Here is a 55882-nt window from a genome sequence, read left to right on the forward strand (position 1 = left end):
CATCGGCGGCGATCGCCTCATAGGCATGTCCGATGTGCGGACGGCCATTGGGATAGCTGATTGCGGTCGTGATATAATAGGGTTCGGCCATGTCCTGCCCTCTAGTGCAGGTGCCGCGCCGATGGAACCTCCCGCGGAGCCGTGATACCGTGGGCGAAACGATCGGAGGTTCGCCATGACCATGCGTGTCGCAGCCCTGGCCTTGTTGATGACCGCCGCGCCGGTCAGCGCCCAGCATGTTCCCGTCGCGAGCCCCGCCGAACTTCAGAACGCGATTGCCCAGGATGCTACGGTCGAAGTGCGCGTCGATGGCGATCTCAATGGGGATGGCGAAGCCGACACGGCGTTCATCGAGAATGGCAATGACAGCCGTCGGCTTCACGTCCTGCTCGCTTATCGTACCGAAACTGACCTGGGCCACGATCCCGCGGGCATTCACGACCTCGAATCCTCCGCGCTCGGCCCGGCGCAATTATCGGTCGTCAGGGGCGTGTTGGTGGTGAAGGACCTGACTGGCGGGACAAGCGCGATCGAGGCGACCTATCGCTATCGCTGGGACGCCGCAGCGAAGAAGATGCGGCTGATCGGGCTCGACGCTTCATCCTATAGCCGGACCTTCCAGCATGATACGCACGAGATCAGCTGGAATTTGCTCACCGGAGATTTCGTCACGCGCTACGCGAAGTTGAAGCCAAAAAGTGCGAAAGGCGATGAAGCCTATCTCGATCCGGTCGAGAAGAAACGCAAACGGCCGTCGCGACCGCTCTATCTCGACACGACGCCCGACCCGGATGCGCTGATCAGCGCTGAGACCTGGCCCGCGGGCTGACCGGCGCCAGCCTCGCCACGATACCAGCCATTTCGAACACTGTCCCCTGCGCATCCAACGACAGCCCCAATGCGCCGGCGGCAAGGTTGCGCGCCGCGTCATGCGCATCGAGTGCGATCCGCAACGCCTCGCCGGAACGAGTCCGGGCGGCCGTCGCAATGAAGCTCGGCGCACGCTCGAGAAAGGCCTCGTAACGCTGCTGCGCCGCCTTCAACGACAAGGATCGGGCGAGTTCCGCGCGCACTGCGTTGCTCGAATCGCCCTGCGCCAATTCAGCCAGAGCCTTGTCCAGGCCAGCGATGTCGAGCCCCGCCATTGCCAATGCGCGGGCTGGCGACCCCTCCCCCACCCGAACCAGTTCGTCGAGTTCGCCAGCAGCCACGCCCGAGTCGATCAGGGCTGCGCGCATTTCCGTGTCATTGAGCGGCTCGAACCGTAGCATCCGGCAGCGCGAACGGATCGTCGGGAGCAAGCGGCCGGGCGCGTGGCTGACCAGCAGAAACACCGTGCCCGCCGGCGGTTCCTCGAGATTCTTGAGCAGCGCGTTCGACGCGCCGGGGCGTTCGAGATCGTCGGCGGTGTCGATCACCACCACGCGGCGATCCGAATAGGTCGCCTTGACGCCAAGGAAATGGTCGAGCTCCCGGACTTGGTCGACGCGAATGGACCGTGCCAGGCCCTGTTCCGGCTTCTTCTCGTCGCGCGGCAGGCGTTGCAGCACCTTAAGATCGGGATGCGATCCCGCCTCAATCAATTGCTGCGTACGATCGCCTGGCGGGATCGCGAAATCTTCGGGCTGCCCCGGCCCGGCCAGCAGGCGCCGCGCCGCGAGCATGGCAAATTGCGCCTTGCCCACTCCTTCGGGGCCGGCGAAAATCCAGGCATGATGGAGCGATCCGCTATCGATCGCGGCGGAAAAAGCCTGCCGCGCCACAAGGTTACCGTAGAGTGACGTCATGGCAGCAGGTCGGCGACCGCCTCGATCATGCCTGCAGCCACCGTTTCGACGTCGCCCGCGGCATCGATCAAGCGAACGCGGTCGGGTTCGGCCGCCGCGAATCGACGGAACGCCGCGACTACGTCATCGTGGAAAGCCCGCTCGCGCGCGGCGAAGCGATCCGCCGCCGCGCCGTCGCGCGCAGCGGCGCGTTCAGCGCCGATCTCCGGTGGAACCTCCAGCACCAAGGTGCGATCGGGCAATAATCCGCGCGACCCAAAGGCATGGAGCGCAAGCACCGCCGCATCGTCGATGCCGCCCGCCACGCCCTGGTAGGCGCGCGACGAATCGATGAAGCGGTCGCTGATCACCCAGGTGCCGATGCCGAGCGCGGGCTGGATAACTTTTTCGACATGGTCGGCGCGTGCGGCGGCAAACAGCAATGCCTCGGTATGCGAGCTCCAGCGCTTGACGTCGCCCTGCATCAACAGGTTGCGGATCGCCTCCCCGCCTTCGCTGCCGCCGGGCTCGCGCGTGACGATGACGTCCAGGCCGCGCGCGCGCAGTTCGTCGGCGAGACGGCGGACCTGGGTCGACTTGCCCGCGCCCTCGCCGCCCTCGATCGAGAGGAACTTGCCGCGCGCCACCTGTCGTCAGCCGCCGAACAATTGCATCAGCCCGGTCCAGGCGCGACCGAAGAACCCTGCCTGGCCGACGTCCTTGTCGGCGACCAGCGGGAAGCGCTGGTCGGGCATGCCGGGTGATGTCACGATCAGATCGGCGACATGGTCGCCCGCCTTGATCGGCGCCTTGAGCGGACCGTCATAGACGACCTTGGCGTTGGTGTTGGGCGTGGTCCCCGACGGCACGGTCATCGCCAGATTGTCCGCTGCGACCAGCCCCACGCTGCTCGACGATCCCAGCTGGACCTCGGCGGTGGCGACCTGCTTACCCTTGGCGACGATCGGATGCGTCTGCCAGGCGCGGAAGCCCCAGTTCATGAACTTGATCGATTCGTCCTTGCGTTGGTTGTAGCTGGTGAACCCCGCCACCACCATCACCAGCCGCCGGCCGTTCTGGATCGCCGAGCCGACGAAGCTGTAGCCTGCCTCTTCGGTATGGCCCGTCTTGAGGCCGTCCGCGCCGGCAACGACACCGAGCAGAGGATCGCGATTGGCCTGGTCGATCGCGCTACCGTTCATCTGGGTACCCCAGGTGAAATTGGGCAACGAATAATAGCGTTTGTAGAGATCCGGGAAGTCACGGATCGTCGCCTCTGCCAGCTTGGCGAGGTCGCGCGCGGTGACATAGGTCACGCCGTTATCGGGCCAGCCATTCGACGTGCCGAAATGGCTGTTGGTCAGGCCCAGTTTCTTGGCCGCTTCGTTCATCCGGTCGGTGAACGCCTGCTCGGTGCCCGAAATGCCTTCCGCCAGCACGACGCAGGCGTCGTTGCCCGACAGGGTGACAATACCCTTGAGCAAATTGTCGACGCTGACGCTTTCGTTGGCCTTGAGGAACATGGTCGACCCCTGGCTGTGCCATTTGCGCCAGGTTTCGGGGCTCATCGTGAATTGCTGGTCGGGCTTGAGCTGGCCCTTCTTGATCATATCGAACACGACATAGACCGTCATCATCTTCGCCGTGGAGGCCGGCGGCATGCGATGATCCGGGTCCTTCGAATAGAGGACCGCGTTCGACGACATGTCGACCATATAGGCGACCGGCGCCGGCGTATCGAAGGTCGGCGCGGCGGCAGTGGCCGGCATGGCGGCCAGGACCAGAGCGGACGCCGCGCTCAGGTGGATCATCTTGGGCATATAGTTCATGGTGACAACAGTCCGTACGCTAAGGCGGGTGGATCAGTCCTCGCGGACCACACGAGCATCGCCATAGCCGCGTGCCGCTGCCGCGTCACGTGCCTGGCTGGCTTGATTTTTCGTCGAATAGGGGCCCATCCGCACACGCCATACCGAGCCTGCCGGCACGGTATGGCCGCCCAGACTCCTGGAGAGGGCTGTGGCCCGCGCTTGGCTCGAAAATGCGGCGACCTGGACGTAGAAACCTCCCGTCCCTGGCGCACCGGACAGTGTTGGCTTTTTCCCGGGCATTTTGGCGGTCTGCGGCTCGGGCGGAATGCGGACGAGTGGCGGGCGCAATTGCGTCCTCGGCGGTTCTTCGCCCCAGGCGCGCCCGACAGTCAACCGCTGGCGAAGGCCGGCGAGTAAGGATGGCGGCGTGTCCAGCCGCGGCACACCGGGCTGGCCGGCGCGCAGTGCCGCAAGATCGGACGGGCTGGCAGTGACCGCGCGGATGCGAACGGCCTCGCGTCCGGCTATACCAAGCGTCCGCGCCGCACCCTGCGAGAGGTCGATCAGCAGATTGCTCTGGTGCGGCCCGCGGTCGTTGATCTGGACCAGGATCGTACGTCCGGTGTCGAGCGCGGTCACTTCGGCATAGGAGCCGAGCGGGAGCGTGCGATGGGCCGCGGTGAAGCCCTTGGGGTCGAACGGAACGCCCGATGCCGTCCGCGCGCCCGCCAGCTCATCGCCATACCAACTGGCAAAGCCGACCTCATCGTAGCGCGACTCCCCGCGCCCCGACGTGGCGCTCGGGCCATCCGATGACGGCGGTCCGGCATCCGCTTCATCGGCGGAGAGCGGCGCTGGCCGGCCCTTGGGTTGCGGCGCGTCTTGTGGAACAATTCGTGGATAGGTCTGTGGATAACCGCCTTGCAGCGCGCCTCCAGCGACCAGCGAGGGCGAACGCGGCCCACCGTCTGATTCCCAGCTTCCAGCGCACCCCAACAGGACCATGCACGGTCCCAGCGCGAATGCGAGTCCCCCCTTATTCCACCGCATCCGCCAGCAGCCCCACGCTTAACGCATAAAAATTCGAACAATTGTAGTCGAGGATGACCCGGTAATTGCCGGTCAGCAAATAAGCCGTCTTGCCCGGCCCGTCGGGCTCGATGAGCGTAGCCTGCACATTGCCCGCAGGCCATGGTTTGGATTGCGGCACGATCCCCAGTGCACGCCACTCGGCCATCGTTCGCCAACCGCTTTGCCGGGCGAACACCTTGGGGCAGCGCGGCGAGATCAGCTTGTTGGTGACGCCGGAGCGATCGAACGTCGCCGGCACCGACACGGCGAGGCCCCAGGGTTGCCCGCGCCGCCATCCGGCATTGTAGAAATAATTGGCGATCGAGGCGAGCGTATCGGCATCGCTGTTCCAGATGTCGGCACGACCATCGCCATCGCCGTCGCGGGCCATGCGCAGATAGACCGATGGCAGGAATTGCGGCCCGCCCATCGCACCCGCCCAACTGCCGACGAGTTGGCTGCGCATGACGCCGCGATCGACCATCTTCATCGAGGCGATCAGCTCGCCTTCGAACAGCGCGCGGCGACGGCCATCATAGGCCAAGGTCGCCAGGGCGCGCGGCAGGTCGAAATTGCCCATGATCCGGCCGTAATTGGTCTCATGCCCCCATATCGCGACCATGATCGATTCGGGCACGCCCGTTTCGGCCTCGATCCGGCTGAGATGCGCGCGTTCTGCCAGATACTTCGCCCTACCCTGTCCGATTCGGGCTGCATCGACATGGCTGCGCAGATAGGGCGCGAAGGGCGGTGACGCGCTGTTGGTCGGGTTGGCCGGGTTGCCGCCCGGCTGGGCATGGTCGAGATCGATCACGCGCTGATTGAAGGTAAGCCCGGCCAGGACCGAATCGGCGCTGGACGGCTTCACGCCCTGAGCGATCGCACGGCTGCGCACGCCTTGGAGATAGGCCTGAAACGCCGAATCGTCCTGTGCGTTGGCCGACCCAGACGTCAGCCACACCCCGGCGGCCAGCGTGACCGCCGCCGCCATTCGTCCCATCATACCCCGTCCGCGCATCGGCAGACCGTGCCACAGCGGGCGGCAAAGGTGAAATCCCATCGTCGCGCGACTTGCACAAATCGCCGTCCTTGACCAAAGCGCTGCTCGCGCGCGGAGAGGTGGCCGAGTGGTTTAAGGCAGCGGTCTTGAAAACCGCCGTGGGTGGAAGCCCACCGTGGGTTCGAATCCCACCCTCTCCGCCAAGGCGCATCTTCGATCGCAAAGGGGCCGCTCCCGGAGAGTAGCCCCTTTCGATCATCGTCATCGGCGCTTCAGGCCACTGTCTTTTCCGACGCGGCGAGTGCCGCGGCGAAGGCGCGATAGGAATGAAGCGGGCGGCCCAGCAAGCGGGTGAGGCGCTCGACGTCTCCTGCCTCGGGGATCATGCCGTCGCTGACATAGCGCTCCGCCATCAAGCGCATTTCGTAAGCGGTCCATCTCGGCATGAAACCCGCCACTGTCTGCTCGAACGCGCTCGGATCATCGCCGCCATAGACGACCGGGCGGCCGAGGACGTCCGACCAGATCGCGGCGACATCCGAACCGCTCAGCGTGTCGGGGCCGACCAGATTGATGATCTCGACCGGCAGCGCGCTCGGCGCCTGCGCGCGGCGGACGAGTTCGATCGCCGCGACCTCCGCGATATCGCGCGTATCGACCATCGCGATACCCTTACCGCCGATCGGCATAGGATAGACGCCGTAGTCGAAGACGGCATCCTTGATCATATGCTCATTGTCGATGAAGTAGGAAGCACGCAGGATGGTGGCGCTGAATCCCATCTGCTCGATCATCCGCTCGGCACCGGACTTCACCGCAAAGTGCGGCACGTTCACGAACCGATCGGCATGGATCACCGACAGATAGACAAGGCGATCGACCGACATTTCGCGCGCGATGTTGAGGGTGATCAGCGCCTGGGTGAATTCGTCGCCGGTTACCGCGTTAAGCAGGAAAAAGGCGTCGACGCCGGTGAACGCGGCGCGCAGCGCATCGATATCGAGCAGATCGCCTTGCGCGATCTCCACCGCGGCAGGAAAATCGACTTTCGACGGGTCGCGGGTGAGCACGCGCACGGCGACCCCGCGGTTGACGAGCTGATCGACGACATGGCGCCCGACGCGTCCGGTCGCGCCGATAACGAGAATGGTCATGATGTGTCTCCTGAGGGGTCATGATTGACGCCTCCGAAACTAGTGATCCACAATTGAGCCAATAGACCTTATATCTGGACAGTCCGTCTACTGAGTGGAACACATGGATCTTCTCGCGCTGGCCGATTTCAACCTCGTCGCCAAACATGGCGGATTCGGACGCGCCGCGCGGGCGGCCACGCGCCCCAAGGCAACCCTTTCCCGGCGGGTGTCGGAATTGGAGGCCGGGCTGGGAGTGCGGCTGTTCGAACGCGGCGGCCGCGATCTAAAGCTCACCGAAGAAGGACGATCGCTCCATGAACGGACCGCGCGACTGATGGCCGAGCTCAACGAAACCGCGGCGGCGATAGCAGCGGGGGGTGACGCGCCGCGCGGCCGCTTGCGGATCAGTGCCCCTTCGCTCTTTTCGCAGGTCGCGATGGGCAGCCTCGCTGCGGGTTTCGCGCTGGACTATCCCGAGGTGCGGCTTGAAGTCACGACCGACGATCGCGCTGTCGACATGATCGAGGAGGGCTATGATCTGGTCATACGGGTCAATCCACGACCCGATGAAAGCCTGATCGGGCGAGTTTTCCTGCGGGACAGGCAGGTGGTTGTGGCAGCACCCACCTTTGTTCGGCCCATCGCCGGTGCGGCGGTACAGGCTGTCGTGCGTGGGCCGGCCGATCTGGCGCGAAACTGGAACGTGACTACGACAAACGAACGGTCGACGATCGCGATCGACCCGATCCTGTCGCTGTCCTCGATGGCAATGGTCCGCAACGCGGTTCGGCAGGGAGTCGGTGCCGCTTGCTTGCCGCTTTCGCTGGTGAGCCATGACCTGGCGGCTGGTCGGCTTGTGGCATGGGCCGATGTCGACGAGCCCGACACCAGTTTGTGGGCACTCTATCCGTCTGCCCGGCTTCTGAGCGGGCGCGTGTCGGCGTTCCTGACCTATCTGAAAAAGGCATTTCCTACCGGCTCGCCCGACGAATTGGCGGCGTTTATCGATTAGCGACGCGTCGAACGCGGCTCGCCAGCACCGCGATCGCAATGCGGCGTCGGCGCACAACGATCGGGTGGCTGCCGCCTATCACAGCGCTTTGCGGCATCGGCGCGGCGCGGCTGGACACAGCCTTTCTCTGTGGTCGATGTGACGGCGGCGACCTGGCCGACCGGCATCTGAGTGAGGCCCAGCCCCACCACAGAACCAACCAGCAGTCCGATCCCGGCGAATGCACCATAGCGCCGCATCACCGTCGGTTTCCGGGCGGGAGGATGATAAAGCGAGATGCCTGGCGTGCGACGCATGGGATTATCCGAGCGACTTGTTACCAGATTCCGGCCGTTTTCGATACGTAATAGAGCGTATTGCGCCTCCCGGACGCAACGCCAGCCGGTTCAGACCGTGCCAACCTCGACCAGTGCTTCGTACAAATGGTCGGGCAGTGGCCGGTGGAACAGGCAACCAGCCTGGAAATCATCGGCCCAACGCACCGTTGCCGCCACCTGACCGGCGCCGGGCAACGTCAGCCAGATCACGCTGTCCTTCTTGAGCGAGGAATAGGTCGAGATGCGTGCGCCTTGGGGCGACAGATCGGTCACCCGACACAAAGTGCGGTCGAGCCCGCCCCTGCCCAGCTTGGCGTCGAGCGAAACCGGAGCGCGGGGCGCGCGCCGGCGGTTCATCACTGCGGGTTCGAATTCCGCCGATATGTTGATCTGCCTGGCTTCCATGACGGAAATGCTATGCGCGCGATGCCTAAGACGGCGTTAAGCACCGCGCTCGCCCGATACGCAAACGCCGCGCTCCCAGCAGGAACGCGGCGTCGAACGCTACGCAGCCGCCGAAGCGGCGCGGCTTACTTCTTGGTGAGCGACAGCCCGCCGAAACGCTTGTTGAAGCGCGCCACCTGACCGCCCGCATCGAGCATCTGGCCGCGGCCACCGGTCCAGGCCGGATGCGACAAGGGGTCGATTTCGAGCGTCATCGTGTCGCCTTCCTTGCCCCAGGTGGAGCGGGTCTCGTACACGGTGCCGTCGGTCATCTGGACCTTGATCATGTGGTAATCGGGGTGAGTGTCTTTCTTCACGTCGCGAAATCCTTTTGAAAGCTCCCGGTTTCCGACCGGCAGCGAAGCCGCGGCGCCTAGCAGAGGGTGTCCGCCGGCGCAACTCTCTCGAAAAATGTCCCCAACGATGCGCGGCGCGTGGGCGCCGCCGCGTCAAGCCGCCGGCGGATCGGCGATCATCGCCGTAAAGTTCGCCTGGGCGGCCAATTGCCCGTCGATCAGCGCCCGGCCGGCGAATTTGCACACAGACGAGCGCTTCTGGACGAACTCGACTTCCAGGCGGAGCAGCACGCCGGGTTCGACCGGCTTCCTGAACTTCGCCTCGTCGATCGCCATGAAATAAACGAGCTTGCCCGAACCGGCCAGGCCCAGGCTCTCCACCGCCAGGACACCGGCGGCCTGTGCCAGCGCCTCGACGATCAGCACGCCGGGCATGATCGGCCGTCCGGGGAAATGTCCCTGGAAGAAGCTCTCGTTGATCGTCACCGCCTTGATCGCCGCGATCGACCGGTCGAGGATCAATTCCTCGACACGATCGACCAGCAGCATCGGGTAGCGGTGCGGCAGCGCCGCCATCACCCGCCCGATATCGAGCGGACCGATGGATGCGGCTGCCGTCGCGTCTTCGCTCACCGTCCGGACGGCTTCTTGCCGGTCGAAGGCGCCGGGGTCGCGGGCAGCGCGGCGCCCGGGACGCCCGCCGGCGGGTTGCCGCGCGGCGCCGCCGGAGCACCGGCAGCGTTGCCACCCGGCTGCCAATTGGCCGGCGGCGTGATGCTGACGGTCGTCACCAGCTTGTTGAGTTCGGCGGTGATGTCGTCGGTGATGTCGGCATTGGCGTCGAAGTCGAGCGCCGCTTCCGGACGGATCACCAGGCTGACGCGCTTGGTCGTCTTGACCGTGGCATAGGCCTGCTGGAACTTGGCCGAGATCTGCTCGATCGCATAAGCGCGGGCGCGCAAGGCCGGCATTTCCGCCTGCGACGCCTGCTGCTCCTTCTGCTGGATCGAGGCGAAATTGGGTGACGCGCGCAGCTTGGCGAGCTCGGAATCGTCGAGCTGGCCATCCTTGTTGGCGTCGAACGCCTGCTCCAGCGGAGCGAGTTCCTTGCGGATCGCTTCGGCCTGGTCGAGCCCGGTCTTGTAGGTGGTCTTGATCTGGTTGATCGCGTTGGTGAACGCGGTCGTCTTCAGGATCGCGGTCTGCGGGTCGGCCACGGCGACGGACTGCGCCGAGGCGGTGGGCGCCAGCGCCAGGCCGGTCGTCAGCGCGACGGCGCTGATCCCGAGATATTTGATCATGCTCTTCATCAGAATTGGGTCCCTACGTTGAATGTTACGAGTTTGGTATCGTCGCCGGGCGAGTGCAGCAGTGCCTTGGCGATGTCGATGCGGAGCGGCCCGAAGGGCGAATTCCAGTTGACCCCGAAGCCGATCGACACGCGCGGCCGCGGCGTGTCACCGAGGAACTGCTCGAGGAACGGTCCGGCCGAGGTGGTCAGCGCATTGTTGGCAGTGCTGCCGACGCAATTGCCGCTTGCGTCCGGAATACCGGTTGCACAGGTCGTCGACACAACCGAGCCGCTGGAATCGGTGTAGCTATAGAGTAATTGGCCCGAGCCGTTGCGGACCGGAGTGACGATCGGGTCGTAGATCGTTTTTCCATTGGCATCGACGTGAGACGGGAACGTCGTCAGCTGTGGTCTGGTTACACCCCAGACGGCACCGACATCGAGGAAGATCGACGGACGAAGCCCCAGCTCGCGCGCACCGCCCGAAAGCGGCGGCTGCAGCTCGAACCGCACGAGATAATAGGCCCGGCCGCCCAAGGCGTCATCGATATAGTTCTTCTTGTCGGGATCGAGCGTCTGCGCAGTCACGACACCATTCGAGTCGGTCGTGTTGAGGTAATTGATACGCCGGACGCGCGGGCCGACGCCGCGAATGTCGAAGCCACGAATCTGCGGCTCGCCGAGATAGAAGCGATCGGTAATGCGCACCTTGTCGATGCCGGCGCCACGGCTCTTCTCCAGGCTGGCGATGTAACCGGCCTCGCCATTGACCGAGAAAATCCAGTTGTGGCCGAGGTTGATGTATTTCGACGCTTCGATCCGCGACCGGACGTAGCGTACGTCGCCGCCGAGCCCGGCAAAGTCCTGGCTCAGCACCAAGCGCTTGCCCGCGGTCGGCCTCAGACGGCTGTTGAGGCTGTCATAGACCAACGAATAGCCGAGTACGGACGACAAACGATTGCCGATCGCGTCGCACAGATAACGCCCCGCCTTGAGGGGATCGCACGTATCGGGAATACCGTCTGCGTTCGTGTCCGAATAATAGGTCGCCTTGTCCAGTCCGACTTCGTCATAGGTCAACCCGTATCGGGCGGACAGCGACCAATATTCGGTGATCGGCACGCCGGTGCGGACCTGGAAGCCGGTCGAGACCTGCGAATAAGTCGTCTGACGCTGGTCGCCGAGATAATTGAACGAGTTGTAGTCGCGGCGGAAGATGTCGACGCCGACCGCGACGTTCTTATTGAACAGATACGGTTCGGTGAAGCCGAGCGAGACCGACTTCGAATAGACCGAATAGTCGACATTGGCGCGGAGCTCCTGCCCCTTGCCCCTGAAATTGCGCTGCGTGATGCCGGCCTGGATGATGAACCGCTCGAGGCTCGAATAGCCGGCCGATAGCGACAATTCGCCTGTGGCCTTTTCCTCGACATTCGCATTGAGCACGACGCGATCGGGCGCCGAGCCCTGCTCCTGCTTGATCTCGAACTTGTCCTGGAAGAAGCCCAGCGAGTTGATGCGGTCCTGCGAGCGCTTGACCTGGAAACTGTTGAACGCATCGCCTTCCGCCAGGCGGATTTCGCGGCGAACGACCTTATCCTGGGTGTTGCGATTGCCGGTGATGTCGATCTTCTCGATGTACGAGCGCTTGGCTTCCGCGATGTGGAAATTGATCGACATGGTCAGCTTGTCGGGGTCGCGATTGAACTCAGGGTTCACATCGGTGAACGCGTAACCGAACAAACCGGCGGTCTCGTTCAGACGGTCGACCGAATCCTCGACGCGCTTGGCATTATACCAGTCGCCCTTGTTGATCCCGAGGCCCGCCGCAAGCTTGTTGTTGTCGAAATCACGGATGTCGCTGTCGACAGTGACATTGCCGAATTTGTAGCGCGGGCCTTCTTCCACCACATAGGTGATGATGAAGTTCTTCTTGTCCGGAGTCAGCTCCGCGACCGCCGAGGTCACGCGGAAATCCGCATACCCTTGCGTCAGGTAGAATTGGCGCAGCTTCTGCTGGTCGTACGCCAGCCGATCCTGGTCGTAGGACGTGTTGGACGACATGAAGCGCGTCAGCCGCGCCTGCTTGGTGACCATCTGCTCGCGGAGCTTGCCATCGGAAAAGACGTTGTTGCCGATTATGTTGATCGCGCGGACCTTGCTCTTTGGCCCCTCATCGATCTCGAACACGACGTCGACGCGATTCTGGTCCAGGCTGACCATCTTCGGCTCGATCCGCGCAGCAAAGCGGCCCTGGCGACGATAAAGCTCGACGATCCGCGCGACGTCCTGGCGCACCGCGGTACGCGTGAAGATCTGGCGCGGTGCAAGCTTGATTTCCTTGGTGATCTTGTCGGACTTGAGGGTCTTGTTCCCCTCCAGGATCACGCGGTTGATGATCGGATTCTCGCGGATGCGGATCGCGATCTCTCCGGTCTCGACGCCGGCGATCGACACGTCGGCGAAAAGGTCGCTGGCGAGCAGGTCGCGCAGCGCCTGGTCGAGCGTTTCATTGGTATAGGCCTGGCCCACGCGCAGCTTGGTGTAGGACAGCACTGTTTCCGGCTCGATACGCTGCGACCCTTCGACGCGGAGCGAACGGATCACCCGCTGCGGCGCCACCGCCGGCGATGTCGGCGCGGCTGGCGCGGTCTGGGGCGCGCCAGGAGGGGTCTGCGGTGCCGCGGCGGCGGGCGCCGGAGCGGGCTGGGCCGCGGTCTGGGCGGCAGCAGCGACCGGGACCCCCGAGAGCATTGTCCCCGCGAGCAGCACCGTTACGGCGCGCGTTCCGAACTTCGACGTATTGATAACTTTCACTATTCCACCCCAGCCGGAGACATTGCCGTCGCGTGATTTACGGGCGCGCCCGCCCTGCCCTAACCGCTTCAGCCGATCAACCCGGCGAGATGCTGCCACAAGCCCACCTTGCCCAGGTCGTTGAACGTCACGATCAGGAACAAGCACAGGATCGCCGCCAGCCCACCGCGAAAAGCCCATTCCTGGATCGCCGGCGTCACCGGACGCCGCCGCACAGCCTCTATCGCGTAGAACAGCAAATGCCCTCCGTCGAGCATGGGGACTGGCAAGAGATTGATGAACCCCAAATTAATGGAGATGATAGCGACCAGCCAGATGAAGTCCGGCCATCCCATGCTGAGCTGCTCGCCGGAGAATTTCACCATGCCTACGACACCGGACATGTCCTTTATCGGCCGCCGCCCGCTGATCAGCTGGCCAAGCCCCTGCCCGGTCTGCCGGACCAGCGCCCAAAGCTCTCTGGACGCGACACCCGGTGCCTGCAGCACGCCGACTCGCACGAAAACCGGCTGGGCAGCGTGCACCCCCAGCATCCCGATATCGCCTTCGTTGCCGAACTTGTCCTTGACGTGCCGCTTGCCGATGACCGTGTCGCTCGCCATCGCGACACCGCCGCGGTCGAAATCGATCCTGACCCGCTCGCCCGCGCGCAGCTGGACGTAATAGGCCAAATCCTCGAACGTCTCGACCGGGCGTCCACCCAGCGCGGTGATCCTGTCCCCGGCTTTAAGGCCGGCCGCCGCAGCGGCGCTCCCCGCCTCGACCCCGGCTACCGTCGAGGGTGTGCGATTGTCGCCATAGGCCAGCGCAAACCCCGTCAGGATTAGCAAAGCCAGGAAGAAATTGGTTACCGGCCCGGCCAGTACGACGATCGCGCGCTGCCACAATGGCTTGGCCTGGAAGGTGCGAGCGCGCTCAGCCGGGGGTAGCGCCAGCCAGGCGGGATCCGGCTGGCTGGCAGGATTCATGTCGCCGGCGAAGCGGACATAGCCGCCAAGCGGGATCCAGCTCAGCTTCCAGCGGGTGCCGCGTTTGTCGGTCCAGCCAGTGATTTCCCGGCCGAACCCGATCGAAAATACTTCCGACTTGATGCCGAACAGCCGCGCGGCGAGATAATGGCCAAGCTCGTGGAAGAACACGAGCGGCCCCAGCAACAGCGCGAAGCCGACAATGTACAGGATCAGGCTGGGACTCTGCATCAGGTAACGCAATCCTCTACACGCTCGCCCGCGATGGTACGCGCTTCATCGTCTATAGCCAGTACGTCGTCCAGTGTCTCGGGCGCGGGCGGGTCGTAGCGGTCGAGCGTATCGCCGACGATTGCGGCAATTTCGAGGAACCCGATACGGCCCGCCAGAAACGCCGCCACCGCAACCTCGTTCGCAGCGTTGAGGATCGCGGGACGAGCCCCGCCTGTCTCCAGCGAGTGCCGGGCCAGCGTCAGGGCCGGGAAGCGCGCCTCGTCCGGCGCTTCGAAATCCAACCTGCCGATCGCGACCAGATCGAGTGGCGCCATTGGCGTCGCCATCCGTTCGGGCCAGGCAAGGCAATAGGCGATCGGCGTGCGCATATCGGCGGGTCCCAGCTGCGCAAGGACCGATCCGTCAGCATATTCGACCAGAGAATGAATCAGCGACTGCCGATGCACGATGATCTCGATACGGTCGGCATCGACCGGGAACAGCCGCGCGGCCTCGATCAGTTCGAGCCCCTTGTTCATCAGCGTCGCCGAATCGACCGAGATCTTGGCGCCCATCGTCCAATTGGGATGCGCGACCGCCTGTTGTGGCGTGACGTTGCGCATGCGATCCAGGCTCCAGTCGCGGAATGGACCTCCGCTCGCGGTCAGGATGATGCGGCGAACATGCTTCGCCTGGGCGGGATCGAAACATTGAAAGATCGCATTATGCTCGGAATCGGCGGGCAGCAGCGTCGCACCGAAACGCCGCGCGGCGTCGAGCACCAATTCTCCCGCCGACACCAAGGGTTCCTTGTTGGCGATCACGACAGTGCCGCCCTGTTCCACCGCTGCCATCACCGGACGCAGCCCGGCGCATCCGACGATCGCCCCGACGGTAAGATCGGCCCCCAACCGCGCCGTATCGCATATTGCTTGCGCACCGCCCGCTACCTCGGTGTCGGTATGGCGTAACGCGTCGCGTAGCGCCGGCAGGCAAGTTTCGTCGGCGACCACCGCCAATTCGGCCCCAGTCCGCCGCGCCGCCGCGGCGAGCTTCTCGACGTCGCAATTGGCGGTCAGCGCGCGAACCTTGAAGCGATCCGGTTCACGCTCGATCAGGTCGAGCGTCGATGTACCGACCGAACCGGTCGCGCCCAGAATAGTGACTGTCTTCATCAATGCCAGACGTAAAGGAGGGGAACGATGACGACCAGAAAGGCTGCTACCGGCGCCACCGGCACTAGCCCGTCGAGCCGGTCTAGCACGCCGCCATGGCCAGGGAACAAGGTTCCGCTGTCCTTCGCGCCGGCGCGGCGTTTAAGCCAGCTTTCGAACAGATCGCCACCCTGAGCCAGCAATGCCAGGAACGGAGTCGCGAGCGTCAGGCGAACCGCCAGGCCGAATTGCCAATGGAGAAACCAGCCGAATACCGTCGCCAGGGCAATGCCACCGATCAGTCCGGCCCAGGTCTTGTTGGGACTGACCGTCGGGGCGAGTTTCGGGCCACCGATATATTTGCCGGCGAAATAGGCGCCGATGTCGCACATCCAGACCAGTGCCAACGTCCAAAGTGTATAGATCAGCCCGAATTCGCGATTTTCCCGGATCACCAACAGCGCCAGGACCGGCACGCCGACATAGATCATGCCTAGCCCCAGCGCCCGGGGCTTGAACACCGCGGCGACGAACACCGCCGCCGCGCCGACAATCCCCAAGGCGAACCAGCCGGGCCCCCACGCTGCGGGCGACATCACCGTCAGCGGGACGACCAGGGTCAGCATCGCGCCGCGTTTGTCTTTGGCCGTAGCGCCGACCAAGTCGGCCCATTCGGCGATCATGACCATCGTCATCGCAGACACTACCAGCCAGAATATCCAATGGCCGAGCACGATCGCGGCGAGCGCGAGCGCCATCAGGCCCAAGCCCACCGCCGTACGGGTCAGCAATTCGGGCGGGCGCTTCGACGAGCGCGCGGGACGGTCGCTCACAGGCCTCCGAAACGACGTTGGCGCCGCCCGAAGGCGGCGATCGCCTGGCTCAACGTTTCGGCATCAAAATCGGGCCATAACGTGTCGACGAAGAGCAACTCGGCATAGGCAGCCTGCCACAACAGGAAGTTCGACAGCCGCTGCTCGCCCGAGGTGCGGATCAACAAATCGAGCGGCGGCAGATCGTGCGTATCGAGCAGGTTTTCGATCGCCTGAGTATCGATATCCTCGATCGCCATGGCGCCGTCGCGGACGCGACGCGCCAGTTCCTGGGCTACACCCGCGAGCTCGGCTTGCGATCCGTAGTTCAGCGCGATTGCCAGCAATGGACCGGTATTGGCCGAGGTGCGCCCGGTCGCATCGTCGATCATCGCAACCAGATCGGGGGAGAAGCGGCGGTAATCGCCGATCACCCGCAGCCGCACATTCTCGCGGACCAGTTCGTCGAGATCGCTGCGGATGAAATGCCGCAGCAAACCCATCAGGTCGCCGACTTCCTCTTCGGGACGCCGCCAATTCTCCGACGAGAACGCATAGAGCGTCATCGCCTCGATCCCCATCGCGCGGCCGGCGCGGGTGACCTTGCGGACTGCCTCCACGCCCATCTTGTGCCCGGCGAGGCGCGGCAAATGGCGCTTCTTCGCCCAGCGGCCATTGCCGTCCATGATGATCGCGACGTGACGCGGCAACGCCACGGTCGCCGCGGCCGGCGCCAGATCGGTGGCGGCAGCAGGCTTCACTGGCCCAGGATTTCCTTTTCCTTGGCCGTCGCCGCAGCATCGATATCGGCGATCGTGCTGTCGGTCAGCTTCTGCACCTCGGTCTCGTGGCGCTTGCGCTCATCCTCCGAGAACACGCCCTTCTTCTCGTCCGTCTTGAGCGAATCCATCCCGTCACGCCGGACGTTGCGGGCGGCGATGCGCGCCTTTTCGGCATATTGTCCGGCCAGCTTGGCGAGCTCCTTGCGGCGCTCTTCGGTCAGATCCGGGATCGGCAGGCGCAACGTATTGCCGTCATTGATGGGATTGAGGCCAAGACCAGCCGAGCGGATGGCCTTTTCGACCGGACCGATATTCGACTTGTCCCACACCTGCACCGACAGCATGCGCGGCTCGGGCGCCGACACGGTCGCGACCTGGTTGAGCGGCATGTGCGATCCGTACACTTCGACCGTCACGGGATCGAGCAAAGCGGTCGACGCGCGGCCGGTCCGCAACCCGCCGAGATCGTGCTTCAGCGCTTCGACCGCGCCGGCCATGCGGCGCTCGAGATCGGCCTTGTCATAGGCGGCCATGTGTCATCCTTCCTTCTGCACCACCGTCGAGACGCCCTCTCCACGCAACACCGAGGCGAGATTGCCCGGCTCGCGGATGTTGAACACCACGATCGGAATATTGTTGTCGCGGCACAAGGCTATCGCGCTTGCGTCCATGACTTTCAGATTGTCTGCGAGCACCGTGTCGTAACTGACGGTCTCATAACGCTTTGCAGCCGGGTCCTTCTTGGGATCGGCATTGTAAACGCCATCGACCGAGGTGCCCTTGAACAATGCGTCGCAATTCATCTCGGCTGCGCGCAGGGCTGCGCCACTGTCGGTCGTGAAGAAAGGCGAGCCGACGCCGGCGGCGAAGATCACCACGCGGCCTTTTTCGAGATGGCGCACCGCGCGGCGACGAATGAACGGTTCGCATACCGATTGCATCGGGATCGCGGATTGCACTCGCGTATCGACGCCGATTTGCTCGAGCGCGTTCTGCACCGCCAGCGCGTTCATCACCGTCGCCAGCATGCCCATATAATCGGCGGTCGCCCGCTCGATGCCTTTTGCTGCCGCCGATAGTCCGCGGAAGATGTTGCCGCCGCCGACCACGACGCAGAGCTCATGCCCCGCTTGCCTGGCGTCCTTGATCTCGCCGGCAACACGCGCGGTGACCTCGGGATCTATCGCCAATCCCCCCTCCCCCATCAGGACCTCGCCCGAGAGTTTCAGGAGGATGCGTTTATAGGCGGGGCTGGACATCTACACCTTCGGGTCGTGAAGTGGCGCGGACCTTAGGGGCGTCATGCCCCGAAGCCAAGCGGATAGCGGATACGAAAAAGGGCCGCGCCTCGCGACGCGGCCCCTTGTTCATTCGAGTCGTCGGATCAGGCCGGCTGCGGGACGCCGGAGGCCGCCGCGACTTCCGCCGCGAAGTCCGATTCCTCCTTCTCGATGCCTTCGCCGAGCTGGAAGCGGACATAGTCCTTCAGCGTGATTGGCGAGCCGGCTTCCTTGGCCGCCGCGGCGACCACGTCGGAGATCTTGGTCTTGCCGTCCATCACGAACAGCTGGCTGACCAGGGCATTCTCCTTGCGGTACTTGGCGATCGCGCCGTCGACCATCTTGGCGACGATGTCGGCGGGCTTGCCGCTCTCGGACGCCTTTTCCTGGGCGATCGCGCGCTCGCGCTCGATCACTGCCGGGTCGAGGTCTTCCTCGTTGAGCGCGAGCGGGAAGGCCGCCGCGATATGCATCGCCAGCTGCTTGCCGAGCGCCTCGAGCTTGTCGGCCGGAGCCTCGCTCTCGAGCGCGACGAGCACGCCGATCTTGCCGAGGCCCGGCGCCTGCGCGTTGTGGACGTAGGACACGACCGCGCCCTTCGACACTTCGAGCTTCTTCGCGCGGCGCAGCGTCTGGTTCTCGCCGATCGTCGCAATGTTGTTGGTCAGCACTTCCTCGACGGTCTTGCCACCAAGCGGTGCCGCCTTGATCGTCGCGATATCATCGCCCAGCTCGAGCGCGACCGAGGTAACATCGCGAACGAAGGTCTGGAACTGATCGTTCTTGGCGACGAAGTCGGTTTCGGAATTAACTTCGACCGCGGCGCCCTTGGTGCCCTGAACCTCGACGCCGACCAGACCCTCGGCCGCGGTACGGCTCGACTTCTTGGCGGCGGCGGCGAGGCCCTTTGTGCGCAGCCAATCCATTGCGGCGTCCATGTCACCGCCGGCTTCGCCCAGCGCCTTCTTGCAGTCCATCATGCCTGCGCCGCTCTTCTCGCGCAGGTCCTTGACCATTGCTGCCGTGATCTCGGCCATGTTCTCAGTCCTTCTAGTCAGAATGTGGTTGCGGGCGAGGCGGGGCGTCGTCGCCCTACCCCGCCCGCATGACGGTTCGGCGACGGATTACGCGTCGATCTGGCGCTCGGCCTCGGCGGCCATATCGGCCTGCTGGGCTTCGTCACCGACGATCGGCTCCGCGTTCAGCGCTTCCTCGACCGGGGCTTCGACCTGGGCACCCAGATCGACGCCGGCGTTGGCCTGACGCTGCTGGCCGCCACGGGTCGCGGCGATGGCGACCGCCTCGCAATAGAGGCGGATCGCGCGCGCGGCGTCGTCATTGGCCGGAACCGGGAAAGCGATGCCGTCGGGCGAGACGTTCGAATCGAGGATCGCGACGACGGGGATACCCAGCGTATTGGCTTCCTTGATCGCCAGCTCTTCCTTGTTGGCGTCGATCACGAACATCACGTCGGGAACGCCGCCCATGTCGCGGATGCCGCCGAGCGAGAGCTCGAGCTTGTCCTTCTCGCGGGTGAGCTGCAGCACTTCCTTCTTGGTCAGGCCGTGCGTGTCGCCCGAAAGCTGCTCTTCCAGGCTCTTGAGGCGCTTGATCGAGTTGGAGATCGTCTTCCAGTTGGTGAGCATGCCGCCCAGCCAGCGATGGTTGACGAAATGCTGGCCGGCGCGACGCGCGGCGTCGGCGATCGGCTCCTGCGCCTGACGCTTGGTGCCGACGAACAGGACCTTGCCGCCCGACGCGACCGACGAGCTGACGAATTCGAGCGCGCGCGCGAACAGCGGCACGGTCTGCGACAGGTCGATGATATGGACGCCGTTGCGGTCGCCGAACAGATACGGCTTCATCTTCGGGTTCCAGCGGTGCGTCTGGTGGCCGAAATGCGCGCCCGTTTCGAGCAATTGCTGCATGGTGACGACAGGTGCCGCCATAGGGATAACTCCTTCCGGTTGAGCCTCTGGGAAGCGGGAACCGAGAAGTCTCGGCACCGGGTTATGATGCTTCCCATGCGGGTTTGAGGGGCGCGCCCTAGTCCAAAGTTCGAGCAAAGGCAAGTGGCGCGGACAGGTGCGGTAGCCACCTCCGCGGAGCCGCTACTCAACGGCAACCTTTACGCAGCGTTAATCATGCCATGTCAACGCGTCCTGCGGCCAGCGTGCACGCTGTTCCGATAAGGGTTGATAGCGATCATGCAGCCGACATCCTCGCACCGCCAGGCGGCAACGCCCCTCCTGCTTCGAGGCATCTTCTGGTGCGTGTGGCTCACCCTCGCCGCCTTCGCGGCTACCCATCACGTAATGTGGCGCGATGAAATCCGGGCACTGAGCTTTGCCGAACGCGGACACAGCCTTGCCGACATGATCGTCCAGATTCGCGGTTTCGGCCATCCGGCGCTTTGGCACATCACTCTTCGTGGCGCGCTTTCGATCTATCCGCACCCTATCGTACTTCCCATTGTCGCTTTTGCGATCGGCGCAGCGGCATCGGCCTTGCTCGCGTTCAAGGCGCCGTTTCGTCCACTCTTGCTGGCGTTGGCGCTTTTCGGGGCGTTTTCGACATATGAATATGTAGCGGTCGCACGCAATTACGGGATCAGCATGCTCATCCTGTTCGCGGTGGCTTGGGCGTGGCCGCGCTATCGCGACCGGCCCGGGGCGATTGGGGCGCTGTTGTTCCTGCTGTGCAACACGAACGTGCATTCGGTCGTCCTCGCCGGCGCCTTCCTGGTTTTCTGGTTCGTGGAGCTCGTCCAGCAACGGCCCGAAAACAATCGCCTGTCGTGGCCGAGCTTCTTTGCGGCAGTGGCACTCGTCCTCATCGGCACGGCAATCTGCGCCTGGCAGGTCTACCCGCCGGTGGACACCGCCGCCATGCTGCCCCCGGGGCGATCCGGCACCGCAGGATTCCTGATCTCGCTCGTAGAGAATGTCGGACCCTATTTCGACGAACTGATGCCCGCGGACATGCGCAGTCTGGTCCCGGTGGTCGTCCTGCTGCCGATTCTGCTGATCCTCAGCATCGCAAGCTTGCGGTCGTCGCCCGGCGCGATGATCGCGTCGGCGGCGGCCTTGGTCGGGCTAGAGCTCGTCTTCCAGACGATCTATCCGGGCTATTACCGGCACCAGTCGCTGTTCATTGCATTCCTGCTAGCGATGGTCTGGATCGCGGAAGACAAGCGGCCGACGGAGACGCCGGACAGACCGACGATAGGCGGGATAGCGTTCATGGCGATGCTGGCACTCCAGGTGTACAATAGCGTTCTCATATTCAGCGGAATTGCCAGCGGCATTCCCGAAAGCCGCAGCCGTGACCTGGCAGCCCTGCTGGCGCGTCCTGGCCTTCGCAGCGCAATCGTCATGGGCGATCCGGACACCATGGTCGAAGCCCTCCCATATTATGTCAGCAACCCTATCTATTTCGTCCGCGAACATCGTTTTGGTAACACGATAATATTTTCGCACAGCGCGATATCGACCATGTCGATCAAGACGATCCTATCGACCGCGCAGGATCTGCACGCACGGACCCATCGGCCGATCGTTATCGTACTCGCGGAACGTCTAGGCCCCAATATCATCGCGGGTGAGCGCGATCGCGGATATTACGGGCCGCTACGGATCGATCCGAAGGAAGTTCGAGAGTTCCTCGCCGCGACGGTGCGGATCGCGCGTTTTGCGCCGGCGGTCACGGACGAAAGCTACGACGTCTACGTTCTCGATGACGCGAAGCGGAAAGGCGCTGGAGGCCTGCCTTAGGAAGGATACGGCGCCAGATGTTTCTGAATACAGCAGCGCGATCGGCGCCTGGATTTCATGGAACGGGCGCCAACGCCCGCGCGATCGCAACCAATTGGTAATCACGAAGCCGTAATTGCGGCTACCACACCCGAGAGCCCGCATATGTTCGTTTCAAAGCCGCAAGCCGGAACCGCATATGCCTGCGCGACTGTCGACGCTGCCAGCCGATGCCCACGATAATGGCGTTGCTCGCGACTTTGTGGGCCGAAGCGCGCCCAATGGTGATCGTCACCGCCTTCAGCCTTTCGGTGATGACGGTACTCGAACTTGTATTTCCGCGCGAAAGGCAGTCGCTGAGCCGGAGATGGGTTGGGCTGGCGATCTGGGCGTTCTACGTCCCGTTCAATCTGATCGTCTTCAAATCTCTACATAATCTTTGGGTCTCGATCGGGATCACGCCACTCGTAACGATACCCCTGTCCTTCAGTTGGGCTGGCATCCTATCGATAGTCTTGGCGCCTATCGCCGGCGCATTGGTCTATGACTTCTTCTTTTATTGGTTCCATCGCGCCCAGCACGCGCTCGCCTGGCGGTTTCACGCGGTGCATCACTCGATCAGGGAACTGAACGCGGTCAATTCCTTTCACCATGTCAGCGAGCCGATCTTCCAGGCTATATTCCTGGTGTTGCCGGCGAGCCTGATCATGGCGGACACCGGCCCCACCATTCCGGCGATGCTGATCATCCTTCAGCTTCACGCGTCCTTCATTCACTCGCCGACCCGGATCACCCTGGGACCGTTGCGCGTGTTTTTCTGCGACAATCGATTCCACCGAATCCATCATTCGCTCGAAGAAAAGCATTTCGACAAGAACTTCGGGGCATTCACGACACTCTGGGATCGCCTGTTCGGGACAGCGTGGCTCCCCGCGCAAAATGAGTGGCCGGAGACTGGCCTGGCCGAGGTCGACCAACCGCGCAGCTTGCGAGACTGGATCGATTTGCCGGTCAGGTTCCGGCACGAGCGACGAGACGAAACGATCGAGCCAAGATCGGGTAACCGTTCGCCGGCCTGAGGGCATCGGTTGGCCAGCATGCAAAGGCTTTGTGATGGCCGAACCTCGGCGTCACCCATAATATTCACTCTATGTTCTCTTTTTCGCTTGACGATAGGAACATCAACAGAACATACAGCGATCATCCACAGGACGCGGAACATCTGAATCGACCGAGGGTTGGTTCAACACGGATCGCGGTCCGCCCAAAGGGGAAGTCGCAATGTTCACGCTCGTTGCCGTCCTGATGTTCGCCGGTGCACTACTCGCGGCAGGCGCGACCATTTATTCGACCGTCGTCCCGGCATTGCCGAGCATTCAGGCCGCGCTTGCCGGCAAGAATCGTGCATCGATTGTTCCGCCGCTACCGCCGCGTCACGCCGCGGCGACGATCAGGGTAACGGTGCGGCCGGTTTCGGCCCAGCCGACATATTGGCGCGCTGCCGCCTGATCCGCGCGTAATTGCGCGCGCTGAACGGGATCAGCGCGAGATAGACCAGGCAAATTCCAGCCAATGTCGGCCATGGCGCGGAAACCAATGCCGCCCCGATCGCGACGATTACTGCCAACGCCTCAAAGCGGATGTTACGCCTCAACCTGAGCGACGACCAGCCGTACGTCGCGATGCTCGAGATCATCAGGAACGCAATAAAGGCCATCCATGGCGCCACCAGCCAGGGCGAGCGCAGCCAGGGCTCTCCAGTGATAAACCATAGATAGAGCGGCAGCATCGCACCGATCGCCCCAGCGGGCGCTGGAATACCGGTCAAATAGCCGGCAGCCTTACGCGGCTGTTCAGTGGCATCGATCTGGGCATTGAACCGCGCCAGCCGCAACGCGCAAAACACCGCGAACAGCAAGGCGCATATCCAGCCGAAGCGTGGCGCGTCGGTGAGCGACCAGAGATAAAGGATCAGCGCCGGCGCTACCCCGAACGAGATGGCATCACTGAGCGAATCGAGTTCGGCGCCGAACCGGCTCGTCCCGCGCAGCATCCGCGCGACCTGTCCGTCGACGCCGTCAAGCGCGCTCGCGGCGAGGATCATCACCACCGCCATCTGCCAGTCGCCGGCGATGGCGAAGCGCACGCCCGTCAGCCCCGAGCTCAGCGCCAAGGCAGTCAGCGCGTTGGGCGCGATCGTGCGCAGCGGCAGGCCAGTGGTCGGCCGTCGCAGGCGTCGCGGACGCGGCGGTCTCACTGGGTGACGCCGCTCATCGTCTCGCCGCCAATCCGGCCGATGATCGTCTCGCCCGCGATGGTGCGCTGGCCAAGGATGACCTGGCAGGCGGTATCGGCTGGCAGGAATACGTCCACCCTGCTGCCGAAGCGGATCAGTCCGATGCGCTGGCCGGGCGCGACCATGTCGCCTTCCTTGACGAAGGCGACGATTCGACGGGCCACGAGGCCCGCGATCTGGGTGAACCCGATCAACCGGCCATCCTTGCCCTCGACGACGAGGTGCTGACGCTCATTCTCTTCACTCGCCTTGTCGAGGTCGGCATTGAGGAACTTGCCCGAAATATAGACGACGCGGCGGATGATTCCCTGGATCGGCGTGCGGTTCACATGGACGTCGAACACGCTCATGAAGATCGAGACGCGGATCAGCGGCGCCGTACCCAATATGTCGAGTTCGGCGGGCGGCACCACCGGCTGGATCATCGTCACCAGCCCGTCGGCAGGCGCGATCACCAGGCTGTCGTCGCGCGGCGTCACGCGGATGGGATCGCGGAAGAAAGCGGCCACGCCCAGCGTCAGGAACGCCAGCGGCCAGAACAGGACTTTCCAGATGAGCAGCGACAGCAATGTCGCGACGGCCGCGATAATGACATAGCGCCGCCCTTCCGGGTGCATTGCCGGAAAGCGCCACTTGACGGTGGTCGTGCCGATTTCCGGCGGATCGAGTGAAGGCATGGGGCGTCGTCTAACCGTGTTGCCTGTGCGGTACAATGCGCGCCAAGCGAGTCAGGCTCCCGAGGCGGTACGCGGGGACGGTGCTTGACCCCCCTCCCCGCTTCACCCTAGAGGCCCGACCGAAAACCCCCATCAGGAAAGCGGATATGGCGAAGATCAAGGTGAAGACGCCCGTCGTGGAGATCGACGGCGACGAAATGACGCGGATCATCTGGGAATGGATCCGTGAGCGCCTGATCAAGCCGTATCTCGACATCGACCTCGATTATTACGACCTCGGCATCGAACATCGCGACGCGACCGACGACAAGGTCACCGTCGACAGCGCCAAGGCGATCCAGAAATACGGCGTCGGCGTGAAGTGCGCCACGATCACCCCGGACGAGGCGCGCGTCGAGGAATTCGGCCTCAAGAAGATGTGGAAGTCGCCCAACGGCACGATCCGCAACATCCTGGGCGGCGTCGTTTTCCGTGAGCCGATCGTGATCTCCAACGTGCCGCGCCTGATCCCCGGCTGGACCAAACCGATCGTGGTCGGCCGTCACGCGTTCGGCGACCAGTATCGCGCGACCGATTTCCGCGTCCCCGGCCCGGGCAAGCTGACCATGACCTGGGTCGGCGACAATGGCGACAGGATCGAGGAGGAAGTGTTCCAATTCCCCTCGTCGGGCGTCGCGATGGGCATGTACAATCTCGACGATTCGATCCGCGATTTCGCCCGCGCCTCGATGCATTACGGCCTCAATCTCAAGTGGCCGGTGTACCTGTCGACCAAGAACACCATCCTCAAGGCCTATGACGGCCGCTTCAAGGATCTGTTCCAGGAAGTGTTCGAGGCCGAGTTCGCCGACAAGTTCAAGGAAGCGGGCATCGTCTACGAGCACCGCCTGATCGACGACATGGTCGCCTCGGCGCTCAAGTGGAGCGGCGAGTTCGTCTGGGCCTGCAAGAATTACGACGGCGACGTCCAGTCGGACCAGGTCGCGCAGGGCTTCGGTTCGCTGGGTCTCATGACCTCGGTCCTGCTCTCGCCCGACGGCAAGACCGTCGAGGCCGAAGCCGCGCACGGCACCGTCACGCGCCACTATCGCCAGCACCAGCAGGGCAAGGCGACCTCGACCAACCCGATCGCGTCGATCTTCGCCTGGACCGGCGGCCTCAAATATCGCGGCAAGTTCGACGGTACGCCCGACGTGACGCGCTTCGCCGAGGAACTCGAAAAGGTCTGCATCGAGACCGTCGAGAGCGGCAAGATGACCAAGGATTTGGCGCTGCTGATCGGACCCGATCAGGCGTGGATGACCACCGAGCAGTTCTTCGAAGCGGTGCGCGAGAATCTCGAGAAGCGCATGGCCGCCTGGGCGTAAGCGCCTAGATTCCTAGCCATTCCAAGCCGCCGGGCAGGTGCTCGGCGGCATAATCGACCTGCAATACCCTCCGACGGCCTGGTTCGCGCGCGGCGTCGGAGGCGTGCAGGATCGGCGTTGCATAGGCCCAGATGTCGCTGGCCTCTGCCAGGCAGCGGTGCATGCCCAGACGCTCCACCATAGCGGGGATTTCGGCTTCCCTGACCCGTCCAAGAATGTGGGATCCCGGCGCGATCAGCAGCGGCGCATTGCTCTCCGGCACCCGATCGAGATGGATACGGATCGTCATCATCCGCTCGAGCAGATCGATCGGCGGCGCGACGTGGAGCAATCCCGCCTTGGTCGTCCACGGCCCGAAGCCCGACACCTCGACCCGATTCCGGACGACGATCGTACGATCCTGGTGCCAGCCGAGCGCTCAATTGGTGGCGGTCGACTTGTCGAACAGGATCATCCGCACCGGTCGCGTCCTAGCGCCGAGGTGCCGCGCCACCAGCGCGCCGATAGCTCCTCGAGAGTCGAGCAGATCGGTCAGCGCCGGAATATCGGTCAGGCGGATGCCGGCATGATCGGCAGGCTGGCTCTCGACCGCCTGCATGATTGCGAAAAGATGCCGGCTCGCCGCGCCCTCCCAAAGCTCTGCGCCATCCCGGTCTAAGGTCAGCGAGCGCCCCTTCATGGGTGGGACAATCACGCTTTGGCTTCGGGCGACCGAACATGTTCCGGTCGGAAACCCATGCCGATGATTTGTGCGGGAATGCGGCGCAGCAGCGGAATGCGGTCGAGCAATTTCGCCGCGAGCGGGGGGCCGTCGAGCGGTTCGCTGTTCGACAGCAACGGCGCGATGATCGTGTCCTGCACCATCTTCTGCATCCCCTGGGTTAGCTTGACCGCGCGGATACGACGGTCGTGGACCTCGTGCAGCAAGGGGTCGGGGTCATCGCCCGCCGCCATCGGCGCGGCAAGAATATTGGCGGCCGCGACCGCATCCTGCACCGCCAGATTGATTCCGACGCCGCCGATCGGCGACATTGCGTGCGCGGCATCGCCGATCACGAGCAGGCCCGGCCGGTCCCACTTCTCCAAACGATCAACCGTCACGGTGAGCAGCTTGACGTCGTCCCAACTGGTCACGCCCTGATCGACCGTCGCGTTTTCCGGTCCGATCGCGCGCACCCGATCGCGGAAGGCATCGAGTCCCTCGGCCCGGATCTTCTCGGCGCCGCCCTTGGGAAAGACGAAGGCGCATTGATAATAATCGCCGCGATCGATCAGCACGAACAGGATGCCGGTATCGAACACCCCCATCGTGTCGTTCTCGGGCCGCGCGATCTTGGGGATGCGAAACCAGAATACGTCCATCGGCGCGCCGATCTGGGTGGCGGGCAAGCCGTCGCGGTGCCGTGAATCGCGCCCGTCGGCGGCGATGGTCAGCCGCGCACGGATCTCCTGGCCGTCGGCCGTCCTGACCCCGATCACGCGTCCGCCCTCCTCGATCAACTCGGCACCTTCGCAACTCTGACGCAAGTCGAACGCCGGATATCGTCGTGCGGCATCGGCGACGAAATCGAGAAAGTCCCATTGCGGCATCAAGGCGATGTAGGGCGCCGGAACATGAAGATGCGTCAGATCGACGATCTGCATGTCGCGTCCGGCGATCCGCGCACCCAGGCGCTCGACCTTCTGATGCGGGCGCTGGAGCAACTCGTCGAGCAGCCCCAGCTCACTGAAGATGCGCAAGGTCGATGGATGGACGGTGTCGCCGCGAAAATCGCGCAGGAAATCCTTGTGCTTCTCCAGCACGATCGTCTTCAGGCCCGCGCGCGCGAACAGCAATCCCGCGACCATCCCGGCCGGTCCGCCGCCGATAATGCAGACATCGACATCAGTCATGACCTGACAAACTCCCTTCGGCCTGCTTTGATGCCGTCATGGCAATTGGTCTCGACAACAAGGGGTTCAGCGACGCGCTGGTGATTCTCGGTGCGGCGGGCATCGTGATCCCGGCTTTCGCACGGTTCAAGGTCAGTCCGGTGATCGGGTTCATCCTGGTCGGCATACTTGTCGGACCGGCAGGGCTCGGGGCGCTGGTCGGCCAATATCCCTGGCTTTACCACGTCACCATATCCGACGCGCACGCGATCGAGCCCTTTGCCGAGTTCGGCATTACCCTGTTGTTGTTCTCGATCGGCCTCGAATTGTCGCTGCGGCGCTTATGGTCGATGCGTGGTGCGGTGTTCGGGATCGGCGCGGCCGAATTGTTCGGCTGCGCGGCGGTGATCGGCGCCGCCTTGTTCGTCAGTGGAGACAATTGGGGCGGCAGCATGGGGCTCGGTCTCGCGCTGGCGCTGTCGTCGACCGCCCTGGTGCTGCCGATCGCCGGCACGACCAGCGCGGTCGGCCGGACCGCCTTTGCGATGCTGTTGTTCGAGGACCTGGCGCTGGTCCCGATCATCTTCGGGCTCGGCGCGATGGGCGGGCGCGGCGGCGATATCGTCAGCGTCCTCATTTGGGGAGCGATCGCGATCGCGGCGATCTTCCTGGTCGGCCGTTTCCTGCTGCCACGCCTGTTCGCACAGGCGGCGCGGACCAAGAGCCCCGAATTGTTCCTGGCGATCTCGCTCCTCGTTGTCATCGTCGCCAGCCTGGCGACGACCGCCGCTGGCCTCTCGCCGATCGTCGGGGCATTGCTCGCCGGCGTGCTGATCGCCGAGACCGAATATCACAGCGAAGTCGAGGTGATCACGGCGCCGTTCAAGGGCCTGGCGCTCGGCGTGTTCCTGATCACCGTCGGAATGAGCCTCAGTCTCGAGACGCTGCTCGCCCGGTGGGGAGATTTCGTGTTGGCGTTGATCGGCATAGTCGCGGTCAAGTCGATCGTCACTTTCGCCCTGCTGAAGCTATCCAAGGCGCGCAACGGCGTTGCCGCGGAAACCAGCCTGTTGATGGCAAGCCCGTCGGAAACCACGCTGATCGTGCTCGGCACCGCAGCGGCCGCAGGGCTGATCGCGCAGCAAGACGCCGCTTTTTGGCAGACGGTGACGGCATTGGGTCTGACCCTGACCCCGGCGCTGGCGGAGATCGGTCATGCGGTGGCGCGGCGGCTCGAAGCGCGCGAGACGCTGGCACCGGATCTCCAGCTCGCGGAACAAGGTCCGGGTACGGTGGTGATCGGCTTCGGTCGCGTCGGGCGGATGGTCGCCGACATGCTGCGCGAGCACGGCCAACCCTATATCGCGGTCGAGGCCGATATCGACACGGTCAACGCGGCGCGGCGCGACGGCTATTCGGTATTGTTCGGCGACGTCGCGCGGAGCGAATTGGTCGACCGCCTCAATCTCGGACGCGCCAAGGCGCTGGTGCTGACGATGGACGACCCGGTGCTGACGGCGCATCTGACGAAACGTGTTCGCGGATGGGTGCCGAACCTGACCATCCTGGCGCGCGCTCGCGATGCCTCCCACGCCGCCGAGCTCTATCGCGCGGGCGTCACAGATGCCGTGCCGGAAACGCTGGAGAGCTCGTTGCAATTGTCCGAGGCGGTCCTGGTCGAATTGGGCATCGCGATGGGACCGGTGATCGCCTCGATTCACGAAAAACGCGACGAGCTACGCAAGTCGATCAAGGACGAAGCCGGCCTCGACCGCGAACCGCGGCTACGGCGGGTCCGAAAGGCCGACGCTTCATAAGGGCTTGCAGAAGTACACCACGCGTTCCTGCTCGGCAAAACCGACCGCGCGGTGGAAGGCATGGCTGTCGACATCGTCGAGCAGGGCGTCCGAGGCGAATTCGGTACAGCCCTGCGCGCGGCCCCAATCGGCGATCGCCTCGACCAGCGCCGCCGCAGCACCGCGCCCGCGATGATAAGGCGAGACATAGATGCCCTCGAGAAAGACCACGGGCGAAGTCGAGGTGCCATTGACGTAATCGTGGCGCAGCGCCGCCTCGGCGAAACCGACGACCCTTCCGTTATCGATCCGCGCCACGAGGTTGCGCTGGTTCGGATCGCTCGTGGCCAGCCAGCCCGCCGCTTCCTCGATCAGCCCTTCTTCGGGCCACAGCGCGAAACGCAACGCCGCCCAGTCCGCTAGCGTCTCCGCCGAAACGGGCTCGGTCCGCAGCATCAGCCGGCGAGCGCTGCCTTCACCGCCGCGACCGCGTCGTCGCCCTTGCTGCCGTCGGGGCCGCCGCCCTGCGCCATGTCCGGGCGGCCGCCGCCGCCCTGTCCGCCGATGACCTCGACCGCCTTGCGCAACAGCTCGACCGCGTTGAAACGCGCCGTCAGATCGTCGGTCACGCCGACCGCGATCGACGCGCGGCCGTCATTGACCGCGACCAGCACTGCGACGCCCGAGCCGATCCGCGCCTTGGTCTCGTCGACCGCGCCGCGCAGCCCCTTGGCCTCGAGCCCGTCGATCACTTGGCCGACGAAGTTTATACCATTGACTTGCTCGGGACCGGCCGGGGCAGCGCCAGCCCCGCCACCCAGTGCCAGCGCTTTCTTCGCTTCGGCCAGTTCGCGCTCGAGCCGGCGGCGGTCCTCCACCAACGCCGCGACGCGCGCGGGCACCTCGTCCGGCGTCGCCTTGAGCACGGCAGCGGCCTCGCGCAGTTTCTCGTCGCGGCTGGCGAGATAAGCGCGCGCCGCTTCGCCGGTCAAAGCCTCGACGCGGCGCACCCCCGACGACACCGCGCCTTCGCTCACCAGCTTGAACAGGCCGATATCGCCGGTCGCATTGACGTGCGTGCCGCCGCACAATTCGAGACTATAGATCCTCTGCCCGTCGCGGCCCATCGACACGACGCGCACCTCATCGCCATATTTCTCGCCGAACAGCGCCATCGCGCCTTCCTCGATCGCTTCCTCGGGCGTCATCAGTCTGGTCGAGACGGCGTCGTTCTGACGGATATAGGCATTCACATCAGCCTCGACTTCGGCCAGCCGTGCCGGATCGATCGCGGTCGGCTGCGAGAAGTCGAAGCGTAGCCGCTCGGGCGCGACCAGCGAGCCTTTCTGGGCGACATGCGTGCCGAGCCGTTCGCGCAGCGCGGCGTGCAGTAGGTGCGTCGCAGAGTGGTTGGCGCGGATCGCATTGCGGCGCTCGCCGTCAACCACCAGGTGGACAGCATCGCCGACCGCGAGTTCGCCCGCCTCGATCTTCGTCCGGTGGGCCCAAAGCCGGCCGAGATGCTTCTGCGTGTCGAACACGCGGCCCTTCAGCCCCTTGTCGTTGGTCGCAAGTCCAGCATCGCCGACCTGACCACCGCTCTCGGCATAGAAGGGCGTCTGGTTGAGCACCACGTCGACCTCGTCACCGGCAACGACCTTGTCGACGCGCGCGCCGCCCTTGATCAGTGCGACGACCTCGCCCTCGCCTTCCTCCGACGTATAGCCGATGAACTCGGTGCCGCCCTTTTCCTCGACCAGATCGTACCAGAGTTCGTCCGACGCCTTCTCGCCCGAACCCTTCCACGCGGCGCGGGCGGCGCGCTTCTGCTCGGCCATCGCGGCGTCGAAGCCTTCGCGGTCGACCTGCAGGCCCTGGGCGCGCAAAGCGTCCTCGGTCAGGTCATAGGGGAAGCCATAGGTGTCGTAGAGCTTGAACGCGGTCTCGCCGGAGAGCGTCGATCCCTGCGCCATGCCCGCGGTCGCCTCGTCGAGCAGCTTGAGGCCCTTGTCGAGCGTGCGGCGGAACTGCTTCTCTTCCTGCTGCAAGGTCGCCTCGATCAGCGGCTGCGCGCGGATCAGCTCGGGATAGGCGGCCCCCATTTCGGCCACCAGCGCCGGCACAAGGCGGTGCATCAGCGGATCCTTGGCGCCAAGCAGATGGGCGTGGCGCATCGCGCGGCGCATGATGCGGCGGAGCACGTAGCCGCGCCCTTCGTTGGCCGGCAGCACCCCGTCGGCGACCAGGAAGCCCGACGAGCGCAGATGGTCGGCGATCACGCGATGGCTCGCCATCTGCTCGTCGACCGCCTTGGTGTGAGTCAGAGCTTCCGAGGCGGCGATCAGCGCCTTGAACGTGTCGGTATCGTAATTGTCGTGGACGCCTTGCAGCACCGCGGCGACGCGCTCGAGACCCATGCCGGTGTCGATCGACGGCTTGGGCAGGTTGCCGACGATCTCGTTGGCCTCCTGCTCGAACTGCATGAACACCAGGTTCCATATCTCGACGAAGCGATCGCCGTCCTCATCAGGCGATCCCGGCGGGCCGCCCGGAATATGGTCGCCATGGTCGAAGAAGATTTCCGAACATGGGCCGCAGGGGCCATTGTCGCCCATCGCCCAGAAATTGTCCTTGGTCGCGATGCGGATGATCCGCTCTTCCGGCAGGCCGGCGATCTTCTTCCACAGATCGAACGCCTCATCGTCGGTATGATAGACGGTGACGGTCAGGCGATCGGCCGGAATGCCCCATTCCTTGGTCAGCAACCCCCAGGCGAGCGTGATCGCGCGTTCCTTGAAATAATCGCCGAACGAGAAATTGCCGAGCATCTCGAAAAACGTGTGGTGCCGCGCGGTGTAGCCGACATTGTCGAGATCGTTATGCTTGCCCCCGGCGCGGACACATTTCTGACTCGATGTCGCGGTCGAATACGGCCGCGATTCCAGGCCGGTGAACACGTTCTTGAACGGCACCATGCCCGCATTGACGAACATCAGCGTCGGATCGTTCTGCGGCACCAGCGGCGCCGATTGCACGGCCGTGTGGCCGTTGGCGGCGAAGTAATCGAGAAAGCTGCGGCGGATGTCGTTGGTCGAGGTCATGGCCGCGACTTAGGGGACACGCGGGCGCTACTCAAGCCGATGGTGTGCGGATACGGATGCGCAGGCGGCGGCACCGCGCGGTTGGCGAAGTGACAAGGCGCGATTGACGCCTGCCTCGGCCTAGCTGGTGAGCAGCGGCGTCCTATCGCAGATTGCGGCCAACGCCGCGTGGCGCTTCTGCACGGCTTCGCCGTAAAGCGCGATATCGCCCGGTGCGAGATGCAGGGTCAGCGCCGATCCGTCTTCGCCCAGTTTGGACCGCTCCAGGGGCCCGGCGACACCGCCCGACAAGCGCTGTCCGAGGCGCATCGCCAATCCCCATTGCGCAGCGCGTTTGAGGTCTAGCGCCGGTGCCAGCACGTTGAGCGGCTCGGGCGTGCCGGTGCCACCGCCCAGCGAGGTCCATAGCGCCTGTGCGATCAACGCGCGGCCGCGGCCGTCGACCGCCACCCAATTGCCGTGCAGCGCGATCTCGACACCGCGCTCAGCGCGGAATTCCGGATTGGCGTGCCAGCCAACATCGGCGAGCAGACAAGCGGCGCGACGCAGCCGCTCCATCGTCGGCGCGTCCTGAAACAAGGGCGAGATCCAGCGATCGAGCAGGTCGCCATGCTCGGGAAAACGGCCAAGCCGCCTCCCCTCCTCGCGCGTGGCGACGATCAGCGGATCTTGCCGGCGCGTTTCGGCATCGAGCGCTTCATACAGCAAGCCTTCGCGCAAGCCGAAGCTGGAGACGATCGTGCGATCGCTCTTGAGGTGACGAAGCAAGGCCGCGAGCAGCGCCGCAGCGTCGTTGAGCATCGGCGCGCGCTGCGACGAGATTCCGGGTACGGCTTTCAGCGTCCCCTTGCCGCTGTGGCTGACGCTGCGCACCAACCGGCCGATCGTGGCGGGCGACATCGCATATTGCTGGATGATGGGCAGTGGATAATGCCGCAAGTTCATGTCGAGCCGCGCGAGGCTGCGCCACGATCCGCCGACCAGATAGAGCGGCAGTCCCTTGCCCTTGCCAGACCAACCGGCTTGTTCGACCAGCTTGGCGACGCGGCGGTCGATCGTCCCTTTGCCCTTGGCACGCAGTGCCGCGATGCGGAGCACGCCGAGCGGGAAAGACACTCGGTCGCGAATCTCCCCCTTCTTGACGCGCACGAGTTCCAAGCTGCCGCCGCCAAGATCACCGACGATGCCATCGGCATCAGGAATGGCGGAGAGCACGCCCATTCCCGCGGCGGTGGCTTCCTGTTCGCCCGACAGCACTTCCACCGGTAGTCCTATCCGCGCCGCGGCGTCGAGCAGCACCTGCCCGTTACCGGCGTCGCGCACCGCTGCGGTCGCGACCGTCCGCAGGCTCTCCACTTCCATTTCGCGACACAATGCGGCGAACCGTTCGAGCGCCTCGATCGCGAGCTCCAACGCCTCGGGCGCCAACTGGCCCGTTTCGGCAAGCCCTCGGCCCAGCCCCGCCATGACCTTTTCGTTGAACAGCGTCGCGGGCAGCCGCGCGGGTCCTTGGTAGACCACCAACCGGATCGAGTTCGATCCGATGTCGATGATGGCCGCGCGGGGCGGCGATGTGGCCGATTCGGGTCTCGGCTTGCGGAACAGGAGAGTCGCCACGCTAACGGCGCCGCGTCAGCGACAATTTCGGCACCGCGCCACCTTCCAGCGCGGCACCCCGCCCCGACAAAGACGGGTTGGTCATGAAATAGCGGTGCAGGTTGAACGGCCGCGGACCCGGCTCGACACGATCATAGGTGCCGTCTGCATGCAGAACCCAACTCTGCTCGGTATCGATCAGGTTGGCGACCATCACCTGATCGAGGATCTGGTCGTGCACGGTCGGGTTGAGGATCGGCAGCATATATTCGACGCGGCGATCGAAATTGCGCGGCATCCAGTCGGCCGACGAGATGAAGATCTTGGCACCGTCATTGGGCAGCGCCTTTCCGTTGCCGAAACACCAGATCCGGCTGTGTTCGAGGAAACGCCCGATCACCGATTTGACCCGGATATTCTCCGACATGCCGGGTACGCCGGGCCGCAAGCAGCAGATGCCGCGGATGATCAGATCGATTTCCACGCCGGCATTGGACGCTTCGTATAATTTCTCGATGATCGCCGGGTCGACCACCGAATTCATCTTCGCCCAGATCGCGCCCGGCCGCCCCTCATTGGCATTGGCGATCTCGGCATCGATCAGCGCGGTCAGCCGCGTGCGCATGTCGCGCGGCGAGATGCCGACCAGTTTCAGCGTCGGTTCGACATAGCCGGTGACGTAGTTGAATATCTGCGCGGCGTCGCGGCCGATTTCCGGATCGGCGGTGAAGAAGCTGAGATCGGTATAGATTCGTGCGGTGACCGGATGGTAGTTGCCGGTGCCGAAATGGCAGTAGGTGCGATATTCGCCGGCCTCGCGCCGCACGACCATCGAGACCTTGGCGTGCGTCTTCCAGTCGAAAAAGCCATAAACGACCTGGACCCCCGCGCGTTCGAGCGCTGAGGCCCAGAGCAGGTTCTGCTCCTCGTCGAACCGCGCCTTCAGCTCGACCACCGCCGTCACCGACTTGCCCGATTCGGCCGCCGCGATCAGCGCGTTGATGACTGCTGATTGCTTGCCGGCTCGATAGAGCGTCTGCTTGATCGCGACGACGTCGGGATCGGCCGCCGCTTGCTTCAAGAATTCGATCACCACCTCGAACGTCTCATAGGGGTGATGAACGACGATATCCTTGGCCTTGATCGCCGCGAAACAATCGCCGCCGAATTCACGGATACGTTCCGGAAAACGCGGGCTGAACGGCACGAACTTCAAGTCCGGCCGATTCTCGTCGATGATCGCCTCGAGGTCGTGGACGCCCAGGAAAGCGCCGCTTTCGGTGACGAACGCATCGCCCCCGGCCAGCTCCTCGCGCAATACCACGCCCAGTGCCTCGGGCATGCCCGATTCGAGTTCGAGCCGGATCACCCGCCCGCGCCGCCGCCGCTTGATCGCATTGGCGAAATAGCGGACCAGATCCTCCGCCTCTTCCTCGATCTCGATATCGCTGTCGCGCAAGACGCGGAATTCGGCCGCGCCGTTCACCGCGTATCCCGGGAAGATCAAGGTCGAGAAGCGCTTCACCAGCGATTCGACCGCGACATAGCGTGCCGGCTCACCCGGCAGCCGCACGAAGCGGGCCATCGCCGCGGGCAGCATGACCAGTTCACGGATCATCTCGCCGTCCGACGCGCGCGTCAGGTCGAAGATTACCGCCAGCCCCTTATTGGGCATGAACGGAAAGGGGTGCGCGGGGTCGAGCGCCTGTGGCGTCAGGATCGGAAAAATCTGTTCGCGGAAATGGTTTTCGAGCCAAGCCGCCTCATCCGCCGTAACCGCCTCGTCGATCTGGCGCGAGCCGAGCACATGGATTCCCGCCTCGGCCAATTGGTGACGCAGGTCACGCCAGACGCTGCGCTGATCCTCGACCAGCGAATCGGCGCCGGCGACGATCGCGGCCAGTTGTTCGCGCGTGGTCAGGCCATCAGGCGAGCGGCGCTCGACCTCCTGCTTCTGTTGACCCATCAGCCCGGCGACGCGGACCATGAAGAATTCGTCGAGATTGGAGCCCGATATCGACAGGAACCGCACGCGTTCGAGCAAAGGGTGGGCGGTGTTGCACGCCTCTTCGAGCACCCGGCGGTTGAAGGCGAGCCAGGACAGCTCGCGGTTGAAATAGCGTTCGCCGCTTTCGCCGCTCTCGAACGGATCGTCATCGTTGGCGAGGCGCGCGATATGGGCGGGGCGAGTCATTTTTCACCTTGTTGGGTGGTGTCGGCTGCGGACGGCTGGGCAATGATTCCCGCCTCGGCCAGTGTGGCCCTTGCCAGTGGAATCGACAAGCGCTTGCGGCGTTCGAGTACCTCCTGATCGAGCACGTCGACGACACGTTCCACCGCAATGAAACTACGTTCGAGGCGCGCGATCAGCCATTGGATCAGGTCCGGCCGCGCATCGAGTCCCCGGCGCAGAAATTGCCGTTCGAGCAGCGCCTGCATGAGCGCATCGTCGGGCGCGCCGATCTCGGCGATCGGGCTGGCGGCGAGCCGCGAACGCAGATCGGGGATGCCCACTTTCCAGGCCGGCGGCGCGGCATTGGCGACAAACAATTGCGGGCGCCGCGCGGCCTGGGCTTCATTCCAGGCATGGAACAGCTCTTTTTCCGGCCGCAGATCGGCGTCGTCGACGATCCTGCCGCCGCTCCGGCTGGCGAAGACCCGCGCCAGCAGGCTGCGCCCCGACTTGCGCGGACCGACCAGCAAGGCGGTCATCACCGGCCAGGTTCCCCAATGTTCGAGCTGATGAAAGGCATGGGCATTGGACGGAGTGACGAGGAACTCGTCGTCGCCCGGTCCGGGCGGCCAAGCCAGCGGCAGGCCGAATTGCTGGCTCATCCGGTCGGTCGGTCTTCCGACGGGACCGACGGCGGCGGCAAAGTGGGCCGCCGGATCCGGAGCGTCGCGCCGCTGCGGCCGACCTGGAAACCCCGCGCTTCGAGCGCTGACGCCAAAGCCCCCGGATCGCCGCTATAGTTGAGCCGCATCACCGACACGCCACCGATCGCCATGCTGGTGGTGTTAGCGCCGCTGACGCCGGGCACGCCGCGGACCGCGCCCTCGATTGCCGATACCGAGGCGGCGCTCGGCGTATCGAACTGGAGGGTGATTGCAGCGCCGCTTGCGACCGCTGTCGTGGCATCGGCAGTCGTCGCCTCGCCGGTCGGCGTATCGGTCGGCGTTGGGGTTGCCGTCGGTGTCGCCTGGGGCGGCGGAATATAAGCGAGGCTGGGGTCGACGCCGAGCGCGCCGTTGCGCAATCCGTCCTGATAGATGGTGTCGATCCGCTTCACGCCAGCGTCGAGCAGTGCCGGCACGCCGGCTTCGCTGTCGACGCGCAAGGCGAATCGCGCCATCAAATCGTTGTCGGGGCCGTGGCGCGCCTCGAACACGCCGACGACGGGGCCGCCCGGCCATTGGCGATAGAGCGTGACCGACGGCACCAGCACGTCGGCCGCGGCATATTGGTCGAGCACGCTGCGCCACCAGCCGCGATCGCGCCGTCCGGCCTGGCCTTCATTGACCAAGAGCGAATCGGCGCCGACGCCGGTCGGGCGGACGTAATCGACCGAGCTGTCGCCGGCCCGGAATCGCTGCCAGGCATCCGCCCAGGCCGTCTTCTGCTCGAATGCGACCGCACTGCCGCCGGACCACTGGACCGGAATGAGTAGCATCGGCGCGGACCGCGAAATGTCGCCGACCGCGCCCATCAGTCCGCCCAGCCGCGCTCGGCTGAACAGCACGCCGAGTTTGGCGATATAGCGATTGGGGCCGATCTGCTCGTTCTGGATGACGATGCCGGTGACCATCGAATCGAGCACGCTGTCCGCCGGTACGCCGCCGCCGCCGCCGAATTTCGACGACAACATCTGATAGGCCTTGCGCTGGGCAAGGCGCCACCCGGCGATCCGCGCGGATTCGGCATCCGGGCCGCTCACGTCGACATCGACATTATCGACCTGATAGCTGCCCGATGCGTCGATCGGCTGGTTGGTGTCGATCTTGTCGCCGCTATCGTCTTGTGCGGCGACCATCCCGGCAGCGCCGGCAAGAGCGAGGGCCGCGGCTAAAGCGGAGGCATGGAAGAAACGGCTGCGGCGCATGTCGGCGCCCTTTTGGCGAAGCAGACGTGGAAATCCAAGCGTGTTGTCGCTAGTCGCGTCCGTATGAGCGAGAATGAGCCCTACACTTACGCCCAGGCGGGCGTGTCCATCGAGGCCGGAAACGCACTGGTACGCGCCATCGGGCCGCTCGCCAAGGCGACGCGCCGGCCCGGCGCCGACGCTGATCTCGGCGGCTTCGGCGGGTTCTTCGATCTCAAGGCGGCGGGATTCAACGACCCGTTGCTCGTCGCGGCGAATGACGGCGTCGGCACCAAGCTGAAGCTCGCGATCGACAGCGGGCGACACGACGGCGTCGGTATCGACCTAGTCGCGATGTGCGCCAACGACCTGATCGTGCAGGGCGCCGAGCCGTTGTTCTTCTTGGATTATTACGCGACCGGCAAGCTCGACAATGCGATCGCCGAGCGCGTTGTGGCGGGTATTGCCGAGGGCTGCCGCATCGCCGGCTGTGCATTGATCGGTGGCGAAACCGCCGAGATGCCCGGCATGTATGCCGACGGCGATTACGATCTCGCCGGCTTCTGCGTCGGCGCGGTCGAGCGCGACCGGGTGCTGACTGGCAAGGATATCGCGGCTGGGGACTTAATTCTGGGCCTCGCCTCCTCAGGGGTTCATTCCAACGGCTATTCGCTGGTCAGGCGATTGGCGGCGGACAAGGGCTGGAAGCTCGATCGCCCCGCCCTGTTCGATGCCGATACGCTGCTGATCGACGCGCTGATGGCGCCGACGCGCATCTATGTAAAGAGCTTGCTACCGCTGATCGCGGAAGGCCGGATCAAGGGGTTGGCGCACATCACCGGCGGCGGGTTGCTCGAGAATATTCCGCGCGTGTTGCCGGATGGCGCGCATGCGCGGATCGACGCTGACGCATGGGAGCAGCCACGGCTGATGGCGTTCCTGCAGGCGCAGGGCGCGATCGAACCAGAAGAAATGGCGCGCACGTTCAATTGCGGGGTCGGGATGGCCGTCGTGGTCGCTGCGGCCGAGGCCGAGGCCGTGACGGCGGCGCTGACTGTCGCGGGCGAGACGGTGCTGAGGATCGGTGCGATCGAAGCGGGCCAGCGCGGTTGTACGGTAGTCGGTTCGGCCGGCACCTGGAGCGCCCGCGCCGATTGGACGGCTACGCATAATGCGTGAACCTCATCTCCCTTCCCGCTTCCGGGAGGGTAATAATTGAAAAAAGTCGGCATCCTGATTTCCGGCCGCGGGTCGAACATGCAGGCGATCGTCGAGCAGGCCGGCGACGCTTATGAAGTCGCGGTCGTCGCGTCGGACAAGCCCGACGCACCCGGTCTCGCCTGGGCGCGCGAGCACGGCATTGCGACCTTCGCGCTTTCGCCTAAAGGCATCGGTAAACTCGCCTATGAAGCGGCGATTTCCGCTGCGCTCCGCGAAGCCGGCGTCGAGATCGTGGCTTTGGCCGGCTATATGCGGTTGCTGTCGGATGAGTTCGTCGCCGAATGGCGTGGGCGCATCATCAATATTCATCCGTCGCTACTGCCCAAATATAAGGGCCTCGACACGCACGCGCGCGCCATCGCGGCAGGCGACGAGGAAGCGGGATGCTCGGTGCATATCGTGACCGAGGAACTCGACGCCGGCGAAGTGCTGGGACAAGCACGGGTGCCGATTCTGCCGGATGACGACGCCGACACGCTGGCTGAGCGGGTCCTGGCGGAAGAGCATCGCCTTTACCCGCGGGTTCTGGCAGATTTCGCGGCGCGATGAGTCCCGATCCCGACGCTGACCTGAAGCGGATCCGCGCGATCTGCATGACCTTTCCGGAAGCAGCCGAGAAGCTGTCACATGGATCGCCGGCCTTCTTCATCGAGAAGGGTAAGGTCTACGCCTATTTCTGGCATAACCATCATGGCGACGGCCACACTGCGGTCATCGTCAAGACCAGCGGGCGTGAGGAGCAGGCGATTCTGGTCGAGATGGACCCCGATTTCTATCACGTGCCGCCCTATCTTGGCCCGTCGGGCTGGATCGGGATGGAATTGAACGGCGACGCGACAGATTGGCAGCGCGTCGAGGACAGGATCGCGATGAGCTGGGAAATGGTGGCGCCGCGTCGCCTTCTGGAGGCCGGCGGACGATGACCGAATCCGCTCCCCCATCGCCGCCTTCCGAAACTCCCGCCGAACGCGCCGAAAAGGCGGCGATCCGGCGACGCTGGATATCGCTGGCCGAATGGGTCGGTATCGCCGCCTTGCTGATATCGGCCGCAGGCTTGTGGATGAGCCGGTCGGATCGCAAGGCCGATCAGGCCGAACGCGCGACCGAAAGCAAGGAGAAATCGCTCGTCGCCTTCACCGCGTCCCGCAGCGGCAGCCATGTGCTGACGCTCAACGACCCCGATCACCGCATTCAGGAGATCGATGTCACCTTCCCGCCAGCGTTAGGCGTCGATACGCAAACAGGGCTGACCAGCCCGCAGATCGACGCGAATTGGTTCGAGCGCGCCTTGCTCAAGGTCACCGACAAGGGCGCCGACAATCGCGAAGGCCGCCTCCCTGTGCTTATCACCGCGACCTGGTGGGACGGCGACACGAAGAAGACCGACCGGGCGATCTATCAGGTCCGGTGGAAAACAGCCGGGCGCCTGCTCGGCGGCCGCAAGCTCGAGCTCGAAGGCGCCAGCCTGGCCGAGCGTGGCGGAAGCCCGGCGCGGCTCGATGCCCTATGGGCGAAGGAAAAACCGGCGGAACAATAGGCGCCGCCCGTCCGCGCCCGGCGTCACCCGATCAAAGCTGTAGCGCGTAAATCACGTCGTCGCACAATGTAGCGCCGACCTGATATTGCCGTTCGCCGACCTTGGCGAAGCCCTGCTTCTGGTAAAATGCGCGGGCACGATCGTTGCCGGCATAGACCCCGAGCAACATGCGCTTGCAGCCCAGTCCTCGCGCATCGAGCAGCGCCTGCGCCATCAACGCCGGACCCAGTCCGGTACCATGCGCGCGCGACAGCGTGTAAATGCGGCGGAGTTCGATGTCGTCGGCGCCGGTTTCGACCGCAGGCAGATCGGGCGTGGTCAGCACCGAATAGCCGATCGGCGCTGCGCCGTTGGCGATCTCGGCGACGACGACGCGGCTAGCCGCCGCCTCGGCCCAATCCCGAAACGCGTCCGGGTGATTGGCCTTCGCGCAATGCGCAACGATGTCGGCACCCTGAAGGATGCCGGCGAAGGTCTCCAGGAAACAGGCGGAGGCGACCAGCGAAAGCGCCGCGGCATCGGCCGCGGTCGCTCGCTTCAGTCGCCAATCGGCGTCAGCCGACAATTTCTTCGGGCGTAAAGAAGAACGCGATCTCGATCGCGGCATTCTCGTCCGAATCCGATCCGTGGACGGTATTCGCCTCGATCGATTCGGCCAGTTCCTTGCGGATCGTGCCCGGCGCGGCATTCTCGGGGTTGGTGGCGCCCATGATGTCGCGGTTGCGCTGAACGGCGTTCTCGCCTTCGAGCACCTGGACGACCACCGGGCCCGAGATCATGAAGTCGACCAGATCGCCGAAGAACGGACGCTCCTTGTGCACCGCATAGAAGCCTTCGGCCTGCTCGCGGGTCATGTGGATGCGCTTCGACGCGACGACGCGGAGACCCGCCTCCTCCAGCATCTTGGTGACCGCGCCGGTGATGTTGCGGCGGGTGGCATCGGGCTTGATGATCGAAAACGTGCGGTTGGCGGCCATGGCGGTCGCTCGCTCCTCTATTGCTGGGGCTGTGGAAAACTGGCGGCTCCCTAGGCGGGGAGCGTGCCGGATGCAACCCGCGCGTTCGGTTCGAAGTCGAGTTCAGGCGGCCTTCGACCAGCGCCCGTTATCGTCCTGCTTCCAGTAATTGCGCTCGACGCCGTCGCGCGCCGCAAGCGATTTCCACGCCTCACGCGCTTCGACGATGCGATCGCCGTCGAAGAAATGGAACGCTCGGTCGAAATCGAGCGCTTCATCGCGCCATCGCCCATCGATCAGCGCGATATTGCGCGCCGCGTTGGTGGCAACAGGCGTATCGGCGATCAGCACCGGCTGAACCGCGTCGTCCTCGCCGCCGGCCTGGCCGTGCGGTAGGAAGCTGTCGGCGGCGAACGTCCAGAGCAGGCGGTCGATCGCCGTTCGCTGGGCCGCGTCGTCGCTGACCACCAGCAACCGTCCCCCGCCCGCCACGACGCGCTGGGCGATGCTGGGCAAGGCACGGTCGAGCGGGGTGACGGTGAGGTGGTAGAAATCGACTTGCAAGAAAAGCTCCCCTCCAGCTTGCGGGAGGTTTGGGGAGGGTCTGTTGACCTTCCCCACACCCCCTCCCCTAATCCCTCCCGCAAGCGGAAGGGTAATCCGGGTCAGCCTTCGTAATTGTCCGCAACGAAGCGGTCGAGCAGGCGCACGCCAAAGCCGGTCGCGCCCTTGTCATAGGTGTTCCCCGCCTTGTCGGCCCAGACCATGCCGGCAATGTCGAGATGCGCCCATTTGACGGCGGGTTCGACGAAGCGGCCGATGAACTGCGCCGCGGTGATCGATCCGGCGCCGCGCGGACCGACATTCTTCATGTCCGCGATCGGCGAATCGATCAGCTTGTTGTACGCATCGCTCATCGGGAAACGCCACAACAGGTCGCCCGACGCGCGGCCCGCGGCCAGCAACTGGTCGGCAAGCGTATCGTCATTGGCGAAGACGCCGGCATGCTCGTTGCCCAGGCTGATAATCATCGCCCCCGTCAGGGTGGCGAGATCGACGATCGCCTTGGGATGATGCGTGCGCTGCACCCAGGTAACGCAGTCGCACAGCACCAGCCGCCCTTCGGCGTCGGTATTGAGCACTTCGATCGTCTGCCCCGACATAGAGGTCAGGACGTCGCCGGGCCGGATCGCGTTGCCGTCGGGCATGTTCTCGACCAGGCCGCAGACGCCGATAACGTTCGCCTTGGCCTTGCGCGACGCCAGCGCCTTCATCGCGCCGACGACCGCGCCGGCGCCGCCCATGTCCCACTTCATGTCTTCCATGCCGGGCCCCGGCTTCAGCGAAATGCCGCCGGTGTCGAAGGTCACGCCCTTGCCGACGAGAGCGAGGTCGGGATCGCCCGGTCCTTTACCACTCCATTTGAGCGCCAGAAGTCGCCCTTCCTTGGCCGAGCCCTGGGCCACGCCGAGCAGCGCGCCCATGCCGAGTTCGCTCATCTCGTCCGGCCCGAGCACGGTGACTTCCAGGCCGAGACCTTCCACGCTCGCCAGCACGCGCTCGACGAAAGTCTCCGGGTAGACCACGTTGGGCGGCTCGGCGACCAAAGTACGGGTAAGGTCGAGGCCGCCGGTCACCGCGAAATTGTGCTGCCAGGCTGCTTCGGCGCCATCGGGAGCGCCGACGATCGTGGCCTCGGCAAAGGTCGGCTTCTGCTTTTCGGGCAACTTGGTGCGATAGGTATCGATCCGCCAGGCGCGCTGGGCCAGCGCGCCGGCAAACCGCCCGACCGCGGGTGCACTGGGCGCGACCGCGCCGAGATCGACCGCCGCGCTGATCGCATTGGTCAGCAACCGTGCTGTGACGGCGCCTCCCGCGCGTTCCCAATCCATCTCGCTGCCGTCGCCCACGCCGAGCAACAGGATGCGGTTCACCGCGCCATCGGCACTAACAAACGCTTCGGCAATCGAGCCCGCTTCGCCCTCGAACCGCGCGGCCGCCGCGGCCGCCGCGAGCACTTCCTGACCGCTACGGCCGCCAATCGCCGTGTCGAGCCCGTTCTTTTGCACCGGGATAACCAGTGCATCGGCGACAGGCAGCGTGGCGGCGAACTCGATCTTCATGGAATGCAACCTCAATCAAAAACACGAAATGCGTGCTGGACGCGCCTCTCTAGGCCGCTATTGCGCTGGCTGCAAAGGCCGGCCCCGGCAATTGCGGATCGGCGGCATGGATGCGATACCGGCGGCCCGGCATGTCAGGGACCGTCGCCGGAAAAAGGGTGTTTGGTGATCGTCACGCGTTCCGCATTTCTGGCCGGCTCGGCGATTCTTCTCGCGCTTGCGGCCGCGACACCGGCGTGCGCGCAGGACCTTCAGGACCGGCCGGTCGAGCTGCCGCCGCCGTCTGAAACGCCGGCATCGGCCGACCCCGACCAGGTGCAATTCTCCGCCACCACGCTGCAATACGACACCGACACGGAGGTAGTGACGGCGACCGGCGACGTGCGGATGTATCGTCAGGGCGACAAGTTGCGCGCCGACAAGGTCGTATGGAACCGCAAGACCGGCAAGGTCACGGCGATCGGTAACATCGCGGTGACCAATCCTCAGGGTGATACGGCCTATGGCGATCAGATCGACCTGACCGATTCGCTCAAGGACGGCGTCGTCGACAATATGCTCGTCGTGCTGGAACAAGGCGGGCGGTTGGCGGCGGTCAAGGGCGAGCGCAGCGAGAGTGGCGTCGTCACCTTGCGCCAGGCCGCCTATACGCCGTGTTCGGTGACCGATTCCGAAGGGTGCCCCAAGGAGCCCTCGTGGAAGGTCACGGCGGTCAAGGTCGTCTATCGCCCCGATCGCGAGCGGATCTATTTCACCGGCGCGCGCTTCAACCTGTTCGGCTTCGCCACCGTTCCGCTGCCCAAATTGTCGACCCCGGTCGGCAATGGCGCGCAAAGCGGCCTGCTCAGCCCGGATATTCGCTATAGCCGTACCAACGGGTTCGAAGTCGGCGTCCCTTATTATTTCCGGCTCGCGGACAATAAGGGCCTGACGATTACCCCGCGTCTGTTCACCAGCGTCGCGCCGATGATTCAGGCGCAATACGAGCAATTGTCGACCAAGGGCGCGTTCAGGATCACGGGCTACGGCACGGTATCTCCGCGAAGCGATCTGCTCGCGACACCCACGCCGGCGACGACGGAGAATGCGTTCCGCGGTTATCTGGATGGTGTCGCGCGGTATCAGCTCGATCCGAATTGGTCGGTTTCGGGCTCGCTCCGGATCACCACCGACCGTACTTTCCTGCGCCGCTACGAAATTTCCAACGACGACCGCCTTCGCTCGACCTTCAGCATCGAGCGGATCGACGCCAACAGCTATTTCGCGATCAACGGCTGGCTGGTGCAGACGTTGCGGCTCGGCGATCGCCAGGGGCTGCAGCCGATCGCCCTGCCCGAATTCGACTATCGTCGGCGGATCGATGGCATTCTCGGCGGCCGCCTCAACCTCCAGGCGAACACGCTCAGCATCGCGCGCACCGCCGGGCAGGACACGCAGCGTGCCTTTGTCAGCGCGCAATGGGATTTGCGCCGGATAACGCCGTGGGGTCAGGAAGTGACGCTGACCGCCTTCGCCCGCGGCGATCTCTACAATGCCAGCGACACCGCCGCGACCACCGTCATCAGCTATCGGGGTCAGAACGGCTTCCAGGCACGCGCCATCGCGGCGCTGGCGCTTGACGTCAAATGGCCGCTGGTCGGCGAATTCCTGGGTGGCACGCAGCGACTGACTCCGCGGTTTCAGGTCGTTGCCTCGCCCGCGACGCCTAACCTCAAGGTTCCCAACGAGGATGCGCGTGCGGTCGACCTCGAGGATTCGAACCTGTTCGCCCTCAACCGCTTCCCCGGTTACGACCGGTGGGAGGACTCGACGCGGTTCACGTACGGCCTGGATTATTCGCTCGACCTGCCGGGTATCTCGATCAACGCGACGATCGGACAGAGCTATCGCTTGTCGAGCAAGCCGACCATCTTCCCTGACGGTACCGGCCTGACCGATCGCTGGTCCGACATTGTCGGCCGCACCGAGGTGCGGTTCCGCGATTTCGTCTCGTTCGTTCACCGCTATCGGCTCGACAAGGATAATCTCGCGATCCGTCGTAACGAGGTCGACGCGACTGTCGGGACCAAGCGCACCTATTTGCTGGTCGGTTATCTTCGCCTCAACCGCAATATCGCCCCGACGCTGGAGGACCTGCGCGATCGCGAAGAATTGCGGGTCGGCGGGCGGGTCGGCTTCGCGCGCTTCTGGTCGATCTTCGGATCGACGACCATCGACCTCACCGACAAGAACGAGGACCCGCAGTCGCTGGCGGACGGGTTTGTGCCGATCCGGCACCGACTCGGCGTACAATATGAAGACGACTGCCTGCGGCTCGGCTTGACCTGGAAACGCGACTATCAGGATACCGGCGACGCCCGCGCCGGCAACAGCTTCCTCTTGACGCTGGCGTTCAAGAATTTGGGTCGCTAAGCATGGGTTCATGCGAAATCGGGCAGGCGTAGATAGTTTGTCGGGTGCGCCCGGTTGTTCATGGGGTTTCTTTCAGGTGAAAATTTTCTCGACTTCGGCGCGCATCGCGCTTGCGCTTGGGGCCGGCGCGATGATCGCGGCGAGCGGCGCCGCGATTGCCCAGACCGTACCCGATAACGGCGTGCCGCAGACCGGCCTGGATATTCCCGAGAACCTGCAGATCTTCGGCAAGCTCGATCCCAACGTCCGCAAGCCAACCGCGATCGTCAACGGCGTGGTGATTACCGGCACCGATGTCGACCAGCGGATGGCGTTGATCATCGCCGCCAATCAATATCAGCTCAACGATCAGGAGCGCGACCAGCTGCGGCTGATGGTGCTGCGCGGCCTGATCGACGAAGTGCTGCAGATCCAGGAAGCGAAGACCAGCGACATCACGATCACCTCGGCGGAGATCGACCAGGCGATGGGCCGCGTCGCCAAGAATTTCAACCAGCCGCCGGAAAAGTTCGGCGCCTTCCTGCGCTCGATCGGATCGTCGGAACGCTCGGTGCGCAAGCAGATCGAAGGCGAACTCGCCTGGCAGCGCTATCTTCGCCGCACGGTGGAGCCACGCGTCAACGTCAGCGAAGAGGAAGTGCAGTCGATCCTCGATCGCATGACCAAGGACAAGGGTACCGAGGAATATCACCTCTACGAAATCTATAAGAGCGCGGGCACCAATCCGCAGGCCGTCGTCGCCGGCATGCAGGGCATGATGCAGGCGATGAAAGATGGGAAGCAGACCTTCCGGTACTTCGCCCAGACTCAGTCGGAAACCACCACTGGTCCGAGCGGAGGCGACCTCGGTTGGGTAAGGGCCGCGATGCTGCCCAGCGAAATTGCGACCGCCGCGTCGCAGATGCAACCGGGGCAGCTTGCCGGGCCGATCGAGCTGCCTGGTGGGTATGACATCCTTTATCTGGCGGAAAAGCGTCAGGTACTGGGGATCGATCCGCTCGCGGCCAAGCTCAGTCTGAAGCAGGTCAAGATCACCTTCCCGGCCGGGACGACGCAGGAGCAGGCCCAGAGCCGCGCCGCGGACTTCGCCAAGGCGACCCAGGCGATCAACGGCTGCGGCGCCGCCAACCAGGCGGCGGCTGGCATGGGCGCCGAAGTGGTCGACAACGACTCGCTGACCGTCCGCGATTTGCCCCAAGCCCTGCAACAGATGGTCTTGAATATGCAGATCGGCCAGGCGACGCCACCGTTCGGATCGCCGTCCGAAGGTGTCAGCGTGCTCGTATTGTGCGGACGCGACGACGCCAAGGCGCCGACGCTGCCGAACGCGGCCGATCTGCAATATCAGATGGAACAGGAACGCGTGAACAAGCGCGCGCAGAAGATCCTGCGCGACCTGAGGCGCGACGCGATCGTCGAGTATCGTTGACGGAGGTCTGAAGATGACGGCCCTACCCCCGCTGGCAGTCGCGATGGGCGATCCTGCCGGGGTCGGTCCGGAAATCATCGCCAAGGCCTGGGCCCGCCGACGCGAGGAGCGGCTGATGCCGTTTTTCGCGGTCGGCGACGTTCGTGCGATCGCGCGCGTCTGGGACGGTCCGGTGGTGCATATCGACTCGCCGAACGGCGCGTCGGCCGCGTTCGACGACGCCTTGCCCGTACTGACGGTCGAAGACACTGGAGAGATCGTTCCCGGCCGTCCGGACCTGGAGGGCGCGCGTTGCGCGCTGCATTCGCTCGAGCTGGCGACCGGGCTGACCCGCTCCGGGGTCGCCGGTGCGCTGGTCACGGGCCCGGTATCGAAGGCACAACTCTATCAGATCGGCTTCACCCATCCCGGCCAGACCGAGTTTGTCGCCGAACGCGTCGGTGTCGCCGCCAGCGCGACGGTGATGATGCTCGCCGGCCCGACATTGCGCGTGGTGCCGGCGACGACTCATGTCGCGCTCAGCCAGGTTCCGGGGCTGATCACCACTGGCCTGCTTGTGGCCAAGGCGCTGGTCACTGCCCGTGCGCTGGCGCGCGACTTCGGCATTGCCAGCCCCAGATTGGCCTTTGCCGGGCTCAATCCCCATGCCGGCGAGCAAGGGGCGATCGGGCGCGAAGAAATCGACGTGATCATTCCGGCGGTGGAAGCGCTGGTGGCACAGGGAATAGACGCGACCGGCCCGATGGCCGCCGACACGATGTTTCATGCCCGCGCACGGGCAACCTATGACGCGGCGATCTGCTGCTATCACGATCAGGCACTGGTGCCGCTCAAGACGCTGCATTTCGACGAAGGCGTCAACATCACGCTCGGCTTGCCGATCGTCCGCACCTCGCCCGACCACGGCACGGCTTTCGGCATTGCCGGCCAGGACCGCGCCGAGCCGGGCGCGATGATTGCCGCTCTTCGCCTCGCCGCCGAAGCCGCCCAGCGCCGCGCCGACGCGCTCATCGCGGCGTGACGCCCGATCTACCGCCATTGCGCGAGGTTATCGCGCGCCATGGCCTGTCGGCGTCGAAGGCGCTCGGCCAGAATTTCCTGTTCGACGGGCAGTTGCTCGCGCGGATCGCGGCGATCCCCGGCGATCTGACCGATGCCGAAGTGCTCGAAGTCGGTCCCGGTCCCGGCGGATTGACCCGGGCCTTGCTCGCCGCCGGTGCCAGCGTCACGGCGATCGAACGCGACCGGCGCTGCCTGCCCGCGCTGGCCGAACTCGAAGCCGCGTATTCGGGCAAGCTCCGGGTCATCGAAGGCGATGCGCTGGAGGTCGACGCGCCGGCGCTGTTCGCGGGGCGGCCGCACGTGGTTTCCAACCTGCCATACAATGTCGGTACCGCGTTGCTCGTCCGCTGGCTGTCGGCCGACTGGCAGCCCTGGTGGCAAAGCCTGACCCTGATGTTCCAGCGCGAAGTGGCCGAGCGCATCGTCGCCACTACCGACAGTGATGCCTATGGTCGTCTCGCGGTGCTCGCGCAGTGGCGGTCGTCGGCGCGGATCGCGATGAACGTTCATCGCTCGGCATTCACGCCGCCGCCCAAGGTGATGTCGGCGGTGGTGCATATCGTGCCCGGCGAGCAGCCCGAAGGCGTTGCCTTTGCCAAGCTGGAGCGCTTGACAGCTGCCGCGTTCGGCCAGCGCCGCAAGATGTTGCGTCAAAGCCTGAAGAGCGTTCCCGGCGCGCTTGAAGCGCTGGAGAAAGTCGGGATCGATCCGGCACGACGTGCAGAGACTGTGTCGGTTGCCGACTTTGTCGCGCTTGCGCGGTGCATTTAGCCCTCTCCCGCTTGCGGGAGAGGGTTGGGTGAGGGTCTTCTTTCTTCTTCCAGGCGGCTCAACGCCAAAAAGAGAAAGAAGACCCTCACCTTCCCACCGCCTTCGGCGGCGGGCCCCTACCTCTCCCGCGAGCGGGAGAGGCGATTAGAAATTCGTTACTTCGCCGCTTCTGGCTTGTCCGGCACCTTGGTGGCCACCTCCGCGCTCGGCGGCGGACCCTTGGCGATAGCCGACGCCAAGGTCGTCGCTTCCGGGCACGGCTTCTTGGCACACAAGGTCTTGATCCGCGCCAGATTCTCGCGCGCCGCTTCCATCGCCCCTTTGGCGACCAACGCTTCGCCCTGCCCCCGCAACGCGGTCAGATCGTTGGGCTCGATTGTCAGCGCCTCACGATATAGCCGAATCGCCTTGCCCGGCAGGCCCTGGCGCGTCGCGACGCTGGCGAGTTCCAGGAAAGCGGCCCGGTTGCGCGGGTCGACCGCCAATGCGGTTTCGATCAGGTCGGTCGCGCCATCCAGGTTCCCCGACGCGGCGGCCGCGCGGCCCTGCATCAGCAAGGCCATCGACCGCGGGTCGATCTGCGCATCCGCGCGCTGGCCTTGCAAGGAAGTCGAAACGCTCAATCCCGCCAAAGCGATTGCGAGCGCTACGGGCGAAAAACGCATGATCTTCTCCACACGGGGCACAATATTATCGGCTAGCATGGCCGGATCAGCCGCGCGACAAAAAAGCCGTCGGTCGCATCGTGCGCCGGGGTGAGGCGTTTACCCGCGCCACGCGGACGACCCTGCGCGATCGGCACCTCGGCGGTCCATTGGGGGTGATCGGCAAGGAACCGATCAACCTGCCCTGCCCCTTCCGCGTCGAGCAGCGAGCAGACGATATAGACGAGAGCGCCGCCGGGCCGGACAAGGGTCGCGCCAAGATCGAGCAGGCGGGATTGCGTCGCGGTTAGGCGAGCGATCCGCGGCGGGCTCAGCCGCCAGCGCGCTTCCGGATTACGTCGCCAGGTGCCCGTGCCCGAACAGGGCGCGTCGATCAGCACGATGTCGGCGCGATCGGTCCAATCCTCCAGCGCGGTGGCTTCGCGATCGCCATCGAGCAAGCGCGTCTCGATGATCGTCGCGCCGGCACGCTCCGCCCTGGGCGCGAGCCGCGACAGTCGTGCGCGATCGACATCGCTCGCCAACACGATTCCGCGATTGTCCATCGCGGCAGCCAGCGCCAGCGCCTTGCCGCCGGCGCCGGCGCACAGGTCGATCACCTGCATGCCGGGTTGTGTTCGCGCAGCCGCAGTCACCATCTGGCTGCCGACGTCCTGGATTTCTATCAGGCCATCCCGCCAGGCCGGCAGCTGATCGACCATGGTGCCGGTCGGCAACCGCAACGCATCGGGCGCGCCGTCGACCAGGCGTGCCTCGGCGATTTGGTCGACCAGCCCGGCGGGCGTCGCCCGCAGCCGATTGACCCGCAAGTCCAGCGGTGCGCGATCGATCAGGCTGGCGATATCGGCCGGATCCAGTCCCGATTCCGCCAATTGCCGGCCTAACCAGCCAGGCACGCGCGATTCGACCGCGCGCGGTTCGGACGGGTCGATCGCTGGCGGCGCGTGCGCCGAGCCGTCGAACATCGCCGCGACCGCGGGATCGATCCCGACCAGCGCGACCATCGCCGCGCGCCCGGATGGGGGCGGCTCGCCGAAGCGGCGGATGGCTTCATAGACCAATTCGCGCACAGCGCGACGGTCCTTCGATCCGGCATAGCGTCGCGTCGCGAAATAACGGGCGATCAGCGTATCCGCGGCCGCACCGCCTTCGCGCGCGGCGACGATGATGGCGTCGAGCAGCTCGATCGCCGCCGACAGGCGCCCCCCAGGCGTCATCGCGTCGGGTAGTTCGGCGCCTCGCGCGTGATCGTCACGTCATGGACATGGCTTTCCTGCAAGCCCGCGCCGGTGATCTGGACGAATTGGGCGCGCTTCTGCAGATCAGCGATGGTGCGGGAGCCCGTGTAGCCCATCGCGGCACGGATGCCGCCGACCAGCTGATGGATGACGTCCTTCGCCGGCCCCTTGAACGCGACCTGGCCTTCGATCCCTTCGGGCACCAGCTTCATCTGGTCCTTGATATCGCCCTGGAAATAGCGGTCCGCCGACCCGCGCCCCATCGCGCCGACCGAGCCCATGCCGCGATAGGACTTATATGCGCGCCCCTGATACAGGAAGGTCTCGCCCGGCGCTTCCTCCGTCCCCGCGAGCAAAGACCCGATCATGCAGGTCGAGGCGCCCGCCGCCAGTGCCTTGGCCATATCGCCCGAGGTGCGGATGCCGCCGTCGGCGATCACCGGCACACCATGTTTGGCCGCAACCTCCGCGCAATCCATCACTGCGGTGAGCTGGGGAACGCCCACGCCAGCCACAACGCGCGTCGTGCAGATCGATCCCGGGCCGATCCCGACCTTGATTCCATCCGCACCGGCATCGATCAGCGCGCGTGTCGCTTCGCCCGTCGCGACATTGCCCGCGATCACCTGAACCGAGTTCGACAGTTTCTTCACACGCTCGACCGCGCGAGCGACGTCCTTGTTATGGCCGTGCGCGGTATCGATCACCACCAGGTCGAGTTCGGCATCAACTAGCGCCGCGGTGCGATCGAAGCCCTTGTCGCCGACCGTGGTCGCCGCGGCGACCCGCAACCGGCCAGCCTCATCCTTGGTCGCGTTTGGATAGGTGACGGCTTTCTCGATGTCCTTGACGGTGATCAGCCCGACGCATTTGAAATCGTCGTCGACCACCAGCAGTTTCTCGATCCGGCGCTGGTGAAGCAAGTGACGCGCTTCCTCGTGCTTCACGCCGGTGGCGACAGTCGCGAGGTTGTCCTTGGTCATCAATTCGGACACGGGCTGCTTGGGATTGCCGGCGAAGCGAACATCGCGATTGGTCAGGATGCCGACCAATTTGCCGTCGGTTTCGGTCACCGGGATGCCGCTGATACGGTGATGCGCCATCAGCGCCTGCGCCTCGGCCAGCGTCGCATCGGGCGCGATAGTGATCGGATTGACCACCATGCCGCTTTCATAGCGCTTGACCGCACGCACCGCGGCGACCTGTTCTTCCACCGATAGGTTGCGGTGGAGCACGCCGATCCCGCCCAATTGCGCCATGACGATCGCCATGTCCGCTTCGGTCACCGTGTCCATCGCCGAGGACAGGATCGGGATCGATAGCGTGATGCCACGCGTCAGCTTCGTCGCGGTATCGGCCTCGCTCGGCAGCACCTCGGACTCTGCCGGTACGAGCAATACGTCGTCAAAGGTCAGGCCGAGGCGGATATTCATGGGGAGTGCCAATCTGTCGAATCGCGGGTTGGCGGTCCATGTAAACGCGAGCCTTACGATTAGCTAGGGGTGCGGCGCGCGAGTCGCATTTCGCTATATTGGCGCCCACGATCTGCTACTATCCGGGCCAGATCGGCGGTCGAGCCGGACGCACTTTGGGGGAAGTTGTGATGGGTGCAATCATCGGATTGCTGGTTGCTGGCGTTGTGCTGGTCGCCATTTTCAGTTCGGTCAAAGTCGTACGACAGGGCTATCAATATACCATCGAGCGCTTCGGCAAGTTCACGTATGCCGCGCAACCCGGCCTGACTTTCATCACGCCCCTGTTCGACCGTATCGGCCGCCGGGTGAACATGATGGAGCAAGTGCTCGACATTCCGGGTCAGGAGATCATCACCAAGGACAATGCGATGGTCGCGGTCGACGGGGTGGTGTTCTTCCAGGTGCTCGACGCGGCAAAGGCGGCCTATGAAGTCAGCGACCTCTATGTCGCGATCATGCAGCTGGCGACGACCAACCTGCGCACCGTCATGGGATCGATGGACCTCGACGAATTGCTGTCCAAGCGCGACGAGATCAACGCGCGTCTTCTATCCGTGGTAGACCATGCGACCGAGGCCTGGGGCGTCAAGATCACGCGTGTCGAGCTGAAGGACATCCGCCCGCCCGCCGATATCGTCAACGCCATGACTCGCCAGATGAAGGCCGAGCGCGAGAAGCGCGCGACCATCCTCGAATCCGAAGCGGCGCGGCAGAACGAAATCAACCGCGCCGAAGGGCAAAAGCAGGCGCAGATCCTCGAGGCCGAAGGCCGCAAGGAAGCCGCGTTCCGCGATGCCGAGGCGCGAGAACGCTCCGCCCAGGCCGAAGCTACCGCGACCAAAGCGGTGTCCGACGCGATCGAAGGCGGCAGCACTCAGGCAATCAATTATTTCATTGCGCAGAAATATGTCGAGGCGATCGGGCAGTTCGCGACCTCGCCCAACGCCAAGACGATCCTGTTCCCGGTCGAGGCTACGCAATTGATCGGGACGTTGGGCGGGATCGGCGAACTCGCCAGGGATGCGCTGGGCAAGGACGCGGCGACGCCCGGCAACCCGTCAGTGCCGCGGACACGATAGGACGACCGTCATGACGTTGTTCGGAATCGACTGGAGCCCCGGCGCCCTCTGGCTCGCCGTGGCGCTTGCGCTTGCGATCGCGGAGCTCATCGCGCCGGGATTCTTCATGATCTTCATCGCCGCCGGCGCGGCGCTGACTGGGTTCGTCATACTGGCGATTCCGGGGCTGGGCTGGGTCGCCCAGGCCCTGTTGTTCGCAGCCTTCAGCGCGGCCGCCGTCGCCATTGGACGGCGATGGTATCGTCAGAGTCCATCGACGGCGTCATCCCACGGCCTGAACGACCGGACCGCCAAGCTGATCGGCAAGACCGTCGAGGTGTGCGAGGCGATCGTCGCGGGCGAAGGCCGGGTCAAGGTCGGCGATGGCGCCTGGGCCGCTACGGGGCCCGATGCGCCCGCCGGGGCACTCGTGCGTATCACGGGCGCCACCGGAAGCGTCTTGTCGGTCGAACTGGCCTGAGCGCTTGGACTCAGGCCGACGCGTCAAGCCTTGTTGCCGCCGCCGAACAGGCTGGAGGCCAAGCCGCCGAGTTGGCCCAAGATACCCGAATTTTCCGCGCCGTTGATCAGCGTCGCGAACTGACCGAGCGAGCCTTCGCCGCCGATATGGCCGACGATCTGGCTCAGTACGTCAGACCCGAGGCCGGTGGACGCTGCCGCCCCTTCAACGGTATCGCCCGGCGCCGTGTGCGATTGAGCCAGCGCCATGATCGCACTCTCGGCCTGCTCAGGGGTGATCCCGACCTTGGCGGCGAGGTTCTGGACGTCGGCGTTCGAATTTACTTGCGAGAGAATGCCATCGAGCAACGACATGGAACTTCCTTTCACTGGGCCGGAGGCGAAACGACTCTAGCTTTCCGTCAGATACCCGGTCGCCGTCCCATCAGGAAGCAAGATCGGGCGGCAAGTAGCCCAGCCGGGCCTGCGCCGAGAACAAGCGATCGCGCGAATAAAGCGTCAATGGCCAGTCTCGCCGCCCTTCGGGGGCAGCCAACAATGCGTTGACCTTTCCCGCCAATGGCAAGCCGCTGGGGATGGCCGCGAGGACACCCCGGATCGCCGCGACATATGTCAGTGTGATCGTATGATGATAGCCCTGGGTGGCGTCATTCACTCCGCCGACCGCCTCGTTATAGCCGGAGATGATCGCCGGCAGATCGCGCTCGACATCGATATCGGGCCGTTCGGTCAGGAGCCATAGACAGGCG

Annotated in this window: 57 protein-coding genes and 1 tRNA gene (2 of these 58 cut by a window edge); 18 read left to right on the top strand and 40 right to left on the bottom strand. The window is 64.6% G+C overall.

The window, feature by feature from the left end; genetic code table 11:
* Window positions 1-91: the 5' portion of a methionine--tRNA ligase gene (metG, locus tag Q0L25_RS08260; RefSeq protein WP_296613251.1), read on the bottom strand. The gene continues 1448 nt to the left of window position 1, outside the view; only the first 91 of its 1539 coding nucleotides appear in the window; its start codon is at window positions 89-91; its stop codon lies beyond the left edge, outside the window.
* Between the two features lie 84 nt (window positions 92-175).
* On the opposite strand from metG, the gene Q0L25_RS08265 reads away from it, so the two are divergent.
* Entirely contained in the window at window positions 176-829 is a 654-nt protein-coding gene (locus Q0L25_RS08265) for a hypothetical protein (protein ID WP_296613252.1), read from the top strand.
* Here Q0L25_RS08265 and Q0L25_RS08270 read toward each other — a convergent pair.
* The 5 genes from Q0L25_RS08270 to Q0L25_RS08290 are packed head-to-tail and all read right to left on the bottom strand — an operon-like array spanning window position 801 to window position 5639.
* Window positions 801-1787 carry a DNA polymerase III subunit delta' gene (locus tag Q0L25_RS08270; RefSeq protein WP_296613254.1) on the bottom strand — a complete coding sequence of 329 codons (987 nt, stop codon included), beginning with the start codon at window positions 1785-1787 and terminating at the stop codon, window positions 801-803. The genes Q0L25_RS08265 and Q0L25_RS08270 overlap by 29 nt on opposite strands.
* Complete coding sequence (gene tmk, locus Q0L25_RS08275) at window positions 1784-2413, bottom strand: dTMP kinase (protein ID WP_296613255.1); 630 nt, start codon at window positions 2411-2413, stop codon at window positions 1784-1786. The genes Q0L25_RS08270 and tmk overlap by 4 nt, the downstream gene beginning before the upstream one ends.
* 6 nt (window positions 2414-2419) lie before the next feature.
* Window positions 2420-3586 (bottom strand): D-alanyl-D-alanine carboxypeptidase family protein, encoded by a 1167-nt coding sequence (locus Q0L25_RS08280; RefSeq protein ID WP_296613407.1) that lies wholly within the window; start codon window positions 3584-3586, stop codon window positions 2420-2422.
* 42 nt (window positions 3587-3628) lie between these two features.
* A complete protein-coding gene (locus tag Q0L25_RS08285) occupies window positions 3629-4582 on the bottom strand; it encodes a septal ring lytic transglycosylase RlpA family protein (RefSeq protein ID WP_296613257.1) in 954 nt (317 codons plus the stop codon).
* A 31-nt stretch (window positions 4583-4613) separates the two neighbouring features.
* Entirely contained in the window at window positions 4614-5639 is a 1026-nt protein-coding gene (locus Q0L25_RS08290) for a lytic transglycosylase domain-containing protein (protein ID WP_296613409.1), read from the bottom strand.
* Window positions 5640-5761: 122 nt separating this feature from the next.
* Between Q0L25_RS08290 and Q0L25_RS08295 the strand changes: the two genes are divergently transcribed.
* Window positions 5762-5851: transfer RNA gene (locus Q0L25_RS08295), tRNA-Ser, on the top strand.
* A 69-nt stretch (window positions 5852-5920) separates the two neighbouring features.
* Here the strand turns inward: Q0L25_RS08295 and Q0L25_RS08300 are convergent.
* The gene (locus Q0L25_RS08300) at window positions 5921-6802 is read right to left on the bottom strand and encodes an SDR family oxidoreductase (protein ID WP_296613259.1); all 882 of its coding nucleotides are present in this window, start codon (window positions 6800-6802) and stop codon (window positions 5921-5923) included.
* 103 nt (window positions 6803-6905) lie between these two features.
* Between Q0L25_RS08300 and Q0L25_RS08305 the strand changes: the two genes are divergently transcribed.
* Window positions 6906-7796 (top strand): LysR family transcriptional regulator, encoded by an 891-nt coding sequence (locus Q0L25_RS08305; protein WP_296613260.1) that lies wholly within the window; start codon window positions 6906-6908, stop codon window positions 7794-7796.
* Window positions 7797-8182: 386 nt separating this feature from the next.
* Here Q0L25_RS08305 and Q0L25_RS08310 read toward each other — a convergent pair whose 3' ends face one another.
* The 13 genes from Q0L25_RS08310 to rpsB all read right to left on the bottom strand — a co-directional run bounded on the left by Q0L25_RS08310 (window position 8183) and on the right by rpsB (window position 20119).
* Window positions 8183-8518, bottom strand: a complete 336-nt coding sequence (locus Q0L25_RS08310) for a PilZ domain-containing protein (RefSeq protein ID WP_296613262.1) — start codon at window positions 8516-8518, stop codon at window positions 8183-8185.
* A gap of 125 nt (window positions 8519-8643) precedes the next feature.
* On the bottom strand, window positions 8644-8874 hold the full coding sequence (rpmE, locus tag Q0L25_RS08315; protein WP_066583243.1) for a 50S ribosomal protein L31: 231 nt from the start codon (window positions 8872-8874) through the stop codon (window positions 8644-8646).
* A gap of 132 nt (window positions 8875-9006) precedes the next feature.
* Window positions 9007-9486, bottom strand: a complete 480-nt coding sequence (gene fabZ, locus Q0L25_RS08320; RefSeq protein WP_296613265.1) for a 3-hydroxyacyl-ACP dehydratase FabZ — start codon at window positions 9484-9486, stop codon at window positions 9007-9009.
* Complete coding sequence (locus tag Q0L25_RS08325) at window positions 9483-10163, bottom strand: OmpH family outer membrane protein (protein WP_296613266.1); 681 nt, start codon at window positions 10161-10163, stop codon at window positions 9483-9485. The genes fabZ and Q0L25_RS08325 overlap by 4 nt, the downstream gene beginning before the upstream one ends.
* A complete protein-coding gene (gene bamA / locus Q0L25_RS08330; RefSeq protein WP_296613411.1) occupies window positions 10163-12898 on the bottom strand; it encodes an outer membrane protein assembly factor BamA in 2736 nt (911 codons plus the stop codon). Before bamA ends, Q0L25_RS08325 begins: the two co-directional genes overlap by 1 nt.
* 131 nt (window positions 12899-13029) lie before the next feature.
* Entirely contained in the window at window positions 13030-14163 is a 1134-nt protein-coding gene (locus Q0L25_RS08335; RefSeq protein ID WP_296613413.1) for an RIP metalloprotease, read from the bottom strand.
* Window positions 14160-15317, bottom strand: coding sequence for a 1-deoxy-D-xylulose-5-phosphate reductoisomerase (locus Q0L25_RS08340; RefSeq protein WP_296613268.1), 1158 nt, complete (start codon window positions 15315-15317; stop codon window positions 14160-14162). Before Q0L25_RS08340 ends, Q0L25_RS08335 begins: the two co-directional genes overlap by 4 nt.
* Entirely contained in the window at window positions 15317-16129 is an 813-nt protein-coding gene (locus Q0L25_RS08345; protein ID WP_296613270.1) for a phosphatidate cytidylyltransferase, read from the bottom strand. Before Q0L25_RS08345 ends, Q0L25_RS08340 begins: the two co-directional genes overlap by 1 nt.
* On the bottom strand, window positions 16126-16869 hold the full coding sequence (locus Q0L25_RS08350) for an isoprenyl transferase (protein WP_296613271.1): 744 nt from the start codon (window positions 16867-16869) through the stop codon (window positions 16126-16128). Before Q0L25_RS08350 ends, Q0L25_RS08345 begins: the two co-directional genes overlap by 4 nt.
* Complete coding sequence (frr, locus tag Q0L25_RS08355; RefSeq protein ID WP_066819768.1) at window positions 16866-17423, bottom strand: ribosome recycling factor; 558 nt, start codon at window positions 17421-17423, stop codon at window positions 16866-16868. The genes Q0L25_RS08350 and frr overlap by 4 nt, the downstream gene beginning before the upstream one ends.
* 3 nt (window positions 17424-17426) lie before the next feature.
* The gene (gene pyrH / locus Q0L25_RS08360; protein ID WP_296613274.1) at window positions 17427-18149 is read right to left on the bottom strand and encodes a UMP kinase; all 723 of its coding nucleotides are present in this window, start codon (window positions 18147-18149) and stop codon (window positions 17427-17429) included.
* A 125-nt stretch (window positions 18150-18274) separates the two neighbouring features.
* Window positions 18275-19207 carry a translation elongation factor Ts gene (gene tsf / locus Q0L25_RS08365; RefSeq protein WP_296613275.1) on the bottom strand — a complete coding sequence of 311 codons (933 nt, stop codon included), beginning with the start codon at window positions 19205-19207 and terminating at the stop codon, window positions 18275-18277.
* An 87-nt stretch (window positions 19208-19294) separates the two neighbouring features.
* Window positions 19295-20119, bottom strand: coding sequence for a 30S ribosomal protein S2 (gene rpsB / locus Q0L25_RS08370; RefSeq protein ID WP_296613277.1), 825 nt, complete (start codon window positions 20117-20119; stop codon window positions 19295-19297).
* Window positions 20120-20377: 258 nt separating this feature from the next.
* On the opposite strand from rpsB, the gene Q0L25_RS08375 reads away from it, so the two are divergent.
* The 3 genes from Q0L25_RS08375 (at window position 20378) to Q0L25_RS08385 (ending at window position 23431) form a co-directional block, all read left to right on the top strand.
* Entirely contained in the window at window positions 20378-21943 is a 1566-nt protein-coding gene (locus Q0L25_RS08375; protein ID WP_296613278.1) for a hypothetical protein, read from the top strand.
* A gap of 209 nt (window positions 21944-22152) precedes the next feature.
* The gene (locus Q0L25_RS08380) at window positions 22153-23001 is read left to right on the top strand and encodes a sterol desaturase family protein (RefSeq protein ID WP_296613280.1); all 849 of its coding nucleotides are present in this window, start codon (window positions 22153-22155) and stop codon (window positions 22999-23001) included.
* Between the two features lie 202 nt (window positions 23002-23203).
* Window positions 23204-23431 (top strand): hypothetical protein, encoded by a 228-nt coding sequence (locus Q0L25_RS08385; RefSeq protein WP_296613282.1) that lies wholly within the window; start codon window positions 23204-23206, stop codon window positions 23429-23431.
* Here Q0L25_RS08385 and pssA read toward each other — a convergent pair.
* Both pssA and Q0L25_RS08395 read right to left on the bottom strand, forming a co-directional pair.
* A complete protein-coding gene (gene pssA / locus Q0L25_RS08390) occupies window positions 23373-24179 on the bottom strand; it encodes a CDP-diacylglycerol--serine O-phosphatidyltransferase (protein ID WP_296613284.1) in 807 nt (268 codons plus the stop codon). The two genes, Q0L25_RS08385 and pssA, sit on opposite strands and share 59 nt — an antisense overlap.
* Window positions 24176-24895 (bottom strand): phosphatidylserine decarboxylase, encoded by a 720-nt coding sequence (locus Q0L25_RS08395; RefSeq protein ID WP_296613286.1) that lies wholly within the window; start codon window positions 24893-24895, stop codon window positions 24176-24178. The genes pssA and Q0L25_RS08395 overlap by 4 nt, the downstream gene beginning before the upstream one ends.
* A 146-nt stretch (window positions 24896-25041) precedes the next feature.
* Between Q0L25_RS08395 and Q0L25_RS08400 the strand changes: the two genes are divergently transcribed.
* On the top strand, window positions 25042-26262 hold the full coding sequence (locus tag Q0L25_RS08400; protein WP_296613288.1) for an NADP-dependent isocitrate dehydrogenase: 1221 nt from the start codon (window positions 25042-25044) through the stop codon (window positions 26260-26262).
* Between the two features lie 4 nt (window positions 26263-26266).
* On the opposite strand, the gene Q0L25_RS21790 is transcribed toward Q0L25_RS08400, so the two are convergent.
* The 3 genes from Q0L25_RS21790 to Q0L25_RS08410 all read right to left on the bottom strand — a co-directional run bounded on the left by Q0L25_RS21790 (window position 26267) and on the right by Q0L25_RS08410 (window position 28155).
* A complete protein-coding gene (locus tag Q0L25_RS21790) occupies window positions 26267-26629 on the bottom strand; it encodes a phytanoyl-CoA dioxygenase (protein WP_367184099.1) in 363 nt (120 codons plus the stop codon).
* A gap of 51 nt (window positions 26630-26680) precedes the next feature.
* Window positions 26681-26860: a hypothetical protein gene (locus Q0L25_RS21795; protein ID WP_367184100.1), complete on the bottom strand. Its 180-nt coding sequence runs from the start codon at window positions 26858-26860 to the stop codon at window positions 26681-26683.
* A gap of 92 nt (window positions 26861-26952) precedes the next feature.
* Complete coding sequence (locus Q0L25_RS08410) at window positions 26953-28155, bottom strand: FAD-dependent oxidoreductase (RefSeq protein WP_296613290.1); 1203 nt, start codon at window positions 28153-28155, stop codon at window positions 26953-26955.
* Window positions 28156-28193: 38 nt separating this feature from the next.
* Here Q0L25_RS08410 and Q0L25_RS08415 point away from each other — a divergent pair, with 38 nt between their 5' ends.
* A complete protein-coding gene (locus Q0L25_RS08415; RefSeq protein ID WP_296613292.1) occupies window positions 28194-29951 on the top strand; it encodes a cation:proton antiporter in 1758 nt (585 codons plus the stop codon).
* Here Q0L25_RS08415 and aac(6') read toward each other — a convergent pair.
* The 6 genes from aac(6') to Q0L25_RS08445 all read right to left on the bottom strand — a co-directional run bounded on the left by aac(6') (window position 29946) and on the right by Q0L25_RS08445 (window position 38727).
* Complete coding sequence (gene aac(6'), locus Q0L25_RS08420) at window positions 29946-30386, bottom strand: aminoglycoside 6'-N-acetyltransferase (protein WP_296613294.1); 441 nt, start codon at window positions 30384-30386, stop codon at window positions 29946-29948. The two genes, Q0L25_RS08415 and aac(6'), sit on opposite strands and share 6 nt — an antisense overlap.
* The gene (alaS, locus tag Q0L25_RS08425) at window positions 30386-33031 is read right to left on the bottom strand and encodes an alanine--tRNA ligase (protein ID WP_296613297.1); all 2646 of its coding nucleotides are present in this window, start codon (window positions 33029-33031) and stop codon (window positions 30386-30388) included. Before alaS ends, aac(6') begins: the two co-directional genes overlap by 1 nt.
* Window positions 33032-33151: 120 nt before the next feature.
* Entirely contained in the window at window positions 33152-34648 is a 1497-nt protein-coding gene (locus Q0L25_RS08430; RefSeq protein ID WP_296613300.1) for a Ppx/GppA family phosphatase, read from the bottom strand.
* 1 nt (window position 34649) lies between these two features.
* Window positions 34650-36821: an RNA degradosome polyphosphate kinase gene (locus Q0L25_RS08435; RefSeq protein WP_296613302.1), complete on the bottom strand. Its 2172-nt coding sequence runs from the start codon at window positions 36819-36821 to the stop codon at window positions 34650-34652.
* The gene (locus Q0L25_RS08440; RefSeq protein ID WP_296613304.1) at window positions 36818-37462 is read right to left on the bottom strand and encodes a chromosomal replication initiator DnaA; all 645 of its coding nucleotides are present in this window, start codon (window positions 37460-37462) and stop codon (window positions 36818-36820) included. Before Q0L25_RS08440 ends, Q0L25_RS08435 begins: the two co-directional genes overlap by 4 nt.
* A complete protein-coding gene (locus Q0L25_RS08445; protein WP_296613306.1) occupies window positions 37459-38727 on the bottom strand; it encodes a heavy-metal-associated domain-containing protein in 1269 nt (422 codons plus the stop codon). The genes Q0L25_RS08440 and Q0L25_RS08445 overlap by 4 nt, the downstream gene beginning before the upstream one ends.
* A 63-nt stretch (window positions 38728-38790) precedes the next feature.
* On the opposite strand from Q0L25_RS08445, the gene purM reads away from it, so the two are divergent.
* The 4 genes from purM (at window position 38791) to Q0L25_RS08465 (ending at window position 41464) form a co-directional block, all read left to right on the top strand.
* On the top strand, window positions 38791-39885 hold the full coding sequence (gene purM, locus Q0L25_RS08450) for a phosphoribosylformylglycinamidine cyclo-ligase (RefSeq protein WP_296613308.1): 1095 nt from the start codon (window positions 38791-38793) through the stop codon (window positions 39883-39885).
* Between the two features lie 78 nt (window positions 39886-39963).
* Complete coding sequence (gene purN / locus Q0L25_RS08455) at window positions 39964-40476, top strand: phosphoribosylglycinamide formyltransferase (RefSeq protein ID WP_296613414.1); 513 nt, start codon at window positions 39964-39966, stop codon at window positions 40474-40476.
* Window positions 40473-40850, top strand: coding sequence for an MmcQ/YjbR family DNA-binding protein (locus tag Q0L25_RS08460; RefSeq protein ID WP_296613310.1), 378 nt, complete (start codon window positions 40473-40475; stop codon window positions 40848-40850). The genes purN and Q0L25_RS08460 overlap by 4 nt, the downstream gene beginning before the upstream one ends.
* Window positions 40847-41464, top strand: coding sequence for a hypothetical protein (locus Q0L25_RS08465; protein WP_296613312.1), 618 nt, complete (start codon window positions 40847-40849; stop codon window positions 41462-41464). The genes Q0L25_RS08460 and Q0L25_RS08465 overlap by 4 nt, the downstream gene beginning before the upstream one ends.
* A 31-nt stretch (window positions 41465-41495) precedes the next feature.
* Here the strand turns inward: Q0L25_RS08465 and Q0L25_RS08470 are convergent, their stop codons facing one another.
* The 4 genes from Q0L25_RS08470 to Q0L25_RS08485 form a co-directional block, all read right to left on the bottom strand.
* Entirely contained in the window at window positions 41496-42029 is a 534-nt protein-coding gene (locus Q0L25_RS08470) for a GNAT family N-acetyltransferase (RefSeq protein WP_296613313.1), read from the bottom strand.
* Entirely contained in the window at window positions 42019-42441 is a 423-nt protein-coding gene (gene ndk / locus Q0L25_RS08475) for a nucleoside-diphosphate kinase (RefSeq protein WP_066819859.1), read from the bottom strand. The genes Q0L25_RS08470 and ndk overlap by 11 nt, the downstream gene beginning before the upstream one ends.
* A 102-nt stretch (window positions 42442-42543) precedes the next feature.
* Window positions 42544-42984 carry a DNA polymerase III subunit chi gene (locus Q0L25_RS08480; protein WP_296613315.1) on the bottom strand — a complete coding sequence of 147 codons (441 nt, stop codon included), beginning with the start codon at window positions 42982-42984 and terminating at the stop codon, window positions 42544-42546.
* A 101-nt stretch (window positions 42985-43085) separates the two neighbouring features.
* Window positions 43086-44543, bottom strand: a complete 1458-nt coding sequence (locus tag Q0L25_RS08485; protein WP_296613318.1) for a leucyl aminopeptidase — start codon at window positions 44541-44543, stop codon at window positions 43086-43088.
* A gap of 165 nt (window positions 44544-44708) precedes the next feature.
* On the opposite strand from Q0L25_RS08485, the gene Q0L25_RS08490 reads away from it, so the two are divergent.
* The 4 genes from Q0L25_RS08490 to rsmA all read left to right on the top strand — a co-directional run bounded on the left by Q0L25_RS08490 (window position 44709) and on the right by rsmA (window position 50217).
* Window positions 44709-46955 (top strand): LPS assembly protein LptD, encoded by a 2247-nt coding sequence (locus Q0L25_RS08490; protein WP_296613320.1) that lies wholly within the window; start codon window positions 44709-44711, stop codon window positions 46953-46955.
* A 76-nt stretch (window positions 46956-47031) separates the two neighbouring features.
* On the top strand, window positions 47032-48384 hold the full coding sequence (locus tag Q0L25_RS08495) for a peptidylprolyl isomerase (RefSeq protein ID WP_296613322.1): 1353 nt from the start codon (window positions 47032-47034) through the stop codon (window positions 48382-48384).
* A 13-nt stretch (window positions 48385-48397) separates the two neighbouring features.
* On the top strand, window positions 48398-49405 hold the full coding sequence (gene pdxA / locus Q0L25_RS08500; protein ID WP_296613324.1) for a 4-hydroxythreonine-4-phosphate dehydrogenase PdxA: 1008 nt from the start codon (window positions 48398-48400) through the stop codon (window positions 49403-49405).
* Window positions 49402-50217, top strand: a complete 816-nt coding sequence (gene rsmA / locus Q0L25_RS08505) for a 16S rRNA (adenine(1518)-N(6)/adenine(1519)-N(6))-dimethyltransferase RsmA (RefSeq protein ID WP_296613326.1) — start codon at window positions 49402-49404, stop codon at window positions 50215-50217. The genes pdxA and rsmA overlap by 4 nt, the downstream gene beginning before the upstream one ends.
* 155 nt (window positions 50218-50372) lie before the next feature.
* Here the strand turns inward: rsmA and Q0L25_RS08510 are convergent, their stop codons facing one another.
* Genes Q0L25_RS08510 through guaB form a run of 3 tightly spaced genes read right to left on the bottom strand, consistent with a single transcriptional unit; the run spans window position 50373 to window position 53553 of the window.
* The gene (locus Q0L25_RS08510; protein WP_296613328.1) at window positions 50373-50882 is read right to left on the bottom strand and encodes a tetratricopeptide repeat protein; all 510 of its coding nucleotides are present in this window, start codon (window positions 50880-50882) and stop codon (window positions 50373-50375) included.
* A gap of 32 nt (window positions 50883-50914) precedes the next feature.
* Complete coding sequence (locus Q0L25_RS08515; protein WP_296613330.1) at window positions 50915-52099, bottom strand: RsmB/NOP family class I SAM-dependent RNA methyltransferase; 1185 nt, start codon at window positions 52097-52099, stop codon at window positions 50915-50917.
* Window positions 52096-53553, bottom strand: a complete 1458-nt coding sequence (gene guaB / locus Q0L25_RS08520) for an IMP dehydrogenase (RefSeq protein WP_296613332.1) — start codon at window positions 53551-53553, stop codon at window positions 52096-52098. The genes Q0L25_RS08515 and guaB overlap by 4 nt, the downstream gene beginning before the upstream one ends.
* 170 nt (window positions 53554-53723) lie before the next feature.
* Here guaB and Q0L25_RS08525 point away from each other — a divergent pair, with 170 nt between their 5' ends.
* Together Q0L25_RS08525 and Q0L25_RS08530 are read left to right on the top strand one after the other, a co-directional pair.
* Window positions 53724-54674: an SPFH domain-containing protein gene (locus tag Q0L25_RS08525; RefSeq protein ID WP_296613334.1), complete on the top strand. Its 951-nt coding sequence runs from the start codon at window positions 53724-53726 to the stop codon at window positions 54672-54674.
* Window positions 54675-54684: 10 nt separating this feature from the next.
* Complete coding sequence (locus tag Q0L25_RS08530) at window positions 54685-55134, top strand: NfeD family protein (protein WP_296613336.1); 450 nt, start codon at window positions 54685-54687, stop codon at window positions 55132-55134.
* Between the two features lie 23 nt (window positions 55135-55157).
* Here the strand turns inward: Q0L25_RS08530 and Q0L25_RS08535 are convergent, their stop codons facing one another.
* Window positions 55158-55487 (bottom strand): hypothetical protein, encoded by a 330-nt coding sequence (locus tag Q0L25_RS08535; protein WP_296613338.1) that lies wholly within the window; start codon window positions 55485-55487, stop codon window positions 55158-55160.
* Between the two features lie 70 nt (window positions 55488-55557).
* Window positions 55558-55882, bottom strand: the 3' portion of a protein-coding gene (locus Q0L25_RS08540) for a hypothetical protein (protein ID WP_296613340.1). The gene runs 116 nt beyond the window's last position; only the last 325 of its 441 coding nucleotides appear in the window; the start codon falls outside the window, past its right edge; it ends in the stop codon at window positions 55558-55560.

This window comes from Sphingomonas sp. (genome assembly GCF_024508665.1).
Lineage (GTDB): Bacteria > Pseudomonadota > Alphaproteobacteria > Sphingomonadales > Sphingomonadaceae > Sphingomonas.

Excerpts from the sequence above, each read along its gene's own strand:
- Q0L25_RS08265 (WP_296613252.1), top strand. The coding sequence starts at position 176 with ATGACCATGCGTGTCGCAGCCCTGGCCTTGTTGATGACCGCCGCGCCG.
- Q0L25_RS08445 (WP_296613306.1), bottom strand. The coding sequence starts at position 38,727 with ATGCGCCGCAGCCGTTTCTTCCATGCCTCCGCTTTAGCCGCGGCCCTC.
- Q0L25_RS08280 (WP_296613407.1), bottom strand. The coding sequence starts at position 3,586 with ATGCCCAAGATGATCCACCTGAGCGCGGCGTCCGCTCTGGTCCTGGCC.
- Q0L25_RS08435 (WP_296613302.1), bottom strand. The coding sequence starts at position 36,821 with ATGACTCGCCCCGCCCATATCGCGCGCCTCGCCAACGATGACGATCCG.
- Q0L25_RS08465 (WP_296613312.1), top strand. The coding sequence starts at position 40,847 with ATGACCGAATCCGCTCCCCCATCGCCGCCTTCCGAAACTCCCGCCGAA.
- purN (WP_296613414.1), top strand. The coding sequence starts at position 39,964 with ATGCAGGCGATCGTCGAGCAGGCCGGCGACGCTTATGAAGTCGCGGTC.
- Q0L25_RS08385 (WP_296613282.1), top strand. The coding sequence starts at position 23,204 with ATGTTCACGCTCGTTGCCGTCCTGATGTTCGCCGGTGCACTACTCGCG.
- purM (WP_296613308.1), top strand. The coding sequence starts at position 38,791 with ATGAGCGAGAATGAGCCCTACACTTACGCCCAGGCGGGCGTGTCCATC.
- Q0L25_RS08510 (WP_296613328.1), bottom strand. The coding sequence starts at position 50,882 with ATGCGTTTTTCGCCCGTAGCGCTCGCAATCGCTTTGGCGGGATTGAGC.
- Q0L25_RS08530 (WP_296613336.1), top strand. The coding sequence starts at position 54,685 with ATGACGTTGTTCGGAATCGACTGGAGCCCCGGCGCCCTCTGGCTCGCC.
- Q0L25_RS08525 (WP_296613334.1), top strand. The coding sequence starts at position 53,724 with ATGGGTGCAATCATCGGATTGCTGGTTGCTGGCGTTGTGCTGGTCGCC.
- Q0L25_RS08300 (WP_296613259.1), bottom strand. The coding sequence starts at position 6,802 with ATGACCATTCTCGTTATCGGCGCGACCGGACGCGTCGGGCGCCATGTC.
- ndk (WP_066819859.1), bottom strand. The coding sequence starts at position 42,441 with ATGGCCGCCAACCGCACGTTTTCGATCATCAAGCCCGATGCCACCCGC.
- bamA (WP_296613411.1), bottom strand. The coding sequence starts at position 12,898 with ATGCTCTCGGGGGTCCCGGTCGCTGCTGCCGCCCAGACCGCGGCCCAG.
- Q0L25_RS08535 (WP_296613338.1), bottom strand. The coding sequence starts at position 55,487 with ATGTCGTTGCTCGATGGCATTCTCTCGCAAGTAAATTCGAACGCCGAC.
- Q0L25_RS08515 (WP_296613330.1), bottom strand. The coding sequence starts at position 52,099 with ATGACGCCTGGGGGGCGCCTGTCGGCGGCGATCGAGCTGCTCGACGCC.
- guaB (WP_296613332.1), bottom strand. The coding sequence starts at position 53,553 with ATGAATATCCGCCTCGGCCTGACCTTTGACGACGTATTGCTCGTACCG.
- Q0L25_RS08440 (WP_296613304.1), bottom strand. The coding sequence starts at position 37,462 with ATGAGCCAGCAATTCGGCCTGCCGCTGGCTTGGCCGCCCGGACCGGGC.
- Q0L25_RS08285 (WP_296613257.1), bottom strand. The coding sequence starts at position 4,582 with ATGGTCCTGTTGGGGTGCGCTGGAAGCTGGGAATCAGACGGTGGGCCG.
- alaS (WP_296613297.1), bottom strand. The coding sequence starts at position 33,031 with ATGACCTCGACCAACGACATCCGCCGCAGCTTTCTCGATTACTTCGCC.
- tsf (WP_296613275.1), bottom strand. The coding sequence starts at position 19,207 with ATGGCCGAGATCACGGCAGCAATGGTCAAGGACCTGCGCGAGAAGAGC.
- Q0L25_RS08380 (WP_296613280.1), top strand. The coding sequence starts at position 22,153 with ATGCCCACGATAATGGCGTTGCTCGCGACTTTGTGGGCCGAAGCGCGC.
- Q0L25_RS08485 (WP_296613318.1), bottom strand. The coding sequence starts at position 44,543 with ATGAAGATCGAGTTCGCCGCCACGCTGCCTGTCGCCGATGCACTGGTT.
- frr (WP_066819768.1), bottom strand. The coding sequence starts at position 17,423 with ATGGCCGCCTATGACAAGGCCGATCTCGAGCGCCGCATGGCCGGCGCG.
- Q0L25_RS08290 (WP_296613409.1), bottom strand. The coding sequence starts at position 5,639 with ATGGCGGCGGCGGTCACGCTGGCCGCCGGGGTGTGGCTGACGTCTGGG.
- pyrH (WP_296613274.1), bottom strand. The coding sequence starts at position 18,149 with ATGTCCAGCCCCGCCTATAAACGCATCCTCCTGAAACTCTCGGGCGAG.
- Q0L25_RS08305 (WP_296613260.1), top strand. The coding sequence starts at position 6,906 with ATGGATCTTCTCGCGCTGGCCGATTTCAACCTCGTCGCCAAACATGGC.
- Q0L25_RS08375 (WP_296613278.1), top strand. The coding sequence starts at position 20,378 with ATGCAGCCGACATCCTCGCACCGCCAGGCGGCAACGCCCCTCCTGCTT.
- Q0L25_RS08460 (WP_296613310.1), top strand. The coding sequence starts at position 40,473 with ATGAGTCCCGATCCCGACGCTGACCTGAAGCGGATCCGCGCGATCTGC.
- Q0L25_RS08340 (WP_296613268.1), bottom strand. The coding sequence starts at position 15,317 with ATGAAGACAGTCACTATTCTGGGCGCGACCGGTTCGGTCGGTACATCG.
- Q0L25_RS08400 (WP_296613288.1), top strand. The coding sequence starts at position 25,042 with ATGGCGAAGATCAAGGTGAAGACGCCCGTCGTGGAGATCGACGGCGAC.
- pdxA (WP_296613324.1), top strand. The coding sequence starts at position 48,398 with ATGACGGCCCTACCCCCGCTGGCAGTCGCGATGGGCGATCCTGCCGGG.
- Q0L25_RS08415 (WP_296613292.1), top strand. The coding sequence starts at position 28,194 with ATGGCAATTGGTCTCGACAACAAGGGGTTCAGCGACGCGCTGGTGATT.
- Q0L25_RS08270 (WP_296613254.1), bottom strand. The coding sequence starts at position 1,787 with ATGACGTCACTCTACGGTAACCTTGTGGCGCGGCAGGCTTTTTCCGCC.
- Q0L25_RS08395 (WP_296613286.1), bottom strand. The coding sequence starts at position 24,895 with ATGCCTTCACTCGATCCGCCGGAAATCGGCACGACCACCGTCAAGTGG.
- Q0L25_RS08325 (WP_296613266.1), bottom strand. The coding sequence starts at position 10,163 with ATGAAGAGCATGATCAAATATCTCGGGATCAGCGCCGTCGCGCTGACG.
- rpsB (WP_296613277.1), bottom strand. The coding sequence starts at position 20,119 with ATGGCGGCACCTGTCGTCACCATGCAGCAATTGCTCGAAACGGGCGCG.
- Q0L25_RS08410 (WP_296613290.1), bottom strand. The coding sequence starts at position 28,155 with ATGACTGATGTCGATGTCTGCATTATCGGCGGCGGACCGGCCGGGATG.
- Q0L25_RS08310 (WP_296613262.1), bottom strand. The coding sequence starts at position 8,518 with ATGGAAGCCAGGCAGATCAACATATCGGCGGAATTCGAACCCGCAGTG.
- Q0L25_RS21795 (WP_367184100.1), bottom strand. The coding sequence starts at position 26,860 with ATGCAGGCGGTCGAGAGCCAGCCTGCCGATCATGCCGGCATCCGCCTG.